The sequence below is a fragment of the Caballeronia zhejiangensis genome (assembly GCF_000698575.1).
GTDB lineage: Bacteria > Pseudomonadota > Gammaproteobacteria > Burkholderiales > Burkholderiaceae > Caballeronia > Caballeronia zhejiangensis.
Map to the genome: position 1 here is coordinate 1 of NZ_JFHD01000032.1, position 57,072 is coordinate 57,072.

Sequence of the window (57,072 nt, forward strand, 5' to 3'; positions counted from 1 at the left end):
TGCACAGCTCATCGAGATGCTCACCGCCGAGCAAAATCGCCGCAAACGCGCTCATAAATCCGCTTTGCCAAGCATCGATGAGTTCATTCGCTTCATCTCACAGCGCATCAAGGACGCCGATCGCGACATCGACGCCTTCCTGCACGCCAACGATCTCTGGCGCAAGACCGAGGCCGTGCTGCGCTCGGTGCCCGGCATCGGCAAAGGCGCCGCGGCCGTGCTCATTGCCTTTCTGCCCGAACTCGGAACCCTCAACGCCCGCGAAATCGCCTCGCTCGCCGGGCTCGCCCCGTTCAATTCCGATAGCGGCGCTCACTGCGGCCAGCGACACGTCTCGGGCGGCCGCCCCATCGTGCGGCGCGCCCTCTACATGGCCTGCGTCGCCGCCCAGCGATCCAACGCGCACATCAAGGCGTTTTGCGACCGCCTGCGCGCCAGAGGCAAAAAGACCAAAGTCGCATTCGTCGCAGCAATGCGCAAGATGCCCACCCAGCTCAACGCCATGATGCGCGACGGCACAACTTGGAATCCCCCAAAACCATGATCCTTACCAACTCAACCCTTGACGCTCAATACAGTTACTTTCTTTGCAGCAGCAAAGAAAGTGACTGCCGCCCCGCACAGGGGCAGTGCTAATAGACCGACGCGAAAACAGGATTCTACGAAAGCGGAAGCAAACAAGCACAAGCCCGACACGACAACGGGATCCGGCGACAATCACCAGAACCCACTCAAGCCGCAAGCGACTTCCTAAACGCTGTCCGCGACCCCGGAAACCTCACGATAAACATACTCCCCTTCCCCACTTCGCTTTTAACGTCGAGCTCTGCACCGTGCCGTTGCAGCACATGCTTGACGATGGCAAGCCCAAGCCCTGTCCCCCCCGTATCCCGCGACCGGCTCCGATCCACTCGATAAAACCGCTCCGTCAAACGCGGAATATGCTCCGCAGGAATCCCGAGCCCCGTATCCCGCACCGTGAAAACCGCACGATCCTTCATGCGCTGCCACGTCACCTCGATGGTCCCGCCATCAGGCGTATAACGCACGGCGTTGGTCACGAGATTGCCGAGCGCGCTCATCACTTCGGTCTCGACGCCCGCAACCGTCAGCGCATCGTCGCTATGAAACGTGATGCGATGGCGCCCGTTCGACAGATTGTTCGCGTCGTCTTCCAAATGACGCAGCACGGCGCGCATATCCAGCAGTTCATCGCCAGGCGGCCGCATGTCGCCTTCGAGATTCGCGAGCACGAGCAGATCGCGCACGATGTTCTGCATGCGCGACGCCTGCTGCTCCATCATGTCGAGATAACGCATGCGATCGGCTTCATCGAGCGGCAACTCACGCATGGTTTCGAGAAAGCCGGATAGCACGGTAAGCGGCGTCTTCAACTCATGCGAGACATTGGCGACGAAATCGCGGCGCATCGAATCCGTGCGCTCCAGTTCGGTAATGTCTTGCGTCAGAAGCAGCTTGCGATTGTCGCCGTACGGAAACACCTGCACCGAAACCGTGTATTTGCGATTCACGCCCATGCCGCGCATCACGAGCATCTCTTCGTAGTGGTGCGCGTTCAGATAGCGGACGAAATCGGGATTGCGCACGAGATGCGTGATGTGCTGGCGCAAGTCGCGCTTCGCATCGAGACCGAAGTGCTTCTCGGCGATGTCGTTACACCACTCGATCTGATCGTGATCGTCGAGCATCGCGACGCCGTTCGGTGACGCCTGGATCGCCTGAATGAAGCGCGCATGCTGTTGCTCGACCTGACGCACTTGCGCGTGCCAGCGCTTCGCGAGCTTGTGCAGGCGATAGTAGATCTCGCCCCAGATGCCGAGGGCGCTCGGCACCTCGCCGTAGACCGGCGCTTCGAGCAGACGCCAGAGGCGCTGCATGTGATACGTGACGAAGAAGCCCTGCACGACGAGCATGAGCACCGCGAAGGCAAGCGCGATGCGCAAGCCCGCGAATGCGCCGATCGCGGCGCAGAGCGCGGCGAGCAGCGCGAGGGACACGATCGCACGCGTCCAGATGATGTTCATGTTGTCGGTGAGTCTGAGTGACGTTGATGCGGCAAGTTAAAGCGGATAACGTTGAAGCAGAACTCAGGCGCTCTTCGCAAGCCGGTATCCGCTGCCGCGCACCGTTTCGATCATAGCATCGCAACCCGCCGGCTTGAGCGCAGCACGCAGACGCTTGATATGCACATCGACCGTGCGCTCTTCGACGAACACGTGATCGCCCCACACCTGATCCAGCAATTGCGTGCGGCTGTGCACGCGCTCAGGATGCGTCATGAAAAAGTGCAGCAGGCGAAATTCCGTCGGACCGAGATCGAGCTTGATGTCGTTGCCCGAATGACTCGCCGCCACGCGATGCGTCGCCGGATCGAGACGCAGCCCGTTGATCGCGACGACGTCTTCGGTCAACTGCGGCGCGCGCCGGCGCAACACCGCCTTGATGCGCGCCATCAGTTCCTTCGGCGAGAACGGCTTCGTGACGTAATCGTCCGCGCCGATTTCGAGGCCGAGCACCTTGTCCTGCTCGTCGCCGCGCGCTGTCAGCATGATGATCGGAATGTGCTTCGTGCGCTCGTTGTTGCGCAGCTCTCGCGCGAACGCGATGCCCGACTTGCCCGGCAACATCCAGTCGAGCAACACGAGATCGGGCAGCACGTCGCTGATCAGGTTTTGCGCCTGTTCCGCGTTATACGCACGAATCGGGCAATGTCCCGCATGTTGAAGGTTCACCGAAATCAGTTCGGAGATCGCGGGTTCGTCTTCGACGACGAGGATACTGCTGGGCATCGGCACCTCTTGACCTTTTGCTTGAAATGAAACGATTGCGCGCGATTAACTCAGCGCCTCACGTTCGAGCTGATCGCGCGAAATATGCCGCACGTCGGTGCCCTTGACGATGTAGATGATGAACTCAGCGATGTTCTTCGCGTGATCGCCGATGCGCTCCACCGCTTTCGCGATGAACAGATAATCGAGGCCCGCCGAAATCGTGCGCGGATCTTCCATCATGTACGTCACGAGCTTGCGCACGAAGGCGCGGAATTCCTCGTCGATGGCCTTGTCGTCGCGCACGATCTGCGCGGCGGCAACCGTGTCGAGACGCGCGAACGCATCGAGCGCGCGGCGCAGGATCGATACCGCCATTTCGCCCGACAGCTTGATCTCGGCGATGTTCACCGTGCGGCCCGCGCCGTCTTCGTTGATGCGCTTCACGCGCTTGGCGATCTTCTCCGCTTCGTCGCCGGCGCGTTCGAGATTCGTGATCGTCTTCGAGATCGCCATCAACAGACGCAAGTCACGCGCAGCCGGCTGACGGCGCGCGATGATGTTGCTGCACTCTTCGTCGATCTCGACTTCCATCATGTTCAGACGCGCTTCGGCCGCGATCACCTGATCCGCGATGCCGATGTCGAATTCGTTCAGCGCCTGCATCGCCGCGATGATCTGCGACTCGACCAGACCGCCCATTTCCAGCACTTTCGACGACACCGCGTTGAGATCGGCGTCGAACTGGCTCGAAAGATGTTTATCGGACATATATGCTCCTTAAGCCTTCTGTTTCACCTGGCTGACGATCAGCCGAAGCGGCCCGTGATGTAGTCTTCCGTTTCCTTGCGGGCCGGCTTGATGAAGATCTTTTCGGTGTCGCCGAACTCGATCAATTCACCGAGATACATATAGGCAGTGTAGTCCGAACAACGCGCCGCCTGCTGCATGTTGTGCGTGACGATGACAACCGTGTAATCGCTTTTCAGTTCGGCGATCAGCTCTTCGATACGGCCCGTCGAAATCGGGTCGAGCGCCGAGCAAGGTTCGTCCAGCAGCAGCACTTCCGGACGAATCGCGATGCCGCGCGCGATGCACAGACGCTGCTGCTGGCCACCCGACAGACCGTAGCCGCTTTGCTGCAACTTGTCCTTTACTTCGGTCCAGAGCGCGGCTTTCGTGAGCGCCCATTCGACGCGGTCATCCATTTCCGAGCGCGACAGTTGCTCGAACATCTTCACGCCGAACGCGATGTTGTCGTAGATCGACATCGGGAACGGCGTCGGCTTCTGGAACACCATGCCGACGCGCGCGCGCAGGAGCGAAATATCCTTCGTCGTGTCGAGCAGGTTCGTGCCGTCCATCAGGATTTCGCCTTCGGCGCGCTGCTCCGGATAAAGCGCATACATCTTGTTGAACGTGCGCAGAAGCGTGGACTTGCCGCAGCCCGACGGACCGATGAACGCCGTCACTTTCTTCTCGGGAATGCGCAGGTTGATGTTCTTCAGCGCGTGATACTTGTTGTAGAAGAAGTTGAGGTTGTTCACCTCGATCTTCGGCTTGATGGAATCGGCAGGCTGCGAACTGTGCGTCGGGCGCACGCTGCCCGGCACCGGTCCGCGCTCGATCTGCTTTTCCTGGTGGTTGACACCGCTTTCGACCATGTTCATGGAATCACTCCACCCTTATTTCTTCGAGAAGATCGCGCGCGCCAGGATATTCAGACCCAGCACGCCGAGCGTAATCAGGAACACACCGGCCCACGCGAGCGATTGCCACTGCGGGAACGGACTCATCGCGAACTTGTAGATCGTCACCGGCAAATTGGCCACCGGCTGGTTCATGTCCCACGAGAAAAATTGATTCGACAGCGCCGTGAAAAGCAGCGGCGCGGTTTCGCCCGCGATACGCGCGACCGCCAGCAACACGCCCGTCACGATGCCGCCCACCGACGCCTTCAGCGTGATCGACATCACCATCTTCCACTTGGGCGTACCGAGTGCGAACGCGGCTTCGCGCAATGCGTTCGGCACGAGCTTCAGCATGTTTTCCGTCGTGCGGATCACGATCGGAATCTGCAGCAGCGCCAGCGCGATCACGCCGGCCCAGCCCGAGAAGCGGCCCATCTTCGCGACGACGATCGCATACACGAAGAGACCGACGACGATCGAAGGCGCCGACAGCAAGATGTCGTTGATGAAGCGCGTGACGCTCGCGAGCCAGCGCTTCTGGCCGTACTCCGCGAGGTAGACGCCCGCGAGAATGCCGAGCGGCGTGCCGACGAACGTTGCGAGCACGACGAGCATCAGCGAGCCGACGATCGCGTTGGCGAGACCGCCGCCATCGGTGTTCGGCGGCGGCGTCGATTGCGTGAACAGATCGACCGACAACCCGCCGATGCCGAGCCTGAGCGTCGTGAAGAGAATCCACACGAGCCAGATGAGGCCGAAGGCCATCGCGGCGAGCGAGAGCGTCAGCGCAACCGCGTTCGTGCCGCGGCGGCGGCGCTGCAGCTTCTGACGCGTGGCTTCCACGCGGCTCGAATCCTGGTTGAACGTAGCGGGACGGCTCATTATTTACGGCCCTCCCCGCGTTCCATGCGCAGAAGCATCAGCTTCGAGAGCGCGAGCACGAAGAACGTGATGACGAAAAGAATCAGACCGAGCTCCATCAACGCCGACGTATGCAGGCCCGGACTCGCTTCCGCGAATTCGTTCGCGAGCGCCGAGGTGATGCTGTTGCCGGGCGAGAAGAGCGACACGTTGTCGAGCAGGTTCGTATTGCCGATGACGAACGTCACAGCCATCGTCTCGCCGAGCGCGCGGCCGAGGCCGAGCATGACGCCGCCGATCACGCCGGCGCGCGTATAGGGCAGCACGATCTTCCACATGACTTCCCACGTCGTGCAGCCGATGCCGTATGCCGATTCCTTCAGCAGCACGGGCGTCACTTCGAACACGTCGCGCATCACGGATGCGATGTACGGAATGATCATGATCGCGAGAATCACGCCGGCGCACAGAATGCCGATGCCGATCGGCGCGCCTTGAAAGAAGATGCCGATCAGGGGCACGTCGCCGAGCAGCTTGCCGAGGGGCTTTTCGAAGTATTGCGCGAAGATCGGCGCGAACACGAGCAGGCCCCACATGCCGTAGACGATCGACGGAATCGCCGCGAGAAGTTCGATCGCGACGCCGAGCGGACGGCGCAGCCACGCGGGCGACAGTTCGGTCAGAAAGAGCGCGATGCCGAAGCTCACCGGCACCGCGATGATGAGCGCGATGATCGACGTCGCAATCGTGCCGTAGATGGGCACGAGCGCCCCGAACGAGTCGCTGGGCGGATCCCATTCCGAACGCCAGAGGAACGAGAGGCCGAATTTCTGAATGGTCGGCATCGACGCGATGATCAGCGAAACGATGATGCCGCCGAGCAGGAGCAGCGTGATGACAGCCGCAAGCCGCGTCACGCCGCCGAAAATGATGTCGCCGATGCGGCTCGGCGCGCGCTGCGTATGCGCCGCCGGCACGGCCGACGATAGGTTGATGTCCGACATGGGAGCCTTGGTTTCGCTACGTGTCAGACCGCGCGGCGAACGTTGGCTCGCCGCGCGGCTTCCTTGCTGCGTTGCTGTCCCGCGAATCAGAAGCTTAGGACAGTTTCAAACGACTGCTTGCTTCCCTTATTCCGCGACCGCCTTGCCCGATGCGTCCTTGACCTTCGCCTTCCATTGCGTCTTGATTTCGGCGACGACCGAATCCGGCAGCGAGATATAGTCGAGATCGTTCGCAGCCTGGCCGCCGTTCTTGAACGCCCAGTCGAAGAATTTCAGCGTTTCCGTGCCCTGCGCCGGCTTCTCTTGCGTCGCGTGCAGCAGCACGAAGGTCGCGCCGACGATCGGCCATGCGTTCTTGCCCGGCTCGTCCGTCAGAATCTGATAGAACGACTTCGACCAGTCCGCGCCCGCTGCCGCTGCCTTGAACGTGTCGGTCTTCGGCTCGACGACCGTGCCGGCCGAATTCTTCATGCCGACGTAGGTCATCTTGTTCTGCTTCGCGTACGCCCATTCGACGTAGCCGATCGCGCCCGGCAGACGCTGCACGAATGCCGCGACGCCGTCGTTGCCCTTGCCGCCCGTGCCCGTCGGCCAGTTGACCGTCGAACCTTCGCCGACCTTCGACTTCCACTCGGTGTTCACCTTCGACAGATAGTTCGTCCAGATGAAGCTCGTGCCGGAGCCGTCGGCGCGCCGCACGACCGCGATGTCCGTATCCGGCAGCTTGACCTTCGGGTTCAGCGCGGCGATTTCCGGGTCGTTCCACTTCTTGATCTTGCCGAGGTAGATGTCGCCGAGCACCTGGCCCGATAGCGTCACTTCGCCAGCCTTCACGCCCGGCACGTTGATGACCGGCACCACGCCGCCGACGACCGTCGGGAACTGGAACAGGCCGTTCTTCGCGAGTTCGTCGTCTTTCAGCGGAGCGTCCGAGCCCGCGAAATCCACGGTCTTCGCGATGATTTGCTTGATACCGCCCGACGAGCCGATGCCTTGGTAGTTCACCTTGCCGCCGCCCGTTTTCTGGTAGGCGTCCGCCCACTTCGTGTAGATCGGCGCTGCAAAGGTGGAACCCGCGCCGGTGATGTCGGCTGCTTGAGCGGAGATGGCGAACACTGCACCAATCAGGCCGGCCAGCGCGGTTTGCATCAATTTCATTCTTAATCTCCAGTAGTGAGCGTGTGTCGCGTGAGCGTGTAGACGACACCGCGAAATATAGGAGGAGTCTGTGACAGTAATATGACTAATCGTGAAGCCAGCATGTCAATGCGCTTACGTGCTGAAAGTTTGATCACAGCCGATCCGTCAAGCCAGCGGCGCAAATAAAAAAGCGGGCCGAAGCCCGCTTTTAGCGAAACGCGACGAACTTCAGTGAACGCCTACGAAGTCGCGTCCTTTACGACCTGCGCAATCGTTTCCGCGTATCGAACCGCGTCCTGTTGCGCCGATGCTTCCACCATCACGCGCAAGACCGGTTCGGTTCCCGACGCGCGAATCAAGACGCGGCCGTGCGATTGGAGGGATTGCTCGGCTTGCTCGACCGCGCGGCGAATCGCGGCGCTGCCTTTCCAGTCCGCGCCCGCGCTCATCCGCACGTTGATGAGCTTTTGCGGGAACAGGCTGACGCCGCGAAGCAGATCGGCGAGCGACTTGCCGCTGCGCTGGATCGCTGCTAGCACGAGGAGCGCCGAGACGATGCCGTCGCCGGTCGAGTGACGGTCCAGCGAAAGGATGTGGCCCGAGCCTTCCGCGCCCAGCAGCCAGCCGTTCTCGCGCAATTTTTCGAGGACGTAGCGGTCGCCGACCGCCGCGCGCACGAACTGCACGCCCGCCTCCTTCAGCGCCACCTCGACGGCCATGTTGGTCATCAGCGTGCCGACTGCGCCTTCCACCTTGCCATCGGTCGCGATGCGATCCTTGACCAGCACGTAGAGCAATTCGTCGCCGTTATAGAGACGGCCGGACGAATCGACGACCTGCAGACGGTCCGCGTCGCCGTCGAGCGCGATGCCGATATCCGCCTTGTGCTCGACCACCGCGCGCACGAGCGCGTCCGGGGCGGTCGCGCCAACGCCGTCGTTGATGTTGAAGCCGTTCGGCGACACGCCGATCGACACGACTTCCGCGCCGAGTTCATGGAAAACGTGCGGCGCGACGTCATATGCGGCGCCGTGCGCGCAATCGACGACGAGCTTCAGACCGCGCAAGTCGAAACTCGCGGGAAAGGTGCTCTTGCAGAATTCGATGTAGCGTCCGCCTGCATCATCCAGACGCCGGGCTTTACCGAGGCGCTCGGAAGGCGCGCATTCCATCGGCTGCTCGAGCTGGCGCTCGATTTCCAGTTCGACTTCGTCGGGCAGCTTGTTGCCGTCGGCGGAGAAAAATTTGATGCCGTTGTCGTCGTACGGATTGTGCGACGCGCTGATCACGACGCCCGCCGACAGCCGCAGTGCACGCGTCAGATAGGCGACGCCAGGCGTCGGCATCGGGCCGGCCAGCATCACGTCGACACCCGCCGCCGAAAAGCCGGATTCCAGCGCGGCTTCGAGCATGTAGCCCGACACGCGCGTGTCCTTGCCGATCAATACCGTCGGACGATTGCCCTTCTTTTGCTGTGCGCGGTCGGCGCCCGCAAGCACCTTTCCGGCCCCGTAGCCGAGCTTGAGTACGAAATCCGGCGTGATCGGCGCGACGCCTACGCGGCCGCGGATGCCGTCGGTTCCAAAATATTGACGTGCCATTGTTGCTTGACCCTCCTCGCGACCGTTCGGCGCATCGTATCGGTCCACGATTTTAGTTAATGAGTTCTATCGGCGCGCGCCTGCGCCCAAATTGCTGATGAATGAGGCCAGTGTCAATAATGCCCATTCCCGGCAGCATTCTTTGTTGCCTGCCAGACTTTCAGCGCATCGACGGTTTCGGCGACATCGTGGACGCGGATGATGGCCGCGCCCCGCTCTGCGGCGCACACCGCCGCGGCGACGCTCGCCGCGAGCCGCTCGCCCGCGCCGCGTCCGGTGACGGCGCCAAGCATCGACTTGCGCGACATGCCCGCGAGCAACGGAAAGTTCGTCCCGGCGGGCGACGTGTCCGTGAGATGCGCGAGCAACGCGTAATTATGCTCGACCGTCTTGCCGAAGCCGTAACCCGGATCGAGACTGATGCGGTCTGTCGCAATGCCCGCGCGCCCGAGTGCGGCGACGCGCTCCGCGAAGAACGCGCGCACGTCGGCGACGACGTCTTCGTACACCGGCTCGTGAAGCTGCATTGTGCGCGGCTCGCCGAGCATGTGCATCACGCAAAGTCCGCAGTTGCTGCCCTTGACGGCGTCGATCGCGCCGTCCTGACGCAAGCCCCAGATGTCGTTGATCATGTCCGCGCCGGCGTCGAGCGCGGCGCGCATCACGGCTGGTTTGTACGTGTCGACGGAAAGCGGCACTCGAACGGCGCGCAATGCCTCGACTATCGGCACCACGCGCTCGAGTTCGTCGTCGAGCGGCACGGGCGGCGCGCCGGGACGCGTGGATTCACCGCCGATATCGATCATGTCGGCGCCGTCGGCGAGCATCTGCTCGGCGCGAGCCAGTGCGGCGTCGCGCGAAATGAAGCGGCCGCCATCGGAGAACGAGTCCGGCGTAACGTTGAGAATGCCCATGACGAGCGGGCGGTCGAAGGTCAGCGTGAAGCGTCCGCATTGGAGCGGCGCGGCTGAAATCGGGGATGGGGTTGAAGTGGCCAAGCGGATAGAACGGAACGGAGGGACGGAGACGGCGCCGCGTTCAGCACCTGATTAAAAACGGACGCCATAAAGTGAAAATGGGCCGGCGTGCTATGCACACCGGCCCATGAACTCATGCAGGAAACTCAGGCCGTTGCCGGCGCGTTGCCCGGTTTGACCTCGGTGCCGCTGCTACCACCGGATGGCGTGTCGCCGGACGGCGGCGGCATGTTCTTCGGCGGACGCGGCGGACGATCCGACATGATGTCGCCAATCTGGTCCGCGTCGATGGTTTCCCATTCGAGCAGCGCCTTGGTCATCGCTTCGACCTTGTCGCGGTTGTCTTCCAGCAGCTTCCGGGCGAGCGCATATTGCTCGTCGAGGATGCGGCGGATTTCCGCATCGACCTTCTGCTGCGTGGCTTCGGACACCGACTTCGCGCCCATCTTGCCGAACATGCCGTTGTCTTCCGTATCGACGTAGACCATCGTGCCGAGCACGTCGGACATGCCGTAGCGCGTCACCATGTCGCGCGCCATCTTCGTTGCGCGCTCGAAGTCGTTCGACGCACCGGTCGACATCGAATTCAGGAACACTTCCTCCGCTGCGCGGCCACCGAACAGGATCGCGATTTCCTCCAGCATCTTGTCGCGATACAGGTTCACGCGGTCATGCTCGGGCAACTGCCACGTAACGCCCAGCGCCCAGCCGCGCGGCATGATCGTGACCTTGTGCACCGGATCGGCATGCGGAAGCAGCTTCGCAACCACCGCGTGACCCGACTCGTGGTATGCCGTATTGCGACGCTCTTCTTCGCGCATCACAGCCGATTTGCGCTCCGGACCCATGAAGATCTTGTCCTTCGCGTCCTCGAAATCCTGCATCTCGACGATGCGCTTGCCGCGACGCGCCGCGAACAGCGCAGCCTCGTTCACGAGATTCGCGAGATCGGCGCCCGAGAAACCCGGCGTGCCGCGCGCGATGACCGATGCATCGACGTCGTTCGCGATAGGCACCTTGCGCAGGTGCACCTTCATGATGTGCTCGCGGCCGCGGATATCCGGCAGACCGACATAGACCTGACGGTCGAAACGGCCCGGACGGAGCAGCGCCTTGTCCAGCACGTCCGAACGGTTCGTCGCCGCGATCACGATCACACCGGAATTCGCCTCGAAGCCGTCCATCTCGACGAGCATCTGGTTCAGCGTCTGCTCGCGCTCGTCGTTGCCGCCGCCCATGCCGGCGCCGCGATGACGGCCAACCGCGTCGATTTCGTCGATGAACACGATACACGGCGCATGCTTCTTCGCCTGCTCGAACATGTCGCGCACACGAGCCGCGCCCACGCCGACGAACATTTCGACGAAGTCTGAACCCGAAATGCTGAAGAACGGCACTTTCGCTTCGCCCGCGATGGCGCGCGCCAGCAGCGTCTTACCGGTTCCCGGCGGGCCGACCAGCAGCACGCCGCGCGGAATGCGTCCGCCGAGCTTTTGGAATTTCTGCGGGTCGCGCAGGAAGTCCACGAGTTCCGAGACTTCTTCCTTGGCTTCGTCGCAACCCGCGACGTCGGTGAAATTGATTGCGTTGTTGTTTTCGTCGATCAGCCGCGCTCGCGACTTGCCGAACGAAAACGCCCCGCCTTTGCCGCCTCCCTGCATCTGCCTCATCATGTAGAACCAGAAGCCGATGATCAGGATCGTAGGTCCGAGGTAGTACAGCGCGGAGACGAGCGCATTCGGTTCATCGTCAGCCTTGCCGCTGACCTGAACGCCGTATTTCATCAAGTCGCCGACCATCCATATGTCGCCGGGCGACACGATCTGGTACTTCTGGCCGTCGTTCGGAGTGACCGTCAGATTGCGGCCCTGAACGGTGACGTTCTTGACTTTGCCGTTCTTCGCGTCGTCCATGAACTGCGAATAGGACACACCTTCCTGGACGCGGGGCTTATCGAACTGCTTGAACACCGTAAACAGCACCAGTGCGATCACGAGCCACACTGCCGCTTTAGAGAACATATTGTTGTTCAAAGCACCACTCCTCACTCATAGACGGGCGCCTACATAAACCTTGCGACGCCACCAAAGCATTCTAATCCAGACCGCTAACCCCTGCCATAAGGTTTAACTACCGCACAAATAGCGGCAGAGAGGTTGTTTTCGGCATATTCCGCGAAAATATCGCCGTAATTCGCCGAATCGCTCGAGCGGGCCGTTCAGTTCGGTTGCTTGAGCCGCCGCCCGAGAATAAAAGTCTCCGACGATTTGTCGCGAGAAGCTTTCGGCTTGCGTGGCGCAACCACCTTGAACTGTTGCTTGAACTTCTCAACGATCTGGCTGTATCCGCTGCCGTGAAAACATTTGACCAGCAGCGCACCCTCCGGTTTCAGATGGTTCTGCGCGAACTCCAGCGCCAGATCGCATAGATGCTCGATGCGCGCGGCATCCGCACTCGCCACGCCTGAGAGGTTGGGGGCCATGTCGGAGATTACAAGGTCCACCTGACGCTCGCCGACGATTTCATCGAGTTGCGCAAGCACTTCGTCCTCGCGAAAGTCGCCCTGGATGAACGTGACGTCCGAAATCGGCTCCATCGGCAGAATATCCAGCGCGATGATCGTGCCGTCGATGCCGCCCTGGCGCTCGGCATCGCGCTTCGCGCCCTGCGCGAGTTTGTTGCGCGCGTACTGGCTCCAGGAGCCGGGCGTCGAGCCGAGATCGACGATGACCTGACCCGGCTTGATGAGTTTGTCCTGCTCGTCGATCTCCTTCAGCTTGTATGCGGCGCGCGCGCGATAGCCCTCGCGCTGCGCCATCTTTACGTAGGGATCGTTGATGTGGTCATGCAACCACGAATGATTAAAACGGTTCTTTGCCATTCAAACTGAGCTCATGTGGCGCGCTGACAGCACGCCCGGTGCGTATTTTGCTGCATCGCGCGAGGCTTTTAGCGGATAATACGCGTCTTGTCGGCCGGACCGGTCCTCGGCGCGCTCGCGCTCCGAAAACCCGTGCATCCGGCCTGTTCTGTTTCTGGTGGGCGGTGGCGCGACCGATGCGCCGAAGATCCGGCACGAAGCCGTGCGCTTTCGCTGCAGCGTGTTCAAACCGCCTCGCGAATCTACCTCACGCCGCCCACATTTTAGTCGAGTCCGAAATTTCTCATGCCAGCTCTTAAACTCTCCCCCGCCGAACGCGCCGATCTGCGCTCCCAGGCCCATGCGCTCAAGCCCGTCGTGCTCGTCGGCGCGGAGGGTCTGACCGATGCCGTGCTGAAGGAAATCAACGTCCACCTGGAAGCGCATCAGCTCATCAAGGTCCGCGTATTCGGCGACGAACGCGAAGCACGCGTCGAAATCTACGACGAAATCTGCGATCGCCTGAACGCCGCGCCTATTCAGCATATCGGCAAGCTGCTCGTGATCTGGAGACCCGAAGGCGCCGCTCCGAAAACCCGCGCCACCCGCACGCGCAGCACGATGCCTCCGAGCGCAGGCGAAGCCGCCGAACGCGAGACGAAGGGCCGCGCGCCGCGCACGGTGAGGGCAGTGAAAATCACCCGCGATGCGCCCGCGTTCAAGAAACCCAAAAAGCAGACGCTGAAGGTACTGGGCAACGAACGTGTGACCGCCGGCGGCAACGTGAAGCGCGCGAAGAAACGTCAGACCAGCTCGAAGCGCCAGCATCAGACGGTCAAATGATCGAACGGCGCGTGCATTTCCAATGAAACGCACGCGCCGTCCTGAGCAAGCGCGATTCAGCTTCGCGCTCTTTTCGCCGCCACCTTGGCGGATTTCCCCTTCGGCACGATCTTGACGGGCGCCGCGCCCGGCAAGCGCCACACCAGCGCAATGCCGAACAGGCATTCGATCAGATAGATCGCGCTGGATAGGCCGTGCAGAATGCCGAACTCCTTCGCATACGGCGAGCTCGCGAGATCGGTGCCCGCTTCCTGCGCCGCCATTCGCAGCGAGTTCATGAACGGCTGCAAGGCGAAATAGCCGACCAGCACGCACACGAGCATCACCGCGACGATCCACCGCACGCGTTTGTAATCGACGATGCCGCTTTTCACGAAGCGATTGCCGATGAGGATCAGCACCAGCGCGCTGATCACGCCGATGATCGCCTCGATGCGGAAGAGCTGCGCCGCCACCGAGCCCGCCGACGTGCGGTCGAGCATCGAAAAGAGCACGGGCGCAGCGACCAGACCGAGGGTCAGCAGACTGCCGACCCAGACCATGCTGATGGTGCGAAAGAGCCGGTGCTCCATCAGACGTAGCGAACCGCGATGATCTCGTATTCGCGTGCGCCGCTCGGCGCCTGCACCGATGCCACGTCGCCTTCCGACTTCGCGATCAGCGCGCGCGCGATCGGCGAGCTCACGGAGATGAGGCCGTGATCGATGTCGGCTTCGTCATCGCCGACGATCTGATACGTCACCATGTCGCCCGATTCCAGGTCCTCGAGTTCGACGGTCGCGCCGAACACCACGCGACCTTCCGCTTCGACCTGCGTCGGATCGATCACTTGCGCGGCGGCCAGCTTCGACTCGATTTCCGCGATGCGGCCCTCGATGAACCCCTGCTTTTCCTTCGCGGCGTCGTATTCCGCGTTTTCCGACAAGTCGCCTTGCGCGCGCGCCTCCGCGATCGCGTTGATGACCGCCGGACGCTCCACGGCCTTCAGGCGTTGCAATTCGTCGCGCAGCAACTCCGCGCCGCGCTTCGTCAAAGGAATCGTGCTCATAGACCACTCACAAACAATTTCGTCAAAAAAATTACCGCGGTTAAGCGCATCTCCCACAGAGCAGGAGACGCCGCTTAACCGCGGCTCGTGATACTTAGACCAGTAATCGAAGCCTTAGTTTAGGCGAGCATGCAAGCCTTGTAAATCATAGACTTCCAAATCTCGGAGATACCTCAACCCTTCGACCGCCGCGCGCGCTCCCGACATCGTCGTGTAGTACGTGACCTTGTTGGCCTGCGCGCTCATGCGGATCGAGCGCGAATCGGCGATGGCGGCGCGCGTTTCGTCGACGGTCGTGAAGACGAGCGCGATCTCGCCGTTCTTGATCATGTCGACGATGTGCGGACGGCCGTCTTTCACCTTGTTGACGACCTTCACCGGCACGCCTGCCGCCGCGATGGCCGCGGCCGTGCCCTTGGTTGCGACGATCGGATAGCCGAGCTCGTGCAGCATCTGCGCGACTTCGACGGCCTTCGGCTTGTCGGCGTCCATCACGGTCAGAAGCACCGTGCCCGATTCCGGCAGACGCGAGCCCGCCGCGAGCTGCGACTTGAAGAGTGCTTCGCCGAACGTGCGGCCCACGCCCATCACTTCGCCGGTCGAGCGCATTTCGGGTCCGAGCACCGGATCGACCGCCGGGAACTTCACGAACGGGAACACCGCTTCCTTCACGCTGAAGTACGGCGGAATGACTTCCTTCGTCACGCCTTGTGCCTTGAGCTTCTGGCCGACCATCGCGCGAGCGGCGATCTTGGCGAGCGGCAAACCGGTTGCCTTCGACACGTACGGCACCGTGCGCGATGCGCGCGGATTCACTTCCAGCACGTAGATGATGTCCTTCTTGGAGCCGTCGTCTTGCGGGACTTGCTGAATCGCGAACTGCACGTTCATCAGGCCGATGACGTTCAGTGCCTTCGCCATTGCGGCGGTTTGCCGCTTCAGTTCGTCGACGGTTTCCTGCGACAGCGAATACGGCGGCAGCGAGCAAGCCGAGTCGCCCGAGTGCACGCCCGCCTGTTCGATGTGCTCCATCACGCCGCCGATGAACACGTCGTCGCCATCGGAGATGCAGTCGACGTCGCATTCGATCGCGTCGTTCAGGAAGCGGTCGAGCAGCACCGGCGAATCGTTCGACACCTTCACGGCTTCGCGCATGTAGCGCTCGAGGTCGCGCGGCTCGTGGACGATTTCCATCGCGCGGCCGCCGAGCACGTACGACGGACGCACGACCAGCGGATAACCGATTTCCTCCGCGAGCTTCAGCGCTTCGTCTTCGGCGCGCGCCGTGCGATTCGGCGGCTGACGCAGATCGAGATCCTTGAGCAGCTTCTGGAAGCGCTCGCGGTCTTCGGCGGCGTCGATCATGTCCGGCGACGTGCCGATGATCGGCACGCCGTTCGCTTCCAGATCGAGCGCGAGCTTGAGCGGCGTCTGGCCGCCGTACTGCACGATCACGCCGACCGGCTTTTCCAGATCGACGATTTCGAGCACGTCTTCGAGCGTCAGCGATTCGAAGTACAGACGGTCGGACGTGTCGTAGTCGGTGGAAACCGTCTCCGGATTGCAGTTGACCATGATGGTTTCATAGCCGTCCTCGCGCATGGCGAGCGCGGCATGCACGCAGCAGTAGTCGAACTCGATGCCCTGCCCGATCCGGTTCGGGCCGCCGCCCAGCACCATGATCTTCTTCTTGTCGGTCGGATTCGCTTCGCACTCTTCTTCGTACGTCGAGTACATGTAGGCGGTCTTCGTCGCGAACTCGGCCGCGCACGTGTCGACGCGCTTGTACACCGGGCGCACCTTCATTTCGTGACGCTTCTTGCGCACGTCTGCTTGCGTCGAACCGGTCAGCTTCGCCAGACGCCGGTCCGAGAAGCCGCTCTTCTTCAGATACAGCAGTTCGTCACGCGTGAGGCTCGCGAGCGTGCGGCCTTCGAGCGCCTTTTCCTTGAGGATGATCTGTTCGATCTGCGCGAGGAACCACGGATCGATCGACGTCTCTTCGAAGATTTCTTCCATCGTCAGGCCGAGACGGAAGGCGTCACCGAGATACCAGATGCGGTCCGGACCCGGCTCGCCAATTTCGCGGATGACTTCGTCGCGGCTCGTGGTCTTCTCATCGAGACCGTCGACGCCGACTTCCAGACCGCGCAACGCCTTCTGGAACGATTCCTGGAACGTGCGGCCCATTGCCATGACTTCGCCGACGGACTTCATCTGCGTGGTCAGGCGCGAATCCGCTTCGCGGAATTTCTCGAACGCGAAGCGCGGCACCTTCGTCACGACATAATCGATCGTCGGTTCGAACGATGCGGGCGTTTGTCCGCCGGTGATTTCGTTCTTGAGTTCGTCGAGCGTGTAGCCGCACGCGAGCTTCGCGGCGACCTTGGCGATCGGGAATCCCGTTGCCTTCGATGCCAGCGCCGACGAACGCGACACGCGTGGATTCATTTCGATGACGACCATGCGGCCGTCCTTCGGGTTGATCGCGAACTGCACGTTCGAGCCGCCGGTATCGACCCCGATCTCGCGCAGCACCGCGAGCGACGCGTTGCGCAGCACTTGATACTCTTTGTCGGTGAGCGTCTGCGCCGGCGCGACGGTGATGGAATCGCCGGTGTGCACGCCCATCGGGTCGAGGTTTTCGATCGAGCAGACGATGATGCAGTTGTCCTTTTTATCGCGGACGACTTCCATCTCGTACTCTTTCCAGCCGAGCAGCGATTCTTCGATGAGCAGCTCGCGCGTCGGCGAGAGATCGAGACCGCGACGGCAAATCTCTTCGAACTCTTCCTTGTTGTACGCGATGCCGCCGCCCGAGCCGCCCAGCGTGAACGACGGACGAATCACGGTCGGATAGCCGCCGCTGCCGGTCGCTTCGGCGATCTGCTGCTGCACGGCGAGCGCTTCTTCCATCGAATGCGCGATGCCCGACTTGGCCGAACCGAGGCCGATCTTCGTCATCGCGTCCTTGAACTTCTGGCGGTCTTCCGCCTTGTCGATCGCTTCCGGCGACGCACCGATCAGCTCGACCTTGTACTTTTCCAGCACGCCGTGATGGAACAGGTCGAGCGCGCAGTTGAGCGCGGTCTGTCCGCCCATGGTCGGCAGGATCGCGTCCGGGCGCTCTTTCGCGATGATGCGTTCGACCACTTCCCACGAAATCGGCTCGATATACGTGACGTCGGCCGTGTTCGGATCCGTCATGATCGTCGCCGGATTGCTGTTGACGAGGATGACCTTGTAGCCTTCCTCACGCAGCGCCTTGCATGCTTGCGCGCCCGAATAATCGAACTCGCACGCCTGGCCGATGATGATCGGACCCGCGCCGATGATGAGGATGCTCTTGATGTCTGTGCGCTTCGGCATAACTGTGCTCTGTATATTTGCGATGTTCTGTTCTTAGGCTGCGACCTTCTGTGCTTCCATCAGCTTGATGAAGCGGTCGAACAGATACGCGATGTCGTGCGGGCCGGGCGACGCTTCCGGATGGCCCTGGAAGCAGAAGGCGGGCTTGTCGGTGAGCGCGAAGCCTTGCAGCGTGCCGTCGAAGAGCGAGACGTGCGTGACTTTCGCGTTGGCGGGCAGCGTCGACGCATCGACCGCGAAACCGTGGTTCTGCGACGTGATGACCACGCGGCCGTCGTCCATGTCCTTCACCGGATGGTTCGCGCCGTGGTGGCCGGTCTTCATCTTCATCGTCTTCGCGCCGACGGCGAGACCCATGATCTGATGGCCGAGGCAGATGCCGAACGTCGGAATGCCGCGCTCGATGAATTCCCTGGTGGCCGCGATGGCGTAATCGCACGGCTCCGGATCGCCGGGGCCGTTCGACAGGAAGATGCCGTCCGGATTGAGCGCGAGCGCATCGGCGGCGGTCGATTTCGCGGGCAGCACGGTCACGTGGCAACCGCGCTCCGCCAGCATGCGCAGGATGTTGTACTTCACGCCATAGTCGAACGCGACGACGCGAAACTTCGGCGCTTCCTGCTTGCCGTAGCCGCTGCCCAGACGCCATTCGGTCTGCGTCCATTCGTAGGGCTGGTCCGTCGACACGACCTTCGCGAGGTCCATGCCCGCGAGGCCCGGGAACGAGCGTGCGAGCTCGAGCGCTTTCGCTTCGTCATCGGAACCGGCGAGAATGCAGCCGTTCTGCGCGCCCTTCTCGCGCAGGATACGCGTGAGCTTGCGCGTGTCGATGCCGGCGATCGCGACGACGCCTTGCGCCTTGAGATAGTCGGAGAGCGTCTGCTCGGAACGGAAGTTGGATGCGAGCACCGGCAGGTCGCGAATGATGAGGCCGGCGGCATGGACTTTGGTGGCTTCGACGTCTTCGGCGTTCACGCCGTAGTTGCCGATGTGCGGATAGGTCAGCGTGACGATCTGGCGGGCATAGCTCGGATCGGTCAGGATTTCCTGATAACCGGTGATTGCGGTGTTGAACACCACTTCGCCGATCGTCGAACCGGGCGCGCCGATCGATTGACCACGAAAGACCGTGCCGTCGGCAAGTGCGAGAAGTGCGGGGGAAAATGACGGCAACACGGGAAGCTCCTTGGGGAACACCCTGTTACCGACCTGTCTGTCCGAAATTCAGGCTTGGCTTCCCGTCGCTCGAAGAACGAGGGGTTTCCTTCGCGCAGTGTGGCGGCGGCTCGCGAGGCGCGCGTCGCGGTTCGGTTCAGCTCGCTTGCATGGGCAAACGCAGTGACGAAGCGGGCGACTGGCGGCGTGCGGCGCGCGCCGACTGGCGCAGCGAACGACGGTGTGTGGGAGGTAGGCGCTAGGGTGCGGGTTGATGTGCTCAAACCTTCGAATTATAGCGTTAAATTGACACATCTGCCAAATTTGGGAGCGCTCTGCTTGCCTCCCGCCGCCCCGATCACGACGCCGCGTTTTCCACTTCCGCCTCGCGTTCGTGCAGCGCGCGGCCCGGCAACATGTACCAGATCGCGCTCGCCACTTGCAGCGCAATCAGTGCCGCCCACACCGAAATATGCGCCGATGCCGGATAGCGCCCCGCTTCCGCAGGCCAAAGCGACAACATAGTGCCGACCCCGACCTGAAAGCCGAAGATCAGCAGGAAGATGACGAGCGTGAGCGTCGTATTCACGCGTCCCGCCATGTGCGACGGGAAATACTTCGCCGCGACCGCATAACTCAGGATGCCCGTGCCGCCGAATACGCCATACGCGGCGATGAGCGTCGCGGGCGGCAGCGGCACGCGCAGCACCATCAGCAACTGGGTGGCGACGAAAAGCACCATGCCCGCGCCGCAGAACGCGTACACCGACACGCCGCGCCGCTCGAGACTGCGCGCCGCCGCGCCGAAGCCCACCGAGCCGAACATCATCGCGAAACCGAGCACGGAGACGATCGCCGACGAATGCGCGGGCGTGAGATTCATCACGTCGATGAGATAGGGACGGATCCAGAGCGACTGCATCGCGAAGAAGACGCCCTGCGTGACGACCGGAAACGACGCGATCTTCCAGAACGCGGCGCTTCTCATGATGTGCCACGTGCCCTTGAACTGCGTGACGATGTCCGCCTGATGATGCGTATCCGCCTTGCGCGGCGCGAAGAGCGCAATCGCCGCCGCGACGACGAGCGTGAACACCGCGAGCCCGAAGCACACCTGACGCCACGTTGCGAATTGCAGCAGCGCCGACAGCGGCGATCCGACGACGACGCCGCCCAATCCGCCGACGGCCATCGTGAATCCGTTGATGAGCGGCAGGCGCCAGATCGGGAAATGCTGCGCCGACGCCTTGAACGCCGCCGCCAGACACACCGACACGCCCACGCCGATGAGCAGGCGCCCGGACATCAGCCCTGCCAGGCTATTCGAGGCCCCAAACACGCCAATGCCCGCCGCGGCGAACACGAGCATGCCGGCCGTCACACGCGCCGGCCCGAAGTGATCGAGCAGTACGCCGACAGGAATCTGCGCGGCAGCAAAGCCGATGAAGTACAGCGCCGTCAGCAGGCCGAGATCGGCGGCCGACAAGCCGAGTTCGTGCGTGATGAGCGGCGCGAAGCCGAGATTGACGCCGCGGAACACGTACGAGACGAAGTAGCCGGCGGCAAAGAGGATGAAAACGCGGAGACGAACGGTGGACGACATATGAAACGGACGCTTCATCGATTCTTTCGGATCGACAGTTTAGCGGCGTCCGCAAAAGAACACGCCGTCACCTTGGTGACGGCGTGGGTTATCGCGCCGGCAAAACCGCGTGCGTTATTTCTTCTTGCTGCTCTTCGACGTGGCAGCCGGCTTCGCGGTCTTGGCCGCGGCAGCAGGCTTTGCTGCATGCGATGCCGAAGAAGACGACACCTTCGTCACCTTCCCCGACGTATGGGCACTCGTCTTGCCGCCGCGCGATGTCTTCGGCTCAGGTACGCGCGTGCCGATCTTCGACACGCCGCCCGATGAACGGCTCGACGCCGCCACCGTCTCCACACGCGCCGGACCCGGCTCGGCCGGAACCGGTCGGCCATACGGCACATGCAGCACGACCACCTGCCCCGGCATGAACATGTCTCCGCGCGTGCGGTTCCATGCGCGCAACTGTGCCGGCGAAACGTTGTAGCGGTCTGCCAGCGTGCCGATCGACTGCTTGCGGCGCACGCGGATGACGAGCCGGCGCGTGTCGGGCACGTCGCGCTCGATTGCGAGCATCGCATTGGCCGCGACGTCGGCGCTGATGTCTTCGTCGTCATCGTCGGTGCGGGGCACGACGATCGTCGAGCCCGGCTTCAGGCGCATGCCCGCCGGAATGCGGTTGACGGACATCAGCGTGTCAGCGTCCACGCCGATTTTTTCGGCGATCGCCGCCGGACGCGCGCGCTCGGTGACGGTGTACGTCGTCCACGACGACAGCGCGCCCGAGTACGACGAAAGGTTGCGCTGAAACGACGCAGCGTTATCGAACGGCAGCAGAATCTGCGGATTGGTCGCGCCGAGAATCACCGGCTTCGAGAACGACGGATTCAGCGAGCGAAATTCTTCCACGCTCATGCCGGCAAGCTTCGCGGCCATCGTCACGTCGATGTCGCGCGCGGTCGTGACCGTCACGAAATACGGGTGATTCGGGATGTCCGGCAACGTGAGACCGTACATCTGCGGATTGCTCACGATGTTCTTCACGGCCTGCAGCTTCGGCACGTAGTTGCGCGTCTCGTTGGGCATGCGCAGGCTTTCGTAGTCGGTCGGCAAGCCCGCCGCTTCGTTGCGCGCGATCGCGCGCTGCACGTTGCCCTCGCCCCAGTTGTATGCGGCGAGCGCGAGATGCCAGTCGCCGAACATGTCGTGCAGACGCGAAAGGTAGTCGAGCGCGGCAGACGTCGACGCGAGCACGTCGCGGCGCTCGTCCTGCCACATGTTCTGCTTGAGGTTGTAATCGCGGCCGGTGCCCGGCATGAACTGCCACATGCCCGCGGCCTTCGCGACCGATAGCGCCTGCGGGCTGTATGCCGATTCGATGAACGGCAGGAGCGCGAGCTCGGTCGGCATATGCCGCTGCTCGAGTTCCTCGACGATGTGATACAGATACTTCTGCGAGCGCGTGGTCATGCGCTCGACGTAATCCGGGCGTTGCGCGTACCAGTTGACCTGCATGTCGACGAGGTCGCTTTGCAGATCGGGAATCTGGAAGCCGCCGCGGATGCGGTTCCAGAGATCGGACGAACCCGCGAGCGAAGTCACGGGCGTCTTGTCGACGTTAATGGTTTCCTTGGCTGCTGCGGTGCGGCGAATCGTGTCGGCGACTTGTTGCGGCGAAGCGTTGGAGTTGGCTGTTGCTGTAATTGGATCTGACGCCGTAGGTCCTTGGCTCGCGCACGCGGCGAGCATCAGGACGGACAGCGCGCTAAGGGTTAGTCGCATGGAGAACGTCTCTGCTTCCAAAAGATGATGCTTGGAAATTTGCAGCCGATAGTACGGAACAGCACTTAAGACGTCAATAAGAATGCGCGCAAAACCCCTGCAAAATCCTGCATCTAACGTCGATTCCAACGTTTCGGTTGAAGTTAGCCCCAAATAGGTTCGGGTTAGCGGAACTTATCCTTCCAGCCGCGCATCATTCGAAACGCTTCGAGCCGGTCCGAAACGGGCGCGCCGAATTGCGACGCAAGCGTTGCGTGGATCGCCGGGACGTCCGCACGCAGGAACGGATTCACCGTTTTTTCGTGGCCGATGGTCGTCGGCAAAGTCGGCTTGCCGGCGGCGCGCAACGCCTGCGCGTCCTCGCTCCAGCGCAGTAGCGCGGTGTTGTCCGGCTCGCACGCGCGTGCGAACTTGATGTTCGACAGCGTGTACTCGTGCGCGCAGTGAACCTGGGTGTTGTCCGGTAGCGCGGCGAGCGCGTCGAGCGAACTGAGCATCTGCTGCGGCGTGCCCTCGAAAAGACGGCCGCAGCCGCTCGCGAAGAGCGTGTCGCCGCAGAAAAGATGCGGCGTGCCGTTCGGATCGCCCGCCTGGAAATAGGCGATGTGTCCGGCCGTGTGACCCGGCACGTCGATCACGGAGAGTTCGAGCGCCGGCTTGTCGATGCGCACCCTGTCGCCGCCGGTGACGCGCTGCGTCAGATGCTCGATGCGCTCGCCAGCCGGGCCGTAGACGGGAATCCCACCCTCTGCCGTTCGGCTATCGATGAGTGCTTTCACGCCGCCGACGTGGTCGTGGTGATGGTGCGTGAGTAAAATAGCGGTCAGCCGCCAACCACGTTTGGCCAGATAGGCCTCGACGGGCGCGGCGTCGCCGGGGTCGATCACGACCGCATCGCGCGAGTCCGACACGAGCCAGATGTAGTTGTCCTCGAATGCCGGGACCGGCACGTATTCGAGTGCATCCTGGGCAGGCGATTTCTTGGCAAGCGAATTCATGGCGATCATCTATGCGGCAATCCGAACATGTCTGACCGATCGATTATAGACTGGCCCACCTGGACGAGCTCGGCGCCCGGGCGCTACGTGCTCGAATGGGAGCAGGCGCAGCTCGATCACGTCGTGTCCGACATCTTCGGCTATCACGCGCTGCAGCTCGGCATGCCGCAGCTCGACGCGCTGCGCGAAAATCGCATGACCGGGCGCGCGCTCGTGCTCGACGCCGAAAGCGCATCGAGCGCACCGTACACGCCGCCGCGCGCGACGACGCCCGGCGTGAGCGCGCTTCCCGCGGCGAGCGCGCCCGACGGCCGCAGCACCGTGTGGTGCGATCTGCTCGACCTGCCTTTCGAAGCGCAGAGCGTCGATTTGCTCGTGCTGCCGCACACACTCGAATTCTCGCCCGATCCGCACCGCCTGCTGCGCGAAGCCGAGCGCGTGCTGGTGCCCGAAGGCCAGTTGATCATCCTCGGCTTCAATTCGCTGAGTTTGTGGGGCGCGCGGCAGTCGCTCGGCAAGGTCGCGGGACGGCCGTTCGTGCCATCGGCGCACGAGATGATCGCGTTCACGCGCATCAAGGACTGGATCAAGCTGCTCGGATTCGACCTTGAACGCGGGCGCTTCGGCTGCTATCGTCCGCCGCTTGTCACGGACAAATGGCTGCAACGCTATCAATTCATGGAAGCCGCCGGCGATCGCTGGTGGCCCATCTTCGGCGCGGCGTACATGATCACGGCGGTCAAACGCGTGCGCGGCATGCGCGTCATCGGTCCGCGCAAGCTCAAAAAACCCGCGCTCGCGCCTGGCCTCGCTCCGGTCGCCGCTCCGCACACGCGCAACGAGACTCGCAAAGAGCATTGATGACTCAAGAATCCGCATCGAACAAGGTAATCGACATCTACACGGACGGCGCCTGCAAAGGCAATCCGGGACCCGGCGGCTGGGGCGCGCTGCTGCGTTTCGGCTCGCTGGAGAAGGAGCTGTTCGGCGGCGAAGCCGCGACCACCAACAACCGCATGGAACTGATGGCCGTGATCTCCGCGCTCGAGGCGTTGAAACGTCCGTGTCACGCGATCATCCACACCGATTCGCAATACGTGCAGAAAGGCATCAGCGAATGGATTCACGGCTGGAAGAAAAAGAACTGGATGACGGCCGCGAAGACGCCCGTCAAGAACGCCGATCTCTGGAAGCGCCTCGACGAACTCGTCGCGCGGCATGAGATCGAATGGCGCTGGGTCAAGGGCCACGCCGGACATCCCGAAAACGAACGCGCCGATGCGCTCGCCAATCGCGGCGTGACATCGCTTGCGGACAACTGAACGAAACGCACGCCAACTTATGCGCCAACTGATACTAGACACCGAAACCACCGGCCTGAACGCGAGGACGGGCGACCGGATCATCGAAATCGGCTGCGTCGAGCTGGTCAACCGCCGGCTGACGGGCAACAACCTGCACCTCTACGTGAACCCGGAGCGCGACAGCGATCCCGGCGCGCTCGCCGTGCACGGCCTCACCACCGAATTCCTGAGCGACAAGCCGAAGTTCGCGGAGATCGCCGCGCAACTTCGCGACTTCATCGCGGGCGCGGAGTTGATCATCCACAACGCGCCCTTCGACGTCGGCTTTCTCGATATGGAATTCGCGCTGCTCGGGCTGCCGAAAATCGCCGAGACGTGCGCGGGCGTGATCGACTCGCTCGCGCAAGCCAAGCAGATGTTCCCCGGCAAGCGCAACTCGCTGGATGCGCTGTGCGATCGTTTCGGCATCAGCAACGCGCATCGCACGCTGCATGGCGCGCTGCTCGACTCGGAGCTGCTCGCCGAGGTCTATCTCGCGATGACGCGCGGCCAGGAAAGCCTCGTCATCGACATGCTCGGCGATCAGCCTGCGTCGGGCTCGGTTTCGACGTCGCGCATCGCGTTCGACGATCTCGATCTGCCGGTGATCGCCGCGAGCGCCGACGAACTCGCCGCGCACGAAGCCCTGCTGAGCGATCTCGACAAGGCGATGAAAGGCACGAGCGTCTGGCGCACGGAACCGGCTCCCGCCGAAGGGGAAGCCGTTCCTGCGTAATTTTTTCGAATTTGCTTAACGAAGCACTAGACGAAATCAAAAACGCCTGACATAATCTCGTCTCTCTTCGGGTGGTTAGCTCAGCGGTAGAGCACTGCCTTCACACGGCAGGGGTCACTGGTTCGATCCCAGTACTACCCACCAGAATTCTGGTGTTGGTAAAGACAAGCACCGAAGATCAAAAGGCTCAAGTCTCACGACTTGGGCCTTTTTCATTTTCAGCCGGTGAAACGGGCATCACGACGCCCACACGCCGCGCGCCATGCCGCTCGCGGCGATCACCATCAACATGACGAGTCCGGCTTCGAGATCGCTCAGCCATGCGAAGCGTCGCGCCCGCGTGAGATCGATCGGCCCGCCCTGCGCGAGCGCGATGCGCCAGCGGATCAGCGCCAGCATCGGTGAGACTTCGATCAGCAGAATCACGACGAGCGCCGTCATCTTCAGATGGAAAAGCGGCTCGTGCAGATAGAACGCGCCGCCCTTTTCGAATCCGCCGAACGCGCGCGTCACGCCCGTGACGATCAGCACGATCGCCGTAACGCCCCACACGGAATCCGAACGAAAGACGTCACGCAGGCGCAGTTCGTTCGCCTGAATGGATTCCGCGGGATCGAGACGCCGCAACGCGCGGGCGCGCGCGAGCACCGAGCCGAGCGCGAAACCGAAAGCAAGAAGATGAAGCGCGGCCAGCAACCAACGTATCAGCATCCTTTCCTCCCTGAAGAGACAGGAACGACGTGTACGGCAATTTCGGCTAGATCAGACCTGACGCAGCGTCGCATCGAGCGCGCGCGCCGCGTTGCGGTCGCCTTCGCTCGCGAGCGGCGCGCGGAACACGGTGGTGCGATTGTGCCCGGCCGCGGCCGGCGAGTCCCACAACAATTCGACTTTCGGCCGGCGCGCGAACAGGCCGTGCCGCACTTCCCCGCTCGCGCGGATAGCAGGCGCGGCGGGCTCGGTCGCCGGCGCGAGCATGCTCGTCGACGGCGACGTCTCCGCCGGCTCCGGCCATTTCACCGACAGCTCGCGCGCGTCGTACTGGCCGAGCTTGCGGCTTTCCGCCCATACGACGGCGGTACGCGTGACGGGATCGAGCGAGAGCGCATAGCGCCCGATCGCGAAGCGCCGCGCCGCGATATTCGTGCGCCAGAGCGCGCGCGGACGGCAGATCCACATGACGATGGCATAAAGCGCCGGCCCGACGAGCAGCCAGCCGTTGGTCTCGGCGAGCGCCTGCGTGAAGCGCCGCCATCCGGAACTCCAGACGAACGCGCCGACGGAAAACATCGCGAAGCCGAAAGCGAGCAGCGCAATGAAGCGCAACGCCTGCCGCAGCCATTGCGGCAGCGGATGCAGCGGCCGCTCCGTGCGCGCCTTCGCGCCCGGCAGCACGATCAGAAGAAAGATCAGGACGAGGTTCACGCACGCCCACGGCGACGACGTCATCGCGCGCAGCGAGGACAGATAGCCCATCTCGGACATCGAGAACGCCCAGCGCGCCGCGAGCACCAGCCCGATGGCGCGCAATGCGAACACAGTGCCGGCGCCCGGCGCCGGGTTCGCGCTGATTTGCTTGGGTCTCGCCAAAAGAAACGCTCCTGTCCACGTGCGATGCATGCCGCTCCGCGCATCGCGAAGCCCGGTCATTATAGGGAGATTACGGATGTCGTCAGAGGTTTCACATCTGCAGCGCGGTCTGTCGCGCGAAAGGCATGCCTGAATGTGCTATTACGACAACGCCCCGCGTGCCTTGAGGCACGCGGGGCGTCGTTTTTCAACTCATGCCGCGGCGAAGCGGCAAGACTTGCTTAGCTCGCGTTGACTTCGCGCAGAACCGTGCGGCGCTTCTGGCGCAGCAGTTCTTCATACACGTTGACGTAGTTCGCGGCCATGACCTTCGACGAGAAACGCTGCTCGAACGCGGCGCGAACCTTTTCGCGGGGCAGTTGATCGAGGCGCTTCACGGCGGCAATCGCCGAAAGTTCATCTTCGACGACGAAGCCCGACACGCCGTTCTCGATCACTTCCGGCACCGAGCCGCGGTTGAACGCGATCACCGGCGTACCGCAGGCCATTGCTTCGATCATCACGAGGCCGAAGGGCTCCGGCCAGTCGATCGGGAACAGCAGCGCGTGGGCGTTGCCGAGGAACTCGGTCTTCTCCGCTTCGCTGATTTCGCCGATGTACTCGACGTGCGGCAGCGCGAAGAGCGGCTTGATCTCTTCTTCGTAGTAGGCGCGGTCGGCCTTGTCGAGCTTCGCCGCGATCTTGATCTTCATGCCCGCCGCCTGCGCGATGCGGATCGCGCGGTCGACGCGCTTTTCCGGCGAGATGCGGCCGAGGAACGCGAGATAGCCGGGCTTGACGTTCGGGATCGGCTTCAACAGGTTTTCCGGCAGACCGTGATACACCGTCGAGAGCCAGTGCGCCTGCGGCAGCGGCTGACGCTGGTTGTCCGAGATCGAGATGACCGGCACGTCGTTGAACGTGTTGAAGATCGGCTGCAGTTCGGGCAGATCGAGACGGCCGTGCATCGTCGTCAGGAACGGCACCGGCTGGCGCGCGAACAGCGAGAACGGGTAATAGTCGATGTGGAAATGCAGCACGTCGAACTCGTCGGCGCGGCGGCGGACTTCTTCGAGCAGCAGCATATGCGGCGCCATCGTGTCGCGGATCGTCGGGTCGAGGCGCAGCGCCTGCGGCCAGAACGCCTCGAGCTTCGCGGACGTCTGCGAATCGCCGCTCGCGAAGAGCGTGACGTCGTGTCCAGCATCCACGAGTGCCTCGGTCAGATAAGACACCACGCGTTCCGTGCCGCCATACAGCTTCGGCGGAACAGCCTCGTGGAGGGGCGCGATTTGAGCGATTCGCATGTCGTGAAACTCCTAATAAAGAATCAGGCAAGTACTGCTGTCATGTTGACGTTGGAAAGCGAATCGCTCGGCTCGGGCGAAGCTTTCCGCGGCGCGGCGGCCGCGGCGCAAAGGCTGATGCTCGAGTGAAAAAGCGGGGTCGCTGATCACCGGTTCGTCGCGCAGGCGATTCGATCTAGCAATTGCGGTTCCATATCTCAAAATCGCCGCGCGCCAGCAATTAACGCGTATCTGCTGCGGCGGTTGACGCGAACTTGCAAAAACCTGTCGATGGCCTAAGGGCAAACCCGGATCGGATTATGGAGTTTTTTCCAGAGCGGCGCCGGCAGTCATTTCAACTTATTTACCTTGTTACAAGGGGGATACACTTTGCAAACCACTGTTTATTAAGGTTGTTCTACATTTGAGCACGGGCTTTGACGATGCCCGGGCGGCAGCACGCACTCCGCGCCGTCTGACCCGCCGCGTAGGCCGGATTGCGGCATCGGTTCCGTTATCGGGCGCGACACGTGCTTTTGTGTTCGCTGGCGCGATTGGCGCAGATCCTTCAGACGAGCGTTCCATCGCAAAAAGTCGTGCAATGTGCTTACAATGCGCGCCCATGCCGTCAGCCGCGCTCGGCGGCCGAAAGGCTGAGGCGACGCCCGATTTTTTGCCGTGGATGATGTTCGGATGGCCACACGCGCCGAGCGTCACATGCCCGAAGTCGCGATGCCGCAGCGCGATACTGGCTACAATTCAGTGATGGAGACGGCGCAGCGTCGCCTCGCTTGACGTCAGTCGCGCCGGATCGGGCGACGCATCGCATGCCGGCAGTCGCATCTCGTACCGCGCATGGCACTGCCCGAAGGCGCAACACACGCTCAACCGCTCTACGACCAAAAAAGACCATTGGACCAACTCACCGTTTCCCAGCGTAACGCGCACAACGCGAAGCTTTCGAGCTACGCGCATCGGCCGCTCGCGTTCCTGATGCGCTACATCCGCCGTCACCCCGTCGCGCATGCCATCGTGCTCTTCAGCGTGTTCGCCGCGGTCGGTTGCGCCCTCGCCTCGCAGTACGCGATCAAGCATCTGATCGACGTCCTCGGACAAGGCCGCGGGCATCCCGGCCCGCTGTGGGGCGCGTTCATGATCCTGGTCGGGCTGATCGCCGCCGACAACCTGCTGTGGCGGGTCGGCGGCTGGGTCGGCGCGCACGTCTTCGTGATCGTTACCGGCGACTTGCGCAAGGACCTCTTCTCGTATCTGTCCGGCCACTCGCCGACGTACTTCTCCGAGAAGCAGCCAGGCATGCTCGCGAGCCGGATCACGGCGACGTCGAACGCGATCTACACCTCCGAGAACGTGATGGCGTGGAACGTCCTGCCGCCGTGCATCGCGGTGCTGGGCGCGATCGTGATGATCGTCTCCGTCAATCCGCTGATGGCCGCCGGTCTCATGACCGCATCGCTGATCCTCGCGCTGATCCTGTACCGGCTCGCGAAGCGCGGCTCGGCGCGGCATCACAGTTTCGCGTCGAAGGCGGCGTCGGTGGATGGCGAGCTCGTCGACGTGATCGGCAACATGGCGCTCGTGCGCGCGTTCGGCATGACGTTCCGCGAGCAGAAGCGTTTCGGCTCGACCGTCAAGGCCGAAATGGTCGCGCGTCAGCAGAGTCTGCTGTACCTCGAAAAGCTGCGCCTGTTCCACGCGGTCGTCACGGCGATCCTTTCCGCAGGCCTGCTCGGCTGGGCGCTGTGGCTGTGGTCGCAAGGCCGCGCGACGTCGGGCGATATCGTGCTCGTCAGCTCGCTCGGTTTCACGATCCTGCACGGCACGCGCGACTTGGCCGTGGCGCTCGTCGATGTGACGCAACACGTCGCGCGTCTCGCCGAAGCCGTGCAGACGCTGCTGGAGCCGCACGGCATGCCGGACCGCTCGGACGCGACGGAACTCGTGCCGCAAGGCGGGCGCGTCGATTTCGAGGGCGTGACGTTCGCCTATCCGCGCCGCCGTCCGATTCTCGACAATTTTTATCTGCATATCGAGCCGGGACAGCGCGTCGGGCTGATCGGCAAGTCGGGCGCGGGCAAATCGACCGTGCTCGCGCTGCTGCAACGCTTCTACGAGCCGCAAAAGGGCAGCATCAAGATCGACGGCCAGGATATCAGCGCGATCACGCAGGACAGCCTGCGCCACGCGATCGCGCTCGTGCCGCAGGATATTTCGCTGTTCCATCGCACCGTGTTCGAGAACATCGCGTACGGACGTCCGGATGCGAGCCGCGAGGAAGTGCTCGCCGCCGCCCGCGAGGCGCGCTGCACGGACTTCATCGAGGCGATGCCGGAAGGATTCGACACGATCGTCGGCGACCGCGGCGTGAAGCTGTCGGGCGGTCAACGTCAGCGCATCGCGATCGCGCGCGCGATTCTGAAGAACGCGCCGATTCTGCTGCTCGACGAAGCGACGTCGGCGCTCGACAGCGCATCGGAAGAAGCGATTCAGCAGGCGCTCGACCGGCTGATGGTCGGCCGCACCGTGATCGCGATCGCGCACCGTCTGTCGACGCTGCAGAACTTCGACCGCATCATCGTGATGAGCGCGGGCAAGGTCATCGACGACGGCCCGCCGCAGGAATTGCGCGAGCGGCCGGGGCTGTATCGCGAGTTGCTGGCGAAGCAGCACGGCAAGGTGCCGTCGATCGTCGCGACGCCGCACAAGCAGCCGGCGTAAGCGTCATCAAGCAAAAAGGCCGCGTTTCCAAAGGAACGCGGCCTTTTTCACGTCTTGAGGTCGCGCAGAAAGTTGTCGCGCCACACCGAGACGTTGTTGTCGCGCAATTGCGCCATCATCTCTTCGTAGCGCGCTTTTCGCTCGTTCAAAGGCATGCTGAGCGCGATGGCGAGTGCATCGGCCATGCCATCGATATCGAGCGGATTGACGATGAGCGCGGCCGTCAGCTCGCGCGCCGCGCCGGCGAATTGCGACAGCACGAGCACGCCGGGATCGTCCGGATTCTGCGCCGACACATATTCCTTCGCGACGAGATTCATGCCGTCGCGCAACGGCGTGACGAGACCCACGTGCGCCTCGCGGAACAGCGCGGCGAGCACCGGCCGCTCGTACTGACGATGGATATAGCGAATCGGCGTCCAGTCGAGTTCGGCGTATCGCCCGTTGATGCGGCCCGATTCCGCTTCGAGCTGCAAGCGGATGTCGCGATAGGCATCGACATCGGAGCGGGTCGGCGGCGCGATCTGCAGGAACGACACGTTGTTGCGCTGCTGCGGATCGTGTTCGATCAGCCGCTCGAACGCGCGAAAACGCTCGACGAGCCCTTTCGAATAATCGAGACGATCGACGCTCATCACGAGCTTGCGATGATGCAGCGTCGACTTGACGATTTCCACGTCGCGTCCGCGCTCGCCGTCTTTCGCGAGCGCGGCGATTTCATCCGGATAGACGCCGATCGGATACGCCGCCGCACGCAGCGTCTGACCGAACGCGCGAATCGCGACCGGCTTCGCGCCGTCGCGCTGCAACGCGCCGCCCGCTTCTGTTTCGATGTAATCGCAGAACGCGCGCAGGTCCGGCTCCGTCTGAAAACCGAGCAAATCGAACGCGCACAGCGCCTCGACCAGTTCGCGATGACGCGGCACGCTCAGCAGAATCTGCGACGCCGGAAACGGAATGTGCAGAAAGAAGCCGATGCGATTCTTCACGCCCAATGCGCGCAGCGCCTGCGCGAACGGAATCAGGTGATAGTCGTGCACCCAGATCACGTCGTCGGGCTTGAGCAGCGGCGCGAGCTGCGCCGCGAGCCAGCGATTCACGCGGCAATAGCCGTCGTATTCGTGCCGGTCGAACTCGATCAGGTCCGGCCGATAGTGAAACGCGGGCCAGAGCGTCGCATTCGAGAAGCCGCGATAGTACTGGTCGTAATCGCGCCGCACGAGTCCGATGGTCGCGAACGTCACCGGTCCGTGCTCTTCGAGCTTGATGTCGTCAGGTGCGGACGTGAGCACGTCCCCGCTCCAGCCGAACCACATGCCGCCGGTTTCCTTGAGCGCGTCGTAGACGCCGACCGCAAGCCCGCCCGCCGCGGGCCCGCCTTCGGAAATCGGCGCGACGCGATTCGAAACGATGATCAGCCGGCTCACGCGTGCTTCCCCGCCGTGCCCGCGATTACTTGCAGCCAGTCGAGCAGCAACTCGACCGATTCGATGCGCGCGCGCGCAACCGTATCGCCGGGGCCGACCTTGATCGACAGGCCATCGAACTCGTTCACGACCGCGAAACCTTTTTCATCGGTGAGATCGTCGCCGATAAACACCGGCTTGCGCCCCGTGAACGGCGGCTCGCCCATGTACGCGCGCACCGCGCGGCCCTTGTCGACGTCCTTCGGCTTGATCTCGTAGACCATCTTGCCCGGCTGCAGCACGTAGGCATCGGCATATTCCGCGACGAGCTTTTGCGTCGCCGCGCGCGCCGCCGGCTCGCGGTCGGGCGCATTGCGGTAATGCAGCGCGAGCGCCGCGCCCTTGATTTCGAGCAGCATGCCCGGATTCGCGCTGACGACTTTCTCGAGCGCGTGCTCCATGCGCAAGAGCCGCTCGTCGTTGAAGCCGATGCGCTGCACATCGCCGTTCGAATCGCGCCGTTCCGCGCCGTGCATGCCCGCGACGGGCAGATCGTCCATCTGCAGGAACGAATCGATATTGTCGATGCCGCGCCCCGATACGACCGCGACCGCGCCGTTGGTCGCGCGTCTCAACGCGGCGAGGATGTCGGGCACCGAGCGCGGCACGAAGATGCCATCGGGCGTCGAGGCGAGTTCGACGAGCGTGCCGTCGAAATCGAAGAAAAAGGCGGTCTCGGCAAGAGACAGGGAATCGGGAAGAATTTGCATCGATCTTTGGCCTGTGGTTTGCCTGTGATGTGGCGCGCGGTCCGTTTTGGACGACGCAATGCGTGCGAATCTTACCGCGCGAAGGCTTTCAATTCAGAAAGCTCCGAACTTTCAGCTTTCGACGTGCGGCCTTTCAGCGCGCTGGAACCATGCGGCAAATCGTCTCAAAAATAGTCCGATAGCGACATGATGCGCTGGAGCCGCGTGAAAGGCGTGTATTTTGCGACGAAGTTCAAATCGAATCATCCTGCAACGCCATTCCCGATGCACGCTTCGTTCCTCGAATTCCCCACGCGGCGTCTCGTCGCCCTTCTCTCGCTGTGCGCCCTCGCCGCCTGTTCGAAGCCCGCCGAGCCGTGGCATCTGACGGATGTATCGGGCCATCTGCCGGATCTCGACTTCTCGCTCATCGACGATGGCGGCGCGAGCGTCACCGGACGATCCTTCGCCGGGAAGACGACGCTCGTCTACTTCGGGTACACGCATTGCCCCGATGTCTGCCCGGAAACGATGGCGCGCCTGATGCAAGTGCTGCAACGCGTTGGGCCGGATGCGGACGAGACGCGCATCGTCTTCGTTTCGGTCGACCCGGCGCGCGACACGCCCGCGCTTTTGCGCTCCTACGTGCGCGCCTTCGACGACAAACACGCGGTCGGCCTGACCGGCACGGATCGCGCGATCGAGAAAGTCGCGCAGCGTTATCGCGTCGCGTATCAGATGGAAAAGCGCGATCCGGACGGCGCGTATGAAGTCACGCACAGTTCGGCCGTCTATATCTTCGATGCCGCCGGTCACGCGCGCCTGCTCGCGACCGATCACGATTCGATCGACGCCATCGCGGCCGATCTGAAGCGCGTGATCCACGCAAAGGACGCCTGACGATGAGCACGCTGCTTTACTGGCTCGATCCGTGGGAGCCGTCGCCGACGGTCGTGATCGCGGTGCTCGTCGCGGGGATTCTGTTCGCGCGCGGGGCGCGGCATGCGCGCGTGTCGGTGTCGCGGCGCATCGCGTTCTGGTTCGGCCTCGTTGCGCTTTACGTGGCGCTGCACACGCGGCTCGATTACTTCTTCGAGCACGAATTCTTCATGCATCGATTGCAGCATCTCGTGCTGCATCATCTCGGTCCGTTTCTGATCGCGCTGTCGTATCCGGGCGCGGCGCTGCGTGCGGGCATTCCGTTCGGATGGCGGCAGCGCTGGTTGCGTCCGGCCGCGCAAACGCGCATTGCGCGCGTCTTTTGCGATGTCGTGTTCAATCCCGTGATCGCCGTCGCGCTGTTCGTCGGGCTGATCTATTTCTGGCTGCTGTCGCCGATCCACTTCAAGGCGATGCTCGATTACCGGCTCTATCGCGTAATGAACTGGAGCATGGTGATCGACGGCCTGTTGTTCTGGTGGCTCATTCTCGACCCGCGGCCCGCGCCGCCCGCGCGCCTCGCGCCCGGCAGACGGATTCTCGTCGTGATCGCCGCGATTCCGCCGCAGATCGTTCTCGGCGCGTACATCTTCTTCACGCCGCACGAGCTGTATCCGATCTATTCGATTTGCGGCCGCGCGTTCACCTGGATCACGCCGATGCGCGATCAGCAGATCGGCGGCCTGTTGCTGTGGATTCCCGGATCGATGATGAGCGTGATCGGCGCGCTGATTGCGCTGCGTCACTGGCTGCGGCTGTCGGCGCGCTCGCGGCTCATCAAGGAACGCAGCGTCGCGATCGCGGCGCCCGTCAACGTCAGCGCGTCATGAAGGAAAACCGGGACGGCGCATCCAGACGTGCGGAATGCCGTCTTCGTCATGCACACCCGACGACGGCACGAAGCCGAACGCGCCGTAGAAGCGCTGCAAGTGCGCCTGTGCGTGAAGGCTGACCGGCTGATCGGGCCATTGCTTCAGGATGTGCTCGAGCGCGCGTTCGAGCATCGCATTGCCGAGCTTCAGGCCGCGAAACTTCGCGGTCGTCAGCACGCGGCCGATGCGCACGTCCTTCTCGCCCTCGTCCGGATGACCCGGCAACAGCACGCGCAGATAACCCGCGAGCGCAGGGCGCTTCTCGCCTTCGCCATATGCGAGAAGATGCCACGCGTCGACATCGAGGCCGTCGATATCGCCATACACGCAATTCTGCTCGACGACGAACACGGCGCTACGGGCCGCGAGCATGTCGTAGACCTCGGTCGTCGACAGATCGTCGAAGCGCTTCCAGCGCCATTCGAGTTGGGAGAGTGAGTCGGTCATTGGAGTAGGTGTGGCAGAAACGTTGCAATTATGCCGTGCCGCCACGGGACGCAGAATCGGTGGCTACCGGCGTTCCGAAAAAGAAAAAGCCCTGACGGATCAGGGCTTTTCAAGTGGAGGCGCGGACCGGAGTCGAACCGGTCTAAACGGCTTTGCAGGCCGCTGCATAACCGCTTTGCTACCGCGCCACAAGCGGTTCTGGTGCCACCGGCAATTGACCGGCTGAGCCACCAAACAAAAAGGGAAGCTTGGCTTCCCCTTTGACTGGAGCGGGAGACGAGTCTCGAACTCGCGACCTCAACCTTGGCAAGGTTGCGCTCTACCAACTGAGCTACTCCCGCAATATCCTGCGATACAACTACTGCCGGTACTGCTGCCGCGTTGCGCTTTGCCAATTCAGCGCCGACGACCTCAGAACCTTCAAAATCTGGAGCGGGAGACGAGTCTCGAACTCGCGACCTCAACCTTGGCAAGGTTGCGCTCTACCAACTGAGCTACTCCCGCGTGTTACTGCTTTCTTTTACTGCTTTCTTTTGCTCTTGCTTCGCTTGCTGCGTCGCGTCGTGCATCAGAGAAACGAGATTATGTAGAAGCCAAAGAAGGCTGTCAACTGTTTTGTGAGAGGATTTTTTCGCTTCGACGCAATTTTTGCAATGAGCGCGTTTTCCGCCTCAAAGCATGCCGCCGCGCTCGCGAATCTGCGGCCACGCGAGCTTCATGTAGTAGAGCATCGACCAGACGGTGAGGAACGCGGCGACGTAGATGAGCCACAGGCCCCACACGCGCGTGTCGATGATCCATTGCGTGCCGGCGATCTTCAGCGGCCCGTAGAACAGCAGCATCGGGATCGCGACCATCTGGCACACGGTCTTGAACTTGCCGAGCTGATTCACCGCGACGCTCTTCGATGCGCCGATCTGCGCCATCCATTCGCGCAGCGCGGAAATCGTGATTTCGCGTCCAACGATGATGAGCGCGATCACCGCATTGAGCCGCGACAGTTGCACGAGCACGAGCAGCGCGGCGGTGACCATCAGCTTGTCGGCAACGGGATCGAGGAACGCGCCGAACGACGACGTCTGATTGAGCTTGCGCGCGAGAAAGCCGTCGAACCAATCGGTGAGTGCGGCGAGCACGAAGATGACCATGCCGAGCAGGTTGCGATGCTCCGCGCTCATCATCATGTCCGGCAGATAGAACACGCCCACGACGAGCGGAATCAGCACGATTCGCAGCCACGTCAGGAAGATCGGTAGATTGAACGGCATGGGCGAAAGCGGTTGAGGGACATGTAAGGAAGCCGCCATTGTGCCGCGTCGATCCGGCGCTCACAAGGCGGCGCACCGCTGTGGCGCGCCGCGCGGCCGGCTTTGCGGCTCAATGCAACTGACGATAAATCTGCTGCGCGAGCGCGAGCGAAATGCCTTCGACGCTCGCCAGGTCCTCGACGCTCGCCGCCTGCACGCCGCGCAATCCGCCAAAACGCGACAGGAGCCGCTGACGCCGTTTCGCGCCGACGCCTTCCAGTTCCTCCAGCCGCGAAGTCTGGCGCGCCTTTGCCCGCTTCGCGCGCATCCCGGTGATGGCGAAGCGGTGCGCCTCGTCGCGGATCTGCGCGACGAGCATCAGCGCCGCGCTTTCCTTGCCGAGTTCGAGCGCGGCGCGGCCGTCGGCGAACACGAGCGTCTCCAGGCCGACCTTGCGCCCTTCTCCTTTCGCTACGCCTACCAGCATGCCGTGATCCAGACCGAGCTCGGAGAACACCTGCCGCGCGATTTCCACCTGGCCCTTGCCGCCGTCGATCAGCACGATGTTCGGCAGCGTGCCGCCCGCCGCGACCGGTTCGGCGCCATCGGGCGTGACGTTGGGATCGGCGGCATCGTCGGGTTGCAGGGTCGCGGCTTCATCGTTGGCGTTCGCGGCGGCCTGCGCGACCATCTTCTCGTATCGGCGCGTGAGCACCTGCCGCATCGCGGCGTAATCGTCGCCCGGCGTGATGCCGGTGATGTTGTAGCGCCGGTATTCGCCCGACTGCATCTTGTGATGGTGATACACGACGCACGATGCCTGCGTCGCCTCGCCCATCGTATGGCTGATGTCGAAGCACTCGATGCGCAGTTGCGCGAGATCGTCCATCTCCATGGACAGCGTGTCCGCGAGCGCGCGCGTGCGCGCCTGCTGCGAACCCTGTTCCGACAATAGGCGCGCGAGCGCGAGCTTGGCGTTGTTCTCGGCCATCGAGAGCCACGCGCGCTTTTGCCCTTGCGGCTGACGCAGCAGCGTGACCTTGTGCCCCGCCTGCTCGATCAGCAGATCGACGAGCTCGCGGCTCGACGGCGCATGACTCACGACGAGCACCGGCGGCACGCGATTGCCGATGTAATGCTGCGCCATGAAGGCTTCCAGCACTTCGGATTCCAGCGAGCTTTCGCGTGGCTCTTCGGACTCGGTTTCGGTTTCCGTTTCGGTGGGCGCACCTACCGTTTCGTTGGCATCCGCAAGCTCGTCTTCGTCGCCGAGCGCCATCGCGCTTTCGACGTGCGCCGGAAAATACGCCTTGTCGCCCAGATGCCGGCCGCCGCGCACCATCGCGAGATTCACGCACACCTTGCCCCCGAGCGCGACGACCGCGAGGATATCGACATCGCTCTCGCCACCGACTTCGATCGCCTGCTGATGCAGTACGGTCGACAGCGAGCTCATCTGATTGCGCACCGCCGCGGCCTGTTCGAACTTGAGATCCGCGGCAAACGCGTGCATCTTCTGCTCGAGCTCCTTCATCACCTCGCCCTGACGCCCGAGCAAAAAGCGCGACGCATTCGACACGTCGCGCGCGTAATCCTCTTCGTTGATCAAGCCGGTGCACGGCGCGGTGCAGCGCCCGATCTGATGCAGCAAACACGGCCGCGTGCGGTTGTTGAACACCGAGTCCTCGCAGGTGCGCAACTGGAAGACGCGCTGCAGGATCTGGATGCTCTCGCGCACCGCCCACGCGCTCGGAAACGGGCCGAAATACTGGTTCTTCTTGTCGACCGCGCCGCGGTAATACGCCATGCGCGGAAACTTGTGGCCGGTGAGCTTGAGAAACGGATACGACTTGTCGTCGCGAAAAAGGATGTTGTAGCGCGGCGCGAGCGCCTTGATCAGATTGTTTTCGAGCAGCAGCGCTTCGGCTTCCGAGCGCGTGACGGTTGTCTCGATCTTGCGGATGCGCGTGACCATCATCGCGATGCGCGGCGAATGCAGCGTCTTCGTGAAGTAGCTCGACACGCGTTTCTTCAGATTGCGCGCCTTGCCGACGTAGAGCACGTTGCCGTCGCCGTCGTAGTAGCGGTACACGCCGGGCAGATGCGGCAATTGCGCGAGCGTCGTTTTCGGGTCGAAATCCGGTTGGAGGGCGTCGGTGTCAGTCATGCAGCAAGGGGACGAAAGGCATCGGCACGACGGTGAGCCGCGCCTGGAGCGTTATCTTAGAATCGCCAGTTTAGAACATTAAACCGCGCGCCTTCGTCCTCATGACTACGCTTGCCGCCAATCAGGAACTCGCCTGCGACATCTTCTGCGCGGTCGTCGACAATTTCGGCGACATCGGCGTGTGCTGGCGTCTCGCGCGGCAGTTGCACGCGGAGCACGGCTGGCGCGTGCGTCTTTTCGTCGACGATCTGACGGTCTTTCACGCGCTCTGCCCCGACGTCGATGCGACGCTGCCGCGCCAGGAGGCGATGGGCATCGCGATCGAGCACTGGCGCGAGCCTGCGCATGCGGGCGACACGCTTGCCATCGCCGATGTCGTGATCGAGGCGTTCGCGTGCGAATTGCCGCATGCGTACATCGCCGCGATGGCACGCCGCGATCCGAAGCCGGTCTGGATCAATCTCGAATATCTGAGCGGCGAGGATTGGGTCGCCGATTTCCACATGCGCCCGTCGCCGCATCCGCGCTATCCGCTCGACAAGAGCTTCTTCTTTCCCGGGCTCGGCAAGGGCACGGGCGGCGTGCTGAAGGAACGCGATCTCGACGCGCGCCGCGAGCGCTTCGATGCGAACGCGTGGTGGCGCGAGTTCGTCGGGATCGAGCGGCCGGGCGGCGAACATACAGTCGTGTCGCTGTTCGCATATGAGAATCCGGCTGTCGACGCGCTCCTCGCGCAATGGCGCGACGGCGATGTGCCCGTCGTGCTGCTCGTTCCCGAAGGCCGCATCTCGGGCGCGGTCGCACGCTTTTTCGACGTGCCGAACTTCATCGCCGGCACGACGGCGCGCGCCGGCGCGCTGGAGGCGCACGCGCTCGGCTTCGTCGAGCAAACGCGTTTCGACGAACTGCTCTGGGCCGCCGACATCAACTTCGTGCGCGGCGAGGATTCGTTCGTGCGCGCGCAATGGGCGATGAAGCCCTTCGTCTGGCACATCTACCCGCAAGCCGACGACGCCCATCTGCCCAAGCTCGACGCCGCGCTCGCGCATTACACGCGCACGCTCGATCCGTCCGCGCGCGAGGCGGCCGCACGCTTCTGGCACGCGTGGAATGGCGTGGGCGTTCCCGACTGGGCGGACTTTTGGGCGCATCGGCGAGAATGGGAGCGCCGCGCCGTGAAGTGGGCGAAGGAACTCGCGGGCATCGGCGATCTGGCCGGCAATCTCGCCGCGCATGTGGCCTCGCGAATCAGCAGATGAAACTCGCACTGACGCGTTTCAGGAGCGCCAATCGACTGGCCAAACAAGCAAAAACTCAGTTAAAATAAGCGGTTATCCGAGGAAGCAAGGCGCAGTTCGTCCAGTTTTGCGCCGCGAAGATCAAGCCATTTGCTCAAGCCGTTCGCGGCAGATCCCTCGTTAGCCCGAACACTCGCACGGCGGCGGCATAAAACCGAGGCACCGCCGCCGTCGGATCGATTCATTTCAGGCATTCAAGCCAAATCCATTCGTACAGGACCCAGTTTTATGAAGACCGCACAAGAACTCCGCGTCGGCAACGTCGTCATGATCGGCAACGATGCCATGGTCGTGCAGCGCGCCGAGTACAACAAGTCGGGCCGCAACGCCGCGGTCGTGAAGATGAAGTTCAAGAACCTGCTGACGGCAGCGGGCATGGAAACCGTCTACAAGGCTGACGACAAGTTCGACGTCGTCGTGCTCGATCGCAAGGAAGTGACGTACTCGTACTTCGCCGATCCGATGTACGTCTTCATGGACGCCGACTACAACCAGTTCGAAGTCGAAGCCGAAATGATGGGCGACGCGCTCAACTACCTCGAAGACGGCATGGCGTGCGAAGTCGTGTTCTACAACGAAAAGGCCATCTCGGTCGAACTGCCGACCACGCTGGTTCGCGAGATCGTCTACACGGAACCGGCCGTCAAGGGCGATACGTCGTCGGGCAAGGTGCTGAAGACCGCCAAGCTGAACACCGGCTTCGAACTGCAAGTGCCGCTCTTCTGCAACATCGGCGACAAGATCGAAATCGACACCCGCACGAATGAATATCGCAGCCGCGCGTAAGCCTTACGCCGCTGCGTCGTAAGCCGAACGGCCGGTGCAACGCACCGCCCGATCGGTTCAAAAAAGCGCCCCATCGCGGGCGCTTTTTCTTTTGCATGAATTTTTTGACAATTTCAGGCAAACTTTACCGGTCGCGCCCCGACACGCTCCACCGCCGATTCCCCCAGCCGCCCGCGCTGGCCCCGCGTGCGCGACGTACATCGGAAAAATTAACTGCCTGGCACGGTTTCTGCTCGGTCAACCAGATCAAGATTTCCAAGCCGACATGCAAAGCACGCCTTTCATCCGGAGCAGGTTTCTGATCGTCGCGGCGCTCGCATTGCCCGCCTTTGCTCTCATCGCCGGCTGCAAGTCGAGTCCGGCGACATCGGCGAATGCGAACACCGGCGGCGAAATCGCAACCGACGACGCTGCGCTCGCCGCTCGCGTGAAAGCCGCGCTCGCCGCCGATCCGCAGTTGAAGCCATTGCCGGTGAGCGTCGCGACGTATCGCGGCGTCGTGCAGTTGTCGGGATACGCAGATTCGGAGGTGCAGATTCAGAAAGCGCTGGCCGTGGCGCGCAGTGTCCCGGGCGTGCAGTCGGTCAGCAACGAACTGCATCTCAGACCGCAATGACGCGCTTGCAGCACAACGATGCCGAACGAGTAACGCAGGACAAAAAACCGCAGCGGGGTACGCGCCGAACGCCGGAAAGCGGCGCGGTATTCCGCCCACGACACGCCCGATCCCACGCGGAAACGGCGCATTACAGTCCACTTTGATACGTTGGTCCGCCATGCCACACGCACTGATTGTCGAAGACGATCCCAATAGCCTCTCCGGCCTGTCCGCGATCCTCACGGCAGACGGCTTTTCCGTCGATACCGCGACGACGCTCGCCGAGGCGCGCTCCGCGCTGACCCGCTTCATCCCCGATGTCGTGCTGATCGACCTGAATCTGCCGGACGGCAGCGGTCTCGACTTGTTGCCGAGCCTCCCCTCACAACCGCCCGATGGCGCGCTGCCGGTCATCGTGATGACAGGGAATGCGACGGTGGAAAGCGCGATCGAAGGCTTGCGACACGGCATCTGGGACTATCTGCTGAAGCCCGTGAACATCCCGCGCTTGCGCAGCTTGCTTGCGCGCATTCCGCGGCCGTACGAGCTCACCGAGGAAGTCCAGTCGCTGCGAACGACGCTGCGCGATCTCGGCCATTTCGGCGACATGATCGGCCGCAGCGCAGCGATGCAGCACGTCTACGATCTGATCGAGCACACCGCGCCGACCGAAGCCGCTGTGCTGATCTGCGGCGATCCGGGCACGGGCAAGAAGATCGCGGCGCGCACGATCCATCAATTGAGCCGCCGTCGCAAAGGCCCGTTCGTCACGTTCGATTGTTCCGCGAGCCGCCAGGCGCCCGACGGCACGCAGCGCTCGATGGAAAGCATTCTCTTCGGCCATGAGCGCAACGCCTTCGCGGGCGCCGAGAACCGCGAGCCGGGTCTGCTCGAACAGGCGGGCGGCGGCACGCTGTTCCTCGACCAGATCGATCTGCTGCCCGCCGCGCAACAGGAAGCGCTCCTGCGCGCGCTCGATTCGCAGACGTTCATGCGCGTCGGCGGCAGCAATCGAATCATGACGGACTTCCGCCTGATCGCCGCGTCCCGCACGCCGATGCGCGAAGCCGTCGCGAGCGGCGCGATGCGCGAGGATCTGTTTCAGCGTCTGTCGGCGTCGTCGATCATGCTGCCGCCGCTCGCCGATCGCGACGACGACATCGCGCTGATCGCCGAAACGCTCGTCGACGAATTGAACCGCGAGAATCACATCGCCGGGATCACGAGCGGCTCGCCGAAGCGTATCAGCCCGGCGTTTATCCGCGAGTGCATCGCGACCGAATGGCCCGGCAACGTGCGCGAGCTGCGCGAGCGCGTGCGGCGCGCGTATCACGCGTCGGGCGAGACGATCGAGACATTGCGCGTCGATGAGCCGGGCGGCCTCGGCGGTCGCGGTCTCAACGGCAGCAGCGTGCAGGTGACGGTCGGCACCGCGCTCGCGGACGTCGAGGACATGCTGATTCGCGCGACGCTCGAAGCGGTCGGTGGCACGCGTCACCGCGCGGCGACGCTGCTCGGCATCAGCCCGAAGACGCTCTACAACAAGCTGCAGCGGATGAAGCTGGAATCGTCCTGATTTCACCTGCCACAAAAAAACGCCACGAGATCCGTGGCGTTTTTCGTTTACCCGAGCATCTCTTTGACGAGCGCGCGCGCCGCCTGATATTCGGCCTGCGCCTGCAGCTTGCTCCAGCGCAGCGCCTTGCCGCGCGGACGCATCTGCTTGAGACGCTGCGCCGACGCCTTCGGCGGCGTATAGCGCAACTGCTCCAGCACCTTGCCCGCCTCTTCCGGCTGATTGCAGATCAGCGCCATGTCGCAGCCCGCCGTGAGCGCGGCCGTCGCGGCCTCGGTGAGCGTGCCGCCCGCGCGCGCGGCTTCCATCGACAGATCGTCGCTGAAGATCGCCCCGTTGAAGCCGAGCCTGCCGCGCAGGATGTCCTGCAGCCAGATGCGCGAGAATCCCGCCGGTTTGTCGTCGACCTTCGTGTAAATCACATGCGCCGGAATCACCGACGCCAGCGACATGCCGAGCCAGTCGTACGGGCGCACATCGGCGGCGAGGATCTCGTCGAGCGTGCGATCGTCGGTCGGCAGCGCGACGTGCGAATCGGCTTCGGCGAAACCGTGACCCGGAAAATGCTTGCCGCAGTTCGCCATGCCCGCGAGCGCGAGGCCGTGATTCAGGCTCTTCGCGAGCATTGTCACGACGCGCGGATCGGCGTGAAAGGCGCGATCGCCGACCACTTTCGACTGTCCGTAGTTCAGATCGAGCACCGGCGTGAAGCTCATGTCGATGCCGCACGCGCGCAACTCCGACGCGAGCACGTATCCGAACGCGGTCGCCGCCTTCGTCGCGGCGAGCACGTCCTTGTCCCACAGCTCGCCGAGCTTGCCCGGCGCGGGCAGCACGGTGAAGCCGTCGGTGCGAAAACGCTGCACGCGGCCACCTTCGTGATCGACGGCGATGAGGATGTCATCGCGTACCGCGCGGATCGCATCGGTCAGCGCAACGAGTTGCGCGCGGTCGGTGAAATGCCGCGCGAAGAGAATGATGCCGCCCGTCATCGGATGCGTGATGCGTTCGATATCCGCGTCGGAGAGCGTCGTGCCGGCGACGTCGAACATGACGGGGCCGGGAGTGCGTTTCATCGGATTCAATTGGCTTTTAGTCTTGGTTGGATTGAATTCAGGATTGGCCGGGCGCGCTGTCGGCCACTTCCGCGATCACGAACGACACCGCGTAATCGCGCTCGTCGCTGACCGTGACTTTCGCCGTGATGCCGCGTTGCTCGAGCCATTGCGCGAGTTCGCCGGAGGCCGCGATCATCGGCTTGCCGCTCGGCTCGTTGAGCGTCTGCAGCGCGCGCCACGTCATCGGCCAGCGCATGCCGAGGCCGATCGCCTTCGAGAACGCTTCCTTAGCCGAAAAGCGCGTCGAGAGAAACGCGAGACCGCGCACTTCCGAACGCGCGTTGCGCGCGTGGTAGACGCGCAGTTCGTCGGGGCCGAGCACCTTTTCGGCGAAGCGGCCCTTGGTGCGTCTCATGACCGCCGCGACGCGGCTCACCTGCACGACATCCGTGCCAATTCCGTAGATCGCCATGATGTGCCCGCTCAGCGCGCGTTGGCCGACGCGAGACGCGACGCGACCATGATCGCCTTCATCTCGCGCACGGCGTTGTCCCAGCCGGCGAAGATCGAATGCGCGACGATCGCATGTCCGATGTTCAGCTCGACGATGCCCGGCAACGCCGCGATCGCCTGCACGTTGGTGTAGTGCAGGCCGTGGCCCGCGTTCACCTTCAGCCCGAGCGCGTTGCCGACATCGACGCTCGCCGCGACGCGCTCGAATTCGCGTTGCTGTTCGGCTTCGTCGTGCGCTTCGGCATATCGGCCCGTGTGCAGTTCGATGACGGGCGCGCCCGCCTCTTTCGCGGCGCGAATCTGCGCCTCGTCAGGATCGATGAAAAGCGACACGCGCGCGCCCGCGTCGGCGAGTTGCCTGCACGCGGCCTTGACCTCTTCGAAGCGGCCGGCGACATCGAGGCCGCCTTCAGTCGTCACTTCCTGACGCTTTTCCGGCACGAGACAGACGTCGTGCGGCTTGATCTCGCACGCGATGTCGAGCATCTCGCGCGTCACCGCGCATTCGAGATTCATACGCGTTTTGAGGAGCGGACGCAGCGTGCGCACATCGGCATCGACGATATGACGGCGATCCTCGCGCAGATGCAGCGTGATGGCGTCCGCGCCCGCTTCCTCGGCGGCGAGCGCCGCGCGGATCGGATCGGGATACGACGTGCCGCGCGCGTTGCGCAACGTGGCGACGTGATCGATGTTCACGCCCAGATCGATCACATTCGCAGGCGATGTGAGAAAGAAGCTCATAGTTTTTGCAGGTCGATCAATATCTGACGGGTGGCGAGCGGCGTGCCGCCCAGGTAGTGATTCAGCAGAAAGCGCATCAGCGTCTTGCTCTGCGCGGCGGTCTGCGGATTCGTGTAGTCGTCGCGCTCCATGTCGATGAGCGTTTGCCCCGAAATCATCGGCCATTGCGCCGGAAGATCGTCCGACGCCTCGCGCACGCCGCGGTCTGGATCGAATACATAGCGGGCGTCGGCGGCGACCGGCTGGCGTGTCACCGTGCGCACGAGATTCATCGCGTAGCCGGTTTCGCGCAGCAGCACGCATTCGAATGAACGCAACACCTGAGCGGCGGGTTCGTCGTGCGCGAGGCGCGAGAGCGTCAGCACGTAATGGTTGAAGAGCGCCGGATGCGCGTCCTCGCGGGCGCAGAACTTCACCAGCAATTCATTGACGTAGAAGCCGCATAGCAACGCGTCGCCGGCGAGCGGCAACATGCCGCCGACCCATTCGGCGGTCGTCAGCGTGCGGACTTCGCCCTTGCCGGTCCACGAAAGTCCCAGCGGCTGAAACGTCTGCAATACGCCGCGCAGCGCGGAATGCGGACGCTTCGCGCCCTTCGCGACGAGCGCGACGCGCCCGTGATCGCGCGAGAACACGTCGATGATCAGACTCGTCTCGCGATACGGATAACTGTGCAGCACGAATCCCGGCTGCTCGGCGACGCGAAAATCCGAACGCGGCTTTCTCGGCGCAGACTCGGCATCGGATGTCGATGACGGCGCCGCGCGCCGCCGCTTTGGCACGGCGCGCGCGGCCGGGCGCTCTTCCGCGTCGAAATCGTCGTCGGGACGATCATCGGCGGGCGGAATCATCCGGGCGTCGTTCGGGCCGTCGTCCATGCATCACTCGTAGCCGTACGCGCGCAGGCCCGCTTCGTTGTCCGCCCAGCCGCTCTTCACCTTGACGAAGGTTTCGAGATACACGGGACCGTCGAAGAGCTTCTCCATGTCGAGCCGCGCCTCGGTGCTGATCTGCTTCAGCTTCGCGCCCTTCTGGCCGATGATCATCGCCTTGTGCATGTCGCGATCGACGAGAATCGTCGCGAACACGCGGCGCAGACGCCCTTCGGTCTCGAACTTGTCGATGAGCACCGTGCTCGTGTACGGCAGTTCGTCGCCGGTCCAGCGGAACACCTTCTCGCGCAGAATTTCGGCGGCGAGGAAGCGTTCGCTGCGATCGGTCAGATCGTCCTCGCCGTAGATCGGCTCGCCTTCCGGCAGATACGGCTTCACGACCGACAAGAGGCGCTTGATGTCGTCGACGTTTTTCGCCGACAGCGGCACGATCTCGCGGAAGTCCCGCAAGGCCGACATCTGCTGCATGAAGGGAAAGAGCGAACTCTTGTCGCCGACGCGATCCAGCTTGTTTGCGATCAGCAAAGTCGGCGTGCCGGTCGGGATCAAATCGAGCACCTTCTGGTCGTCCGGACCGAAGCGGCCCGCTTCGATCACGAAGAGAATCGCATCGACGGACGTGAGCGTCGACGTCACCGCGCGGTTCAGCGAGCGATTCAGCGCGCCGCTGTGACGTGTCTGGAAACCGGGCGTGTCGACGAAAATGTACTGCGCGTCGTCGAACGTGTTGATGCCGGTGATGCGGTGGCGCGTCGTCTGCGCCTTGCGCGAGGTGATGCTCACCTTCTGGCCGACGAGCGCGTTCATCAGCGTCGACTTGCCGACGTTAGGACGGCCGACGATCGCGACCATGCCGCAGCGGAAACCGGAAGAAGTAGGAGCGTTCATAGATGTGTGCGGCAAGAAGTCGTTGGGGCGCGGGGGCGCGATGTGCGCTCGATGCGCGCGTCAGTGACCGGCGTCGGCGGCGCGCACGACGCGGCCCGCGGGCGCATCCGCGGCGGCGCTGTTGCGCGTGCCGGCGTCGTCGTCGCGTTCGTCGGACGGCGCGGGCTTGTCCGCATTCGCGCTGCGTTCGGACGTTTGCGTCGCATCGCTTTTCGCCGCTTTCTCCGGCCGGTGAATGACGGCGCGTTCGGGCTTGTCCGCGGCTGCGTACGCGCCCGCCGACGGCTCGACGTGCGTCGCGCGAATCACGGCGAGCGGCGCGGTGGCCGGGCGTTCCTGCGGCGCCTGCTGCGTGCCGTGCGGTGCATGTTGACGCTCGCGACGATCGGGCGACCGCAGATCGAGCGCCGCCTGAATGCCGGTGACGCCGGGCACCACTTCGGGCTCGACCTGCTTCGCCGCGCGCGCGCCCTTGCGCTTCGGCTTCATGCCGAGCGTCGGTGCAGCGGCCATCACTTCGTCGAGCGCCTTCTTCGCGGCAGCCTGCTCGGCGGCGCGGCGGCTCGCGCCGGAACCGGACACTTTCACGTCGAGTTTCGGCACCGTGCATTCGACTTCGAACTGCTGATTGTGCGCGGCGCCGTGCGTTGCGATAACGGTGTAAGTCGGCAACGCGATCTTGTGGCCCTGGAGATATTCCTGCAGAAGCGTCTTCGCATCCTTGCCGATGGTGCGCGGATCGATGTGATCGAGCACCGGCGTGTACAGCCGCTTGATAACGGTGAAAGCGGCGTCGAAACCGCCGTCGAGGAAGATGGCGCCGAAGATCGCTTCGAGCGTGTCGGCGAGAATCGACGGACGGCGAAAGCCGCCGCTGCGCAATTCGCCTTCGCCGAGCCGCAGGCCTTCGGACACGTTCAACGCCTGCGCGATTTCGTAAAGCGACTGCTGTTTGACCAGATTCGCGCGCACGCGCGACAGGTCGCCTTCGTCGAGTTTGCTGAATCGTTGGAACAAAAGCGCGGCCACCACGCAATTTAGAACGGAATCGCCGAGAAATTCGAGCCGTTCATTGTGCGTGGCGCTGTGACTGCGGTGGGTCATCGCCTGGCGCAGCAATTCCGCATTGCGAAATTCGTACCGCAGCCGGCTTTCCAACGGAGAAGATGGCATGGAGAGAGTATAACGCGGGCGCGCGGGCGGACGATTCCGCCGGACCGCGCCGGAAAACGCGTGGCGAGACGGTGTTAGCCGCGCTTCTTCACGCCGTTTCGAAGCTTGTTTTAAGAATGAGCAACGCCGGCTGTCTCAGGAGACGAGCCGGCGTGATGTGTGTTCACTGGAAAGCGCCGATGCGCTTGAGATTGCTGAAGTTCATCCAGATGAAGAAGGCGCGCCCGACGATGTTCTTGTCCGGCACGAAGCCCCAGTAGCGGCTGTCCGCGCTGTTGTCGCGGTTGTCGCCCATCATGAAGTAGTTGCCCGGCGGGACTTTGCACGTCACGCCCTGAGCGTTGTAATTGCAGTTGTCGCGGAACGGGAAATCGTCCGCGCCGACGATGAACGGCGGCACTTGCGGATTGTTCAGGATCGCGTTCTTGCGGCCGTCGAGATCTTCCTCGAACTGCTTCGCGTAACCGATGCGCTCGTCGTCGAAATAATCGGGCAGCGGCGTCTCCGGCACCGGCTTGCCGTTGATCGTGAGCTTCTTGTCTTCGTACGCGACGGTATCGCCCGGCAGGCCGATCACGCGCTTGATGTAGTCGACCGATTCGTCCTTCGGATACCGGAACACGACGACATCGCCGCGCTTGAGCGGGCTGCCGTTGGTCATCTTCGTGTTCGTGATCGGCATGCGCAGGCCGTATTCGTACTTGTTCACGAGGATGAAGTCGCCGACGAGCAGCGTCGGCACCATCGAGCCGGACGGAATCTTGAACGGCTCGATGATGAACGAGCGCACGACGAATACCGCGAGAATCACCGGGAAGAAGCTCGCCGTGTATTCGAGCCACCACGGCTGGCGCAGCTTGTCGTCGTGCAGGCGGGCGCGCGTCTGCGGGGCGTTTTCATCGGCGAAACGCTCGCCGACGCGCTCCTGCTGGCGATCGAACTCGGCCACCGCGGCGTCGGCGGCGCGGCGCCGTTGCGGCAGAAACACCAGCTTGTCGAGCACCCAGGCAATACCCGTCAATACGACGAGGATCAAAAGAATCAATGCGAAATTCATCAATCGCTTCCGGTTGTTATCGTTGTTTGCTTCGCCGTGCGCGCGTTACTCGTCGACGCGCAAAATCGCCAGGAAAGCCTCTTGCGGGATTTCGACAGAGCCGACCTGCTTCATGCGCTTCTTGCCGGCCTTCTGCTTCTCGAGCAGCTTCTTCTTGCGCGAGATGTCGCCGCCGTAGCACTTCGCGAGCACGTTCTTGCGCAGCGCCTTGATGTTCTCGCGCGCGATGATGTTCGAGCCGATGGTCGCCTGGATCGCCACGTCGTACATCTGACGCGGAATCAGTTCGCGCATCTTCGACGCCACTTCGCGGCCGCGATGCTGGCTCTGCGAACGGTGCACGATGACCGACAGCGCATCGACCTTGTCGCCGTTGATGAGCATGTCGACCTTGACGACATCCGCCGCGCGATATTCCTTGAACTCGTAGTCCATCGACGCATAGCCGCGCGACGTCGACTTCAGGCGGTCGAAGAAGTCGAGCACGATTTCCGCCATCGGGATTTCGTAGGTCAGCTGCACCTGACGGCCGTGATACTGCATGTTGATCTGCGAGCCGCGCTTGGCCGTACACAGCGTGATGACGGAGCCGACATATTCCTGCGGCATATACAGATTCACGGTGACGATCGGCTCGCGCACTTCCTCGATCTTCTGCGGCTCCGGCATTTTCGCCGGATTCTCGACCATGATGGTCGTGCCGTCGCGCTGCTCGACCTCGTAGATCACCGTCGGCGCGGTGGTGATGAGGTCCATGTCGAATTCGCGCTCGAGACGCTCCTGCACGATTTCCATGTGCAGAAGGCCGAGGAAGCCGCAACGGAAACCGAAGCCGAGCGCCTGCGACACTTCCGGCTCGAACTGCAGCGACGCGTCGTTGAGCTTCAGCTTTTCGAGCGATTCGCGCAGCGCGTCGTACTGATTCGCCTCGACCGGATAGAGCCCCGCGAACACCTGCGGCTTCACTTCCTTGAAGCCGGGCAGCGGCTCGGTGGCCGGACGGCTCGCGACCGTGACGGTATCGCCCACTTTCGCGGCCGTCAGTTCCTTGATGCCCGCGATCACGAAGCCCACCTGCCCCGCCGACAATTGCGCGAGATTCGTGGACTTCGGCGCGAACACGCCGACATGCTCGACCGGGTATTGCGCGCCGGTCGCCATCATCTTGATCTTGTCCTTCGGCTTGAGCGTGCCGTTGACGATACGCACCAGCATCACGACGCCGACGTAGTTGTCGAACCACGAGTCGATGATGAGCGCCTGCAGCGGCGCGTCCGGATCGCCCTCGGGCGGCGGCACTTTCGCGATCAGCGATTCGAGCACGTCCTCGACGCCGAGACCCGTCTTCGCGCTGCAATGGACGGCGTCCGCGGCCTGAATGCCGATCACGTCCTCGATTTCCGCGATCGCGTTTTCGGGGTTCGCGGCCGGCAGATCGATCTTGTTGAGCACCGGCACGACTTCGACGCCGAGTTCGATGGCCGTGTAGCAGTTCGCCACCGTCTGCGCTTCGACGCCCTGCGACGCGTCGACGACGAGCAGCGCGCCTTCGCACGCGGATAGCGAGCGGCTGACTTCGTAGGAGAAGTCGACGTGCCCCGGCGTATCGATCAGGTTGAGGTTATAGACGCGGCCGTCGCGCGCCTTGTAGGTCAGCGCCGCGGTCTGCGCCTTGATCGTGATGCCACGTTCGCGCTCGAGGTCCATCGAATCGAGCACCTGCGCTTCCATCTCACGGTCGGACAGGCCGCCGCACAACTGGATGATGCGGTCAGCGAGCGTCGACTTGCCGTGGTCGATGTGCGCGATGATCGAGAAGTTACGAATATGATCCATTCAGTGCCGATCGTGCCAAAAAAAGCGAAAAAGGCGCGCCCTCACCAACGCGGAGCACGCCTTGAAAATTTGGGGAAAACTTGAGCATTTTAGCCGAAAACGGGGGTGCCCCGGCGGATTTCGCCTGCGCCGCCCTCACCGACCGCGCGCGAGCAGCGCTGCGTGTACCGCGTCAGCGTCGAGCCGGTACTGGCACAGCTCGACGCCATCGAGCGCCAGAACCGGCACGCGTTCGTCGTAGCGCGCTTCGAGCAGCGGATCTTCGTCGATGTCGATCCATTCGATCGGAATGCCGTGTTGCGCGGCGATTGGCTCGAGTTCGGCCCGCATGTCCTCGCACAGATGACACCAGGCGCGCCCGTACAGAATGAAGGCCGCGCCTGGCTTCGACGTCATCGCGCTTATTTCTGCGCCGGCACGCGCGGGCGCACCGGCACGAACTGCGTGTTGTCGCCGCGACGCACGAGAATCGCGACCATCTTGCTCGCGTCGAGGCCCTGCGCGACTTCCTGGAACTGCTTGGCGCTCGTGATATCCGTATCGCCGATACGCATGATGATGTCGCCCTTCTGGAAGCCCGCGCGTGCCGCCGGTCCCTCGACGGCATCGACCTGAACGCCGCTCGACAGCTTGAGCGCCTTCTTTTGATCTGCCGGAATGTCGCTCACCGCCATGCCGAGCGAATTGCTCGCGCGCTCCTTCGGCTGCGGCGGTTTCTTCTGCTCGGTCTTCGCGACCTTGTCCGGCTGCATTTCGGCGACCGTGATCGACAGATCGCGCGTCTGGCCCTTGCGCCAGATCGTGAGCGTGGTCTTCGTGCCGGGTTTCGTATCGCCGACCATGCGCGGGAGATCGGTCGCGGTCTCGACGTTCTGACCGTTGAACTTGAGGATGATGTCGCCTGGCTGCACGCCGGCCTTGTCGGCCGGCCCGCCCGATTCGACGCTCGACACGAGCGCGCCCTGCGCTTTCGGCAAGCCCAGCGAATCCGCGACGTCCTTCGTCACTTCGCCGATCGCCACCGCGATGCGCCCGCGCACCACCTTGCCCGACGTCTTAAGCTGATCGGCGACGCGCATGGCTTCGTCGATCGGAATCGCGAACGAGATGCCCATGAAACCGCCCGTGCGGCTGTAAATCTGCGAATTGATACCGATCACCTCGCCCGCCATGTTGATGAGCGGACCGCCCGAGTTGCCCGGATTCACGGCGACATCGGTCTGGATGAACGGGAGGTAATCGCCCGTATCGCGCCCCTTCGCGCTGACGATGCCCGCGGTCACGGTGTTGTCGAGGCCGAACGGCGAACCGATTGCGAGCACCCACTCGCCGACGCGCACCTTGTTCGAATCGCCGATGGTGATCGCCGGCAGGTTCGATGCGCTGATCTTCACGACGGCGACGTCCGTGCGCTCGTCGACGCCGACGAGACGCGCCTTGAATTCGCGCTTGTCCGTGAGTGTGACGTAGATGGTGTCGGCATCGTCGACGACGTGTGCGTTGGTCATCACGTAGCCATCGGTCGACAGGATGAAGCCCGAGCCGACGCCGCTGCTCTGCTCCGAGTTGTCCTGGTTGTCGTCGGGCGCGTTGCGGCTGCCGCCCTTGCCCTGATCGCCCTGACTTCCGCCGCCGTTATTTCCGCCGCCGCCACCTCCACGAGGCGGCTGACCCGGCATCGGAATGCCGAAGAAGCGTCGGAAGAATTCCGACATGTCGCCTTCATCGAGACCGGGCGGCAGGCCGCGCAGATCGCTGCCCGAACCGACGCGCGAGGTCGTGCGAATGTTCACGACCGAGGGCCCCACCTTGTCGACGAGCGTCGTGAAGTCCGGCAGGTTCACCGTGGGCACCGCTGACGCAGATTGCGATACGAACGGCAGGCACACGGCGAGCGCCGCGGCCGCGATGAACTTGCGCAGCGAGAAGTTGCTCATAGGTTGGAGGCCGGGATCTGGATTACTTGGAAGGCTTGTATTCTATGGTAGAAGCAAATTGCTGCAATGTGGCTTGCGGCACTTCACCCAGCAAGGTGATCCAGAAATCCCCGCGGCGCTTCACCAGAACGTGCGTCGCTCCACTATTCCCCGCGCCTTCCTTGCGCGTGTTTTTCTCCACCGGCTCGACGAAAACCGAGATCGTCGCGAGGCCGTCGGAGAACACGGCCTGATCGACCGGAATCGGCGGCTGGCCTTGCTGGCTCGACGCCATCGGACGGCGCAACTCGCGAATCTTGCGAAAGCCCGCGATAGTCGGCGTCAGTTGCCAGCCCTGCGCTTCCATGTCGACCGGCTGCACGGGCGGCCGCACGACGGTCCAGCCCGACGTGTTGCGAATGCCGTTCGCGATCGGCGCCTTGTCGATCGGCCCGCCAATACGCACCTGAGAGAAAGAAAGCTGCTCGAGGACTTGCCCGTCCGGATCGAGCGTTTGCGCGCGCAGCAGCAAGCCGGTTTTCGCATCGGCCCACAGCTTGTAGGCAAAACGATAGGAATCTTTCGGATCGAGCTCCAGCACCTGGCTTTCGATCCCCGCGACGCGGTCCGTGCCCAACAGCTTCGGATCGTAGACGGAAAGCACTTGATCGCCACTCGTCGACAACAGCGCCGGGAACGAATCCCGGTTCTGCCGATGCTCGACCACGAGCAGATGACGCTCCGGCACGAAGGTGAACATGTCGTCGTCGTGACGCAGCATCTTGCGCGGCGCGCCGTCGAGACTTTCGAGCGATTCGTATTCGCCGTCACCGCGCGTGGCGACGTGCGTAATGCGCGACGACTGCACCGTCGCGCCACGCTGGTAGACGAACGTGCCCTCGTAATTCTGCTGCTGGGCCGCTTCGTGGATGCGGTTGAGCAGAGTGGCGGCTGTCTTGCGGGCGGTGGCGGGATCGTCTCCCTGAGCGAACGAACTCGTTGCCGCCGTCAACAACGCGGCTGCGCAGAGCATCAATGCCGGCAGCCGCCCCCAATATCTTGTTTTATTCAACCGCACACTCAGCATCAAATTATTGGCCTTGCGTTATAGCCGCCGCGCGAATCAGGGGCATCGAACCGGGCATCGCGGGCTGCTGGGAGAACTGCTGATGCGCTTCGAGATACTGATCGAGATTCGCGTCGCGGATGATGTTCGCTTCGACGATCGGCGTACGCGTGGTCACCGCGGGCACCGACGCGAGCGCCACCCGCTGCATCGACGAATCCGCCGGCGCGACGCTCGCCACCTGCGCGCCCGAGTTGCGATCGACGCCTTGCAGCTGCGGCACGACGATCCATGTCAGCGTAGCGGCCGCCGCGGCAACCGCGAAGGCCGGCATCACGCGACGGCGCAACATGCCGCCCCGCGCTTTCGCCGTCACGCCCGGCAATGCAGCCGGCGCGAGTACGTGCGCCTCAGCTTCGAAACGTTCGGAGAATGCGGCCATGAACGCGCTGCTGCGCGCCGGGCTGACCGCGAGATCGTCGGAGCGCAAGGCGTCGCCGATCAGGTGATATTCCGACCACGCCGCGCGTTCGTCGCCTTTCAGATCCGCGAGAAACTGGCTGATGCTGCCAATTTCGCCGAGCGCTTCGCCGTCGACGAAAGCCGACATGCGCTCGCCGCGCGAACCCGCCTGTGTTTGATTCTGCACCGAGACCGACCCCATGATGCTCCCCATCTTTGACCACACCCCGTTGTGACACCACCAACCCAGATATCGCGTCCCTGCCCCGAGGGTTTTCGCCGCCTACCAGCGTTTGCCTTCGGGAGTGTCCAACAACGGACGCAATTTTGCCGCAATGGCTTCGCGAGCACGAAAAATTCTCGATCTGACGGTGCCGATCGGGCAATCCATCATTTCGGCGATTTCCTCGTAGCTCAGTCCTTCAATCTCCCGAAGCGTGATGGCGGTGCGCAATTCCTCGGGCAGCAACGCCATCGCGGCGTTGACAGTCTGAGCGATCTGCTTGCTCATCAACATCGACTCGGGCGTGTTGATATCCCTTAGTTGGTCCGCGTCGGAGAAAGTTTCCGCTTCTTCTGCATCGGCTTCGGTAGAAGTGGGAGCGCGGCGGCCCTGAGTTGCAAGATAGTTTTTTGCCGTATTGACAGCAATGCGGTAAAGCCAGGTGTAAAACGCCGATTCGCCGCGAAACTGCGGCAGCGCGCGGTAGGCCTTGATGAAGGCGTCCTGGGCGACGTCCTCGACCTCGGCGGGGTCGCGCACGAGGCGCGAGATCAGTCGAATGATCTTGCGGTGGTATTTGGCGACCAGCAGTTCGAACGCGGCCTTGTCACCCTTCTGGACACGTTCGACCAGCAATTGGTCGATTTCTTTTTCACTCACCTGGTAAATCCGATTAGCTTGGGGAAGTTGCGCGGACGGCTATTGTAGCGTTACCGCCTGTAAGGCTACCGGAACGCTCATGCGCCGTTACAGTCGTTACAGGTGGGACGCTGCGGCGCGGCGAGCCTGGACCGAGAGCTGGCGGAAGGTGTCGGCATCGACGGAATCGGCCGCGACGACGAGCGTTTCGCGCCGCCCGCGCGTATCGCAAAGCGTCAACGCGATGAGGCGTCCGCTCCATTGCGCGCACCCAGCGATGCTCGTGTGGCGCATCTCGCCGCTTCGGTTCCAGATCGTGATGCCGTCGGAAAGAAGGCCAATCGCAGATGGCTGGGCGTTCATCCACCGGTACGACGCCAGCCCGAGCACCGCCAGCGCCGCCGCGCAAGCCACGGCGGCGTGCCCCGCGTGCTCCGCATGCGCGAAAACGCACTGGAACACCGACGCTCCCGCAACGGCTACGAAGCCGAGCATTGCGCCCCGCAAGAAACGCGACGGCCGCATCGCGACGCCTGCGTCACGATGCGGCCGATTCACACACACGCTCGCCATATGGATCCCCGCGATGACGAGCGCGCCGAGCTCAGTGGCGCTTGAAGACGAGCGAGCCGTTCGTGCCGCCGAAGCCGAACGAGTTCTTGACCGCCACGTCGATCTTCATCTCCCGCGCGGTGTTCGCGCAGTAGTCCAGGTCGCACTTCGGATCCTGATTGAAGATGTTGATGGTCGGCGGCGACACCTGATTGTGGATCGCCAGCACGGTGAACACCGACTCCAGGCCGCCCGCGCCGCCCAGCAGGTGGCCGGTCATCGACTTGGTGGAGTTCACGACGACCTTCTTCGCCTGATCGCCGAGCGCACGCGTGATGCCGATCGTCTCCGCGATGTCGCCGAGCGGCGTCGACGTGCCGTGCGCGTTGACGTAGTTCACTTCATCGGGATTGATGCGCGCGTTCTTCATTGCGTTGACCATCGCGCGGCGGCCGCCGTCGCCGTCTTCCGGCGGCGCGGTCATGTGATACGCGTCGCCGCTCATGCCGTAGCCGAGCACTTCCGCGTAGATCTTCGCGCCGCGCTTCTTCGCGTGCTCGTACTCTTCGAGCACCATCACGCCCGCGCCTTCGCCGA

53 protein-coding genes and 4 tRNA genes (1 of these 57 only partly in view) are annotated in these 57,072 nt (G+C 63.1%); 13 read left to right on the top strand and 44 right to left on the bottom strand.

The genetic code is table 11. The annotated features are described in order from the left end of the window. Window positions 1-544 (top strand): IS110 family transposase (locus BG60_RS27955; protein WP_034473504.1); only part of this gene is annotated, 544 nt, incomplete at its 5' end. A 187-nt stretch (window positions 545-731) separates the two neighbouring features. Here the strand turns inward: BG60_RS27955 and phoR are convergent. The 11 genes from phoR to BG60_RS28010 form a co-directional block, all read right to left on the bottom strand. Next, on the bottom strand, window positions 732-2,045 hold the full coding sequence (phoR, locus tag BG60_RS27960) for a phosphate regulon sensor histidine kinase PhoR (RefSeq protein WP_008342027.1): 1,314 nt from the start codon (window positions 2,043-2,045) through the stop codon (window positions 732-734). 63 nt (window positions 2,046-2,108) lie between these two features. After that, a complete protein-coding gene (phoB, locus tag BG60_RS27965) occupies window positions 2,109-2,810 on the bottom strand; it encodes a phosphate regulon transcriptional regulator PhoB (RefSeq protein ID WP_008342029.1) in 702 nt (233 codons plus the stop codon). A 45-nt stretch (window positions 2,811-2,855) separates the two neighbouring features. Continuing rightward, a complete protein-coding gene (phoU, locus tag BG60_RS27970; RefSeq protein WP_008342031.1) occupies window positions 2,856-3,560 on the bottom strand; it encodes a phosphate signaling complex protein PhoU in 705 nt (234 codons plus the stop codon). Window positions 3,561-3,598: 38 nt separating this feature from the next. Further along, window positions 3,599-4,459, bottom strand: coding sequence for a phosphate ABC transporter ATP-binding protein PstB (gene pstB / locus BG60_RS27975; RefSeq protein WP_008342032.1), 861 nt, complete (start codon window positions 4,457-4,459; stop codon window positions 3,599-3,601). A gap of 15 nt (window positions 4,460-4,474) precedes the next feature. Further along, window positions 4,475-5,362: a phosphate ABC transporter permease PstA gene (pstA, locus tag BG60_RS27980; protein WP_008342035.1), complete on the bottom strand. Its 888-nt coding sequence runs from the start codon at window positions 5,360-5,362 to the stop codon at window positions 4,475-4,477. Continuing rightward, complete coding sequence (pstC, locus tag BG60_RS27985) at window positions 5,362-6,345, bottom strand: phosphate ABC transporter permease PstC (RefSeq protein WP_008342037.1); 984 nt, start codon at window positions 6,343-6,345, stop codon at window positions 5,362-5,364. The genes pstA and pstC overlap by 1 nt, the downstream gene beginning before the upstream one ends. Window positions 6,346-6,471: 126 nt before the next feature. Further along, window positions 6,472-7,503 carry a phosphate ABC transporter substrate-binding protein PstS gene (gene pstS, locus BG60_RS27990; RefSeq protein ID WP_008342038.1) on the bottom strand — a complete coding sequence of 344 codons (1,032 nt, stop codon included), beginning with the start codon at window positions 7,501-7,503 and terminating at the stop codon, window positions 6,472-6,474. A gap of 221 nt (window positions 7,504-7,724) precedes the next feature. Next, on the bottom strand, window positions 7,725-9,086 hold the full coding sequence (glmM, locus tag BG60_RS27995; protein WP_034473506.1) for a phosphoglucosamine mutase: 1,362 nt from the start codon (window positions 9,084-9,086) through the stop codon (window positions 7,725-7,727). A 113-nt stretch (window positions 9,087-9,199) separates the two neighbouring features. Next, the gene (gene folP, locus BG60_RS28000) at window positions 9,200-10,000 is read right to left on the bottom strand and encodes a dihydropteroate synthase (RefSeq protein ID WP_152563235.1); all 801 of its coding nucleotides are present in this window, start codon (window positions 9,998-10,000) and stop codon (window positions 9,200-9,202) included. 209 nt (window positions 10,001-10,209) lie between these two features. Beyond that, window positions 10,210-12,096 carry an ATP-dependent zinc metalloprotease FtsH gene (ftsH, locus tag BG60_RS28005; protein WP_008342043.1) on the bottom strand — a complete coding sequence of 629 codons (1,887 nt, stop codon included), beginning with the start codon at window positions 12,094-12,096 and terminating at the stop codon, window positions 10,210-10,212. 185 nt (window positions 12,097-12,281) lie between these two features. Continuing rightward, window positions 12,282-12,944 carry an RlmE family RNA methyltransferase gene (locus BG60_RS28010; protein WP_008342044.1) on the bottom strand — a complete coding sequence of 221 codons (663 nt, stop codon included), beginning with the start codon at window positions 12,942-12,944 and terminating at the stop codon, window positions 12,282-12,284. 285 nt (window positions 12,945-13,229) lie between these two features. Here BG60_RS28010 and BG60_RS28015 point away from each other — a divergent pair, with 285 nt between their 5' ends. Continuing rightward, window positions 13,230-13,766: a YhbY family RNA-binding protein gene (locus tag BG60_RS28015; RefSeq protein WP_034473509.1), complete on the top strand. Its 537-nt coding sequence runs from the start codon at window positions 13,230-13,232 to the stop codon at window positions 13,764-13,766. A 56-nt stretch (window positions 13,767-13,822) separates the two neighbouring features. Here the strand turns inward: BG60_RS28015 and BG60_RS28020 are convergent, their stop codons facing one another. The 7 genes from BG60_RS28020 to gloB form a co-directional block, all read right to left on the bottom strand. After that, window positions 13,823-14,338, bottom strand: a complete 516-nt coding sequence (locus BG60_RS28020; RefSeq protein WP_008342046.1) for a DUF4149 domain-containing protein — start codon at window positions 14,336-14,338, stop codon at window positions 13,823-13,825. Beyond that, window positions 14,338-14,814 carry a transcription elongation factor GreA gene (greA, locus tag BG60_RS28025; RefSeq protein ID WP_008342047.1) on the bottom strand — a complete coding sequence of 159 codons (477 nt, stop codon included), beginning with the start codon at window positions 14,812-14,814 and terminating at the stop codon, window positions 14,338-14,340. The genes BG60_RS28020 and greA overlap by 1 nt, the downstream gene beginning before the upstream one ends. 114 nt (window positions 14,815-14,928) lie before the next feature. Beyond that, on the bottom strand, window positions 14,929-18,183 hold the full coding sequence (gene carB / locus BG60_RS28030) for a carbamoyl-phosphate synthase large subunit (protein WP_034473511.1): 3,255 nt from the start codon (window positions 18,181-18,183) through the stop codon (window positions 14,929-14,931). Window positions 18,184-18,216: 33 nt separating this feature from the next. Continuing rightward, a complete protein-coding gene (carA, locus tag BG60_RS28035) occupies window positions 18,217-19,359 on the bottom strand; it encodes a glutamine-hydrolyzing carbamoyl-phosphate synthase small subunit (RefSeq protein ID WP_034473546.1) in 1,143 nt (380 codons plus the stop codon). A 337-nt stretch (window positions 19,360-19,696) separates the two neighbouring features. Continuing rightward, entirely contained in the window at window positions 19,697-20,959 is a 1,263-nt protein-coding gene (locus BG60_RS28040) for an MFS transporter (protein WP_420912058.1), read from the bottom strand. 96 nt (window positions 20,960-21,055) lie between these two features. Beyond that, on the bottom strand, window positions 21,056-22,702 hold the full coding sequence (locus tag BG60_RS28045; protein ID WP_033537087.1) for a transglycosylase SLT domain-containing protein: 1,647 nt from the start codon (window positions 22,700-22,702) through the stop codon (window positions 21,056-21,058). Window positions 22,703-22,866: 164 nt separating this feature from the next. Further along, entirely contained in the window at window positions 22,867-23,709 is an 843-nt protein-coding gene (gene gloB / locus BG60_RS28050; RefSeq protein WP_051996666.1) for a hydroxyacylglutathione hydrolase, read from the bottom strand. A gap of 18 nt (window positions 23,710-23,727) precedes the next feature. Between gloB and BG60_RS28055 the strand changes: the two genes are divergently transcribed. From BG60_RS28055 to BG60_RS28070, 4 genes are all read left to right on the top strand, one after another. After that, window positions 23,728-24,561, top strand: coding sequence for a class I SAM-dependent methyltransferase (locus BG60_RS28055; protein ID WP_008342053.1), 834 nt, complete (start codon window positions 23,728-23,730; stop codon window positions 24,559-24,561). Then, a complete protein-coding gene (gene rnhA / locus BG60_RS28060; protein WP_008342054.1) occupies window positions 24,561-25,022 on the top strand; it encodes a ribonuclease HI in 462 nt (153 codons plus the stop codon). The genes BG60_RS28055 and rnhA overlap by 1 nt, the downstream gene beginning before the upstream one ends. 19 nt (window positions 25,023-25,041) lie before the next feature. Then, complete coding sequence (gene dnaQ, locus BG60_RS28065; protein ID WP_008342055.1) at window positions 25,042-25,779, top strand: DNA polymerase III subunit epsilon; 738 nt, start codon at window positions 25,042-25,044, stop codon at window positions 25,777-25,779. A gap of 69 nt (window positions 25,780-25,848) precedes the next feature. Then, window positions 25,849-25,923, top strand: a tRNA-Val gene (locus tag BG60_RS28070). Window positions 25,924-26,016: 93 nt separating this feature from the next. Here the strand turns inward: BG60_RS28070 and BG60_RS28075 are convergent. The 3 genes from BG60_RS28075 to BG60_RS28085 all read right to left on the bottom strand — a co-directional run bounded on the left by BG60_RS28075 (window position 26,017) and on the right by BG60_RS28085 (window position 28,655). Continuing rightward, window positions 26,017-26,490, bottom strand: coding sequence for a DUF2214 family protein (locus BG60_RS28075; RefSeq protein WP_034473512.1), 474 nt, complete (start codon window positions 26,488-26,490; stop codon window positions 26,017-26,019). Between the two features lie 51 nt (window positions 26,491-26,541). Next, window positions 26,542-27,369 carry a hypothetical protein gene (locus BG60_RS28080; RefSeq protein WP_008342060.1) on the bottom strand — a complete coding sequence of 276 codons (828 nt, stop codon included), beginning with the start codon at window positions 27,367-27,369 and terminating at the stop codon, window positions 26,542-26,544. Window positions 27,370-27,590: 221 nt separating this feature from the next. Continuing rightward, window positions 27,591-28,655, bottom strand: a complete 1,065-nt coding sequence (locus BG60_RS28085; RefSeq protein WP_008342061.1) for a glycosyltransferase family 4 protein — start codon at window positions 28,653-28,655, stop codon at window positions 27,591-27,593. Between the two features lie 834 nt (window positions 28,656-29,489). Here BG60_RS28085 and BG60_RS28090 point away from each other — a divergent pair. Then, on the top strand, window positions 29,490-31,370 hold the full coding sequence (locus BG60_RS28090; protein ID WP_235366332.1) for an ABC transporter ATP-binding protein: 1,881 nt from the start codon (window positions 29,490-29,492) through the stop codon (window positions 31,368-31,370). Window positions 31,371-31,417: 47 nt separating this feature from the next. Here the strand turns inward: BG60_RS28090 and otsA are convergent, their stop codons facing one another. Beyond that, window positions 31,418-32,797 carry an alpha,alpha-trehalose-phosphate synthase (UDP-forming) gene (gene otsA / locus BG60_RS28095; protein WP_008342063.1) on the bottom strand — a complete coding sequence of 460 codons (1,380 nt, stop codon included), beginning with the start codon at window positions 32,795-32,797 and terminating at the stop codon, window positions 31,418-31,420. Further along, on the bottom strand, window positions 32,794-33,546 hold the full coding sequence (gene otsB / locus BG60_RS28100; protein WP_008342064.1) for a trehalose-phosphatase: 753 nt from the start codon (window positions 33,544-33,546) through the stop codon (window positions 32,794-32,796). The genes otsA and otsB overlap by 4 nt, the downstream gene beginning before the upstream one ends. Window positions 33,547-33,810: 264 nt before the next feature. Between otsB and BG60_RS28105 the strand changes: the two genes are divergently transcribed. Together BG60_RS28105 and BG60_RS28110 are read left to right on the top strand one after the other, a co-directional pair. Continuing rightward, the gene (locus tag BG60_RS28105) at window positions 33,811-34,425 is read left to right on the top strand and encodes an SCO family protein (protein WP_051996668.1); all 615 of its coding nucleotides are present in this window, start codon (window positions 33,811-33,813) and stop codon (window positions 34,423-34,425) included. 2 nt (window positions 34,426-34,427) lie between these two features. Continuing rightward, window positions 34,428-35,294, top strand: coding sequence for a cytochrome c oxidase assembly protein (locus BG60_RS28110; RefSeq protein ID WP_034473515.1), 867 nt, complete (start codon window positions 34,428-34,430; stop codon window positions 35,292-35,294). Here BG60_RS28110 and BG60_RS28115 read toward each other — a convergent pair. The 6 genes from BG60_RS28115 to uvrC all read right to left on the bottom strand — a co-directional run bounded on the left by BG60_RS28115 (window position 35,289) and on the right by uvrC (window position 39,197). Beyond that, a complete protein-coding gene (locus tag BG60_RS28115; RefSeq protein ID WP_034473517.1) occupies window positions 35,289-35,783 on the bottom strand; it encodes a GNAT family N-acetyltransferase in 495 nt (164 codons plus the stop codon). The two genes, BG60_RS28110 and BG60_RS28115, sit on opposite strands and share 6 nt — an antisense overlap. 114 nt (window positions 35,784-35,897) lie before the next feature. Beyond that, window positions 35,898-35,971: transfer RNA gene (locus BG60_RS28120), tRNA-Cys, on the bottom strand. A 77-nt stretch (window positions 35,972-36,048) separates the two neighbouring features. Further along, window positions 36,049-36,124 (bottom strand) — tRNA-Gly (locus tag BG60_RS28125). Window positions 36,125-36,211: 87 nt separating this feature from the next. Beyond that, window positions 36,212-36,287, bottom strand: a tRNA-Gly gene (locus BG60_RS28130). 167 nt (window positions 36,288-36,454) lie between these two features. Further along, window positions 36,455-37,051: a CDP-diacylglycerol--glycerol-3-phosphate 3-phosphatidyltransferase gene (gene pgsA / locus BG60_RS28135; RefSeq protein WP_034473519.1), complete on the bottom strand. Its 597-nt coding sequence runs from the start codon at window positions 37,049-37,051 to the stop codon at window positions 36,455-36,457. A gap of 109 nt (window positions 37,052-37,160) precedes the next feature. Beyond that, complete coding sequence (gene uvrC / locus BG60_RS28140) at window positions 37,161-39,197, bottom strand: excinuclease ABC subunit UvrC (RefSeq protein ID WP_034473520.1); 2,037 nt, start codon at window positions 39,195-39,197, stop codon at window positions 37,161-37,163. Between the two features lie 101 nt (window positions 39,198-39,298). Here uvrC and earP point away from each other — a divergent pair, with 101 nt between their 5' ends. The 4 genes from earP (at window position 39,299) to BG60_RS28160 (ending at window position 43,455) form a co-directional block, all read left to right on the top strand. After that, window positions 39,299-40,456, top strand: coding sequence for an elongation factor P maturation arginine rhamnosyltransferase EarP (earP, locus tag BG60_RS28145; RefSeq protein ID WP_034473522.1), 1,158 nt, complete (start codon window positions 39,299-39,301; stop codon window positions 40,454-40,456). A 267-nt stretch (window positions 40,457-40,723) separates the two neighbouring features. Next, window positions 40,724-41,281: an elongation factor P gene (efp, locus tag BG60_RS28150; RefSeq protein WP_008342076.1), complete on the top strand. Its 558-nt coding sequence runs from the start codon at window positions 40,724-40,726 to the stop codon at window positions 41,279-41,281. 265 nt (window positions 41,282-41,546) lie between these two features. After that, on the top strand, window positions 41,547-41,897 hold the full coding sequence (locus BG60_RS28155; protein WP_008342078.1) for a BON domain-containing protein: 351 nt from the start codon (window positions 41,547-41,549) through the stop codon (window positions 41,895-41,897). Window positions 41,898-42,057: 160 nt separating this feature from the next. After that, entirely contained in the window at window positions 42,058-43,455 is a 1,398-nt protein-coding gene (locus BG60_RS28160) for a sigma-54-dependent transcriptional regulator (RefSeq protein ID WP_008342079.1), read from the top strand. Window positions 43,456-43,502: 47 nt separating this feature from the next. On the opposite strand, the gene nagZ is transcribed toward BG60_RS28160, so the two are convergent. The 15 genes from nagZ to fabF form a co-directional block, all read right to left on the bottom strand. Continuing rightward, window positions 43,503-44,531, bottom strand: coding sequence for a beta-N-acetylhexosaminidase (gene nagZ, locus BG60_RS28165; RefSeq protein ID WP_008342081.1), 1,029 nt, complete (start codon window positions 44,529-44,531; stop codon window positions 43,503-43,505). 37 nt (window positions 44,532-44,568) lie between these two features. Continuing rightward, on the bottom strand, window positions 44,569-44,985 hold the full coding sequence (acpS, locus tag BG60_RS28170) for a holo-ACP synthase (RefSeq protein WP_034473524.1): 417 nt from the start codon (window positions 44,983-44,985) through the stop codon (window positions 44,569-44,571). A gap of 11 nt (window positions 44,986-44,996) precedes the next feature. Next, complete coding sequence (pdxJ, locus tag BG60_RS28175) at window positions 44,997-45,770, bottom strand: pyridoxine 5'-phosphate synthase (protein WP_034473526.1); 774 nt, start codon at window positions 45,768-45,770, stop codon at window positions 44,997-44,999. Further along, on the bottom strand, window positions 45,767-46,648 hold the full coding sequence (gene recO, locus BG60_RS28180; RefSeq protein ID WP_034473528.1) for a DNA repair protein RecO: 882 nt from the start codon (window positions 46,646-46,648) through the stop codon (window positions 45,767-45,769). Before recO ends, pdxJ begins: the two co-directional genes overlap by 4 nt. Window positions 46,649-46,651: 3 nt before the next feature. Further along, window positions 46,652-47,551, bottom strand: coding sequence for a GTPase Era (gene era / locus BG60_RS28185; protein WP_008342088.1), 900 nt, complete (start codon window positions 47,549-47,551; stop codon window positions 46,652-46,654). Window positions 47,552-47,611: 60 nt separating this feature from the next. Then, complete coding sequence (gene rnc, locus BG60_RS28190; RefSeq protein WP_033537089.1) at window positions 47,612-48,724, bottom strand: ribonuclease III; 1,113 nt, start codon at window positions 48,722-48,724, stop codon at window positions 47,612-47,614. A 163-nt stretch (window positions 48,725-48,887) separates the two neighbouring features. After that, a complete protein-coding gene (gene lepB / locus BG60_RS28195) occupies window positions 48,888-49,781 on the bottom strand; it encodes a signal peptidase I (RefSeq protein WP_008342091.1) in 894 nt (297 codons plus the stop codon). Window positions 49,782-49,826: 45 nt separating this feature from the next. After that, window positions 49,827-51,617 carry a translation elongation factor 4 gene (gene lepA, locus BG60_RS28200; protein WP_008342093.1) on the bottom strand — a complete coding sequence of 597 codons (1,791 nt, stop codon included), beginning with the start codon at window positions 51,615-51,617 and terminating at the stop codon, window positions 49,827-49,829. Between the two features lie 135 nt (window positions 51,618-51,752). Continuing rightward, window positions 51,753-52,013 carry a glutaredoxin family protein gene (locus tag BG60_RS28205; protein WP_008342094.1) on the bottom strand — a complete coding sequence of 87 codons (261 nt, stop codon included), beginning with the start codon at window positions 52,011-52,013 and terminating at the stop codon, window positions 51,753-51,755. 5 nt (window positions 52,014-52,018) lie between these two features. After that, a complete protein-coding gene (locus BG60_RS28210; protein WP_034473529.1) occupies window positions 52,019-53,554 on the bottom strand; it encodes a DegQ family serine endoprotease in 1,536 nt (511 codons plus the stop codon). A gap of 22 nt (window positions 53,555-53,576) precedes the next feature. After that, on the bottom strand, window positions 53,577-54,620 hold the full coding sequence (locus BG60_RS28215; RefSeq protein WP_008342097.1) for a MucB/RseB C-terminal domain-containing protein: 1,044 nt from the start codon (window positions 54,618-54,620) through the stop codon (window positions 53,577-53,579). Window positions 54,621-54,624: 4 nt separating this feature from the next. Further along, window positions 54,625-55,263, bottom strand: coding sequence for a sigma-E factor negative regulatory protein (locus tag BG60_RS28220; protein ID WP_034473530.1), 639 nt, complete (start codon window positions 55,261-55,263; stop codon window positions 54,625-54,627). Between the two features lie 81 nt (window positions 55,264-55,344). Continuing rightward, entirely contained in the window at window positions 55,345-55,944 is a 600-nt protein-coding gene (rpoE, locus tag BG60_RS28225; protein ID WP_008342103.1) for an RNA polymerase sigma factor RpoE, read from the bottom strand. 96 nt (window positions 55,945-56,040) lie between these two features. Beyond that, entirely contained in the window at window positions 56,041-56,496 is a 456-nt protein-coding gene (locus tag BG60_RS28230) for a protein YgfX (RefSeq protein WP_008342105.1), read from the bottom strand. A gap of 31 nt (window positions 56,497-56,527) precedes the next feature. Further along, window positions 56,528-57,072, bottom strand: the 3' portion of a protein-coding gene (gene fabF, locus BG60_RS28235) for a beta-ketoacyl-ACP synthase II (RefSeq protein ID WP_008342106.1). Its footprint extends 694 nt past the window's final position; only the last 545 of its 1,239 coding nucleotides appear in the window; the start codon falls outside the window, past its right edge; the stop codon is at window positions 56,528-56,530.

Excerpts from the sequence above, each read along its gene's own strand:
- phoR (WP_008342027.1), bottom strand. The coding sequence starts at position 2,045 with ATGAACATCATCTGGACGCGTGCGATCGTGTCCCTCGCGCTGCTCGCC.
- phoB (WP_008342029.1), bottom strand. The coding sequence starts at position 2,810 with ATGCCCAGCAGTATCCTCGTCGTCGAAGACGAACCCGCGATCTCCGAA.
- phoU (WP_008342031.1), bottom strand. The coding sequence starts at position 3,560 with ATGTCCGATAAACATCTTTCGAGCCAGTTCGACGCCGATCTCAACGCG.
- pstB (WP_008342032.1), bottom strand. The coding sequence starts at position 4,459 with ATGAACATGGTCGAAAGCGGTGTCAACCACCAGGAAAAGCAGATCGAG.
- pstA (WP_008342035.1), bottom strand. The coding sequence starts at position 5,362 with ATGAGCCGTCCCGCTACGTTCAACCAGGATTCGAGCCGCGTGGAAGCC.
- pstC (WP_008342037.1), bottom strand. The coding sequence starts at position 6,345 with ATGTCGGACATCAACCTATCGTCGGCCGTGCCGGCGGCGCATACGCAG.
- pstS (WP_008342038.1), bottom strand. The coding sequence starts at position 7,503 with ATGAAATTGATGCAAACCGCGCTGGCCGGCCTGATTGGTGCAGTGTTC.
- glmM (WP_034473506.1), bottom strand. The coding sequence starts at position 9,086 with ATGGCACGTCAATATTTTGGAACCGACGGCATCCGCGGCCGCGTAGGC.
- folP (WP_152563235.1), bottom strand. The coding sequence starts at position 10,000 with ATGGGCATTCTCAACGTTACGCCGGACTCGTTCTCCGATGGCGGCCGC.
- BG60_RS28010 (WP_008342044.1), bottom strand. The coding sequence starts at position 12,944 with ATGGCAAAGAACCGTTTTAATCATTCGTGGTTGCATGACCACATCAAC.
- BG60_RS28015 (WP_034473509.1), top strand. The coding sequence starts at position 13,230 with ATGCCAGCTCTTAAACTCTCCCCCGCCGAACGCGCCGATCTGCGCTCC.
- BG60_RS28020 (WP_008342046.1), bottom strand. The coding sequence starts at position 14,338 with ATGGAGCACCGGCTCTTTCGCACCATCAGCATGGTCTGGGTCGGCAGT.
- greA (WP_008342047.1), bottom strand. The coding sequence starts at position 14,814 with ATGAGCACGATTCCTTTGACGAAGCGCGGCGCGGAGTTGCTGCGCGAC.
- carB (WP_034473511.1), bottom strand. The coding sequence starts at position 18,183 with ATGCCGAAGCGCACAGACATCAAGAGCATCCTCATCATCGGCGCGGGT.
- BG60_RS28040 (WP_420912058.1), bottom strand. The coding sequence starts at position 20,959 with ATGAAGCGTCCGTTTCATATGTCGTCCACCGTTCGTCTCCGCGTTTTC.
- BG60_RS28045 (WP_033537087.1), bottom strand. The coding sequence starts at position 22,702 with ATGCGACTAACCCTTAGCGCGCTGTCCGTCCTGATGCTCGCCGCGTGC.
- gloB (WP_051996666.1), bottom strand. The coding sequence starts at position 23,709 with ATGATCGCCATGAATTCGCTTGCCAAGAAATCGCCTGCCCAGGATGCA.
- BG60_RS28055 (WP_008342053.1), top strand. The coding sequence starts at position 23,728 with ATGTCTGACCGATCGATTATAGACTGGCCCACCTGGACGAGCTCGGCG.
- rnhA (WP_008342054.1), top strand. The coding sequence starts at position 24,561 with ATGACTCAAGAATCCGCATCGAACAAGGTAATCGACATCTACACGGAC.
- dnaQ (WP_008342055.1), top strand. The coding sequence starts at position 25,042 with ATGCGCCAACTGATACTAGACACCGAAACCACCGGCCTGAACGCGAGG.
- BG60_RS28075 (WP_034473512.1), bottom strand. The coding sequence starts at position 26,490 with ATGCTGATACGTTGGTTGCTGGCCGCGCTTCATCTTCTTGCTTTCGGT.
- BG60_RS28085 (WP_008342061.1), bottom strand. The coding sequence starts at position 28,655 with ATGCGAATCGCTCAAATCGCGCCCCTCCACGAGGCTGTTCCGCCGAAG.
- BG60_RS28090 (WP_235366332.1), top strand. The coding sequence starts at position 29,490 with ATGGCACTGCCCGAAGGCGCAACACACGCTCAACCGCTCTACGACCAA.
- otsB (WP_008342064.1), bottom strand. The coding sequence starts at position 33,546 with ATGCAAATTCTTCCCGATTCCCTGTCTCTTGCCGAGACCGCCTTTTTC.
- BG60_RS28105 (WP_051996668.1), top strand. The coding sequence starts at position 33,811 with ATGCACGCTTCGTTCCTCGAATTCCCCACGCGGCGTCTCGTCGCCCTT.
- BG60_RS28110 (WP_034473515.1), top strand. The coding sequence starts at position 34,428 with ATGAGCACGCTGCTTTACTGGCTCGATCCGTGGGAGCCGTCGCCGACG.
- BG60_RS28115 (WP_034473517.1), bottom strand. The coding sequence starts at position 35,783 with ATGACCGACTCACTCTCCCAACTCGAATGGCGCTGGAAGCGCTTCGAC.
- pgsA (WP_034473519.1), bottom strand. The coding sequence starts at position 37,051 with ATGCCGTTCAATCTACCGATCTTCCTGACGTGGCTGCGAATCGTGCTG.
- uvrC (WP_034473520.1), bottom strand. The coding sequence starts at position 39,197 with ATGACTGACACCGACGCCCTCCAACCGGATTTCGACCCGAAAACGACG.
- earP (WP_034473522.1), top strand. The coding sequence starts at position 39,299 with ATGACTACGCTTGCCGCCAATCAGGAACTCGCCTGCGACATCTTCTGC.
- efp (WP_008342076.1), top strand. The coding sequence starts at position 40,724 with ATGAAGACCGCACAAGAACTCCGCGTCGGCAACGTCGTCATGATCGGC.
- BG60_RS28155 (WP_008342078.1), top strand. The coding sequence starts at position 41,547 with ATGCAAAGCACGCCTTTCATCCGGAGCAGGTTTCTGATCGTCGCGGCG.
- BG60_RS28160 (WP_008342079.1), top strand. The coding sequence starts at position 42,058 with ATGCCACACGCACTGATTGTCGAAGACGATCCCAATAGCCTCTCCGGC.
- nagZ (WP_008342081.1), bottom strand. The coding sequence starts at position 44,531 with ATGAAACGCACTCCCGGCCCCGTCATGTTCGACGTCGCCGGCACGACG.
- acpS (WP_034473524.1), bottom strand. The coding sequence starts at position 44,985 with ATGGCGATCTACGGAATTGGCACGGATGTCGTGCAGGTGAGCCGCGTC.
- pdxJ (WP_034473526.1), bottom strand. The coding sequence starts at position 45,770 with ATGAGCTTCTTTCTCACATCGCCTGCGAATGTGATCGATCTGGGCGTG.
- recO (WP_034473528.1), bottom strand. The coding sequence starts at position 46,648 with ATGGACGACGGCCCGAACGACGCCCGGATGATTCCGCCCGCCGATGAT.
- era (WP_008342088.1), bottom strand. The coding sequence starts at position 47,551 with ATGAACGCTCCTACTTCTTCCGGTTTCCGCTGCGGCATGGTCGCGATC.
- rnc (WP_033537089.1), bottom strand. The coding sequence starts at position 48,724 with ATGCCATCTTCTCCGTTGGAAAGCCGGCTGCGGTACGAATTTCGCAAT.
- lepB (WP_008342091.1), bottom strand. The coding sequence starts at position 49,781 with ATGAATTTCGCATTGATTCTTTTGATCCTCGTCGTATTGACGGGTATT.
- lepA (WP_008342093.1), bottom strand. The coding sequence starts at position 51,617 with ATGGATCATATTCGTAACTTCTCGATCATCGCGCACATCGACCACGGC.
- BG60_RS28205 (WP_008342094.1), bottom strand. The coding sequence starts at position 52,013 with ATGACGTCGAAGCCAGGCGCGGCCTTCATTCTGTACGGGCGCGCCTGG.
- BG60_RS28210 (WP_034473529.1), bottom strand. The coding sequence starts at position 53,554 with ATGAGCAACTTCTCGCTGCGCAAGTTCATCGCGGCCGCGGCGCTCGCC.
- BG60_RS28215 (WP_008342097.1), bottom strand. The coding sequence starts at position 54,620 with ATGCTGAGTGTGCGGTTGAATAAAACAAGATATTGGGGGCGGCTGCCG.
- BG60_RS28220 (WP_034473530.1), bottom strand. The coding sequence starts at position 55,263 with ATGGGGTCGGTCTCGGTGCAGAATCAAACACAGGCGGGTTCGCGCGGC.
- BG60_RS28230 (WP_008342105.1), bottom strand. The coding sequence starts at position 56,496 with ATGGCGAGCGTGTGTGTGAATCGGCCGCATCGTGACGCAGGCGTCGCG.